The organism is Bifidobacterium sp. LH_743, from assembly GCF_056355775.1.
Genome location: NZ_JBKESZ010000003.1, coordinates 230,687 through 288,357 on the forward strand (window position 1 = coordinate 230,687; position 57,671 = coordinate 288,357).

Annotated in this window: 41 protein-coding genes and 2 tRNA genes (1 of these 43 cut by a window edge); 35 read left to right on the forward strand and 8 right to left on the reverse strand. The window is 58.9% G+C overall.

Annotated elements, in window-relative coordinates; all coding sequences use genetic code 11:
• Positions 1–221 carry the 3' end of a 2-C-methyl-D-erythritol 2,4-cyclodiphosphate synthase gene (gene ispF / locus AC1ATL_RS05915; RefSeq protein WP_476569229.1) on the forward strand. Its footprint begins 256 nt before the window's first position, so only the last 221 of its 477 coding nucleotides appear in the window; its start codon lies beyond the left edge, outside the window; its stop codon occupies positions 219–221.
• A 15-nt stretch (positions 222–236) separates the two neighbouring features.
• On the opposite strand, the gene AC1ATL_RS05920 is transcribed toward ispF, so the two are convergent.
• The 3 genes from AC1ATL_RS05920 to AC1ATL_RS05930 all read right to left on the reverse strand — a co-directional run bounded on the left by AC1ATL_RS05920 (position 237) and on the right by AC1ATL_RS05930 (position 3,205).
• The gene (locus AC1ATL_RS05920; RefSeq protein WP_476569231.1) at positions 237–1,073 is read right to left on the reverse strand and encodes a metal ABC transporter permease; all 837 of its coding nucleotides are present in this window, start codon (positions 1,071–1,073) and stop codon (positions 237–239) included.
• Between the two features lie 2 nt (positions 1,074–1,075).
• Positions 1,076–1,939: an ABC transporter ATP-binding protein gene (locus AC1ATL_RS05925; protein ID WP_476569233.1), complete on the reverse strand. Its 864-nt coding sequence runs from the start codon at positions 1,937–1,939 to the stop codon at positions 1,076–1,078.
• Positions 1,940–2,125: 186 nt separating this feature from the next.
• Entirely contained in the window at positions 2,126–3,205 is a 1,080-nt protein-coding gene (locus tag AC1ATL_RS05930; protein WP_476569235.1) for a metal ABC transporter solute-binding protein, Zn/Mn family, read from the reverse strand.
• 141 nt (positions 3,206–3,346) lie between these two features.
• On the opposite strand from AC1ATL_RS05930, the gene AC1ATL_RS05935 reads away from it, so the two are divergent.
• The 12 genes from AC1ATL_RS05935 (at position 3,347) to glgX (ending at position 19,082) form a co-directional block, all read left to right on the forward strand.
• Entirely contained in the window at positions 3,347–4,222 is an 876-nt protein-coding gene (locus AC1ATL_RS05935) for a bifunctional methylenetetrahydrofolate dehydrogenase/methenyltetrahydrofolate cyclohydrolase (RefSeq protein WP_476569237.1), read from the forward strand.
• 155 nt (positions 4,223–4,377) lie between these two features.
• Positions 4,378–5,850 (forward strand): 30S ribosomal protein S1, encoded by a 1,473-nt coding sequence (gene rpsA / locus AC1ATL_RS05940; RefSeq protein ID WP_476569239.1) that lies wholly within the window; start codon positions 4,378–4,380, stop codon positions 5,848–5,850.
• Positions 5,851–5,972: 122 nt separating this feature from the next.
• Positions 5,973–6,596 carry a dephospho-CoA kinase gene (gene coaE / locus AC1ATL_RS05945; protein ID WP_476569241.1) on the forward strand — a complete coding sequence of 208 codons (624 nt, stop codon included), beginning with the start codon at positions 5,973–5,975 and terminating at the stop codon, positions 6,594–6,596.
• Positions 6,597–6,599: 3 nt separating this feature from the next.
• Positions 6,600–8,711, forward strand: a complete 2,112-nt coding sequence (gene uvrB / locus AC1ATL_RS05950) for an excinuclease ABC subunit UvrB (protein WP_476569243.1) — start codon at positions 6,600–6,602, stop codon at positions 8,709–8,711.
• 39 nt (positions 8,712–8,750) lie between these two features.
• Positions 8,751–9,734, forward strand: coding sequence for a TerC family protein (locus tag AC1ATL_RS05955; RefSeq protein ID WP_476569245.1), 984 nt, complete (start codon positions 8,751–8,753; stop codon positions 9,732–9,734).
• A 174-nt stretch (positions 9,735–9,908) separates the two neighbouring features.
• A complete protein-coding gene (gene pyk / locus AC1ATL_RS05960; RefSeq protein WP_476569247.1) occupies positions 9,909–11,351 on the forward strand; it encodes a pyruvate kinase in 1,443 nt (480 codons plus the stop codon).
• A 155-nt stretch (positions 11,352–11,506) separates the two neighbouring features.
• Positions 11,507–11,580, forward strand: a tRNA-Leu gene (locus AC1ATL_RS05965).
• An 80-nt stretch (positions 11,581–11,660) separates the two neighbouring features.
• Positions 11,661–12,425, forward strand: a complete 765-nt coding sequence (locus AC1ATL_RS05970; protein WP_476569249.1) for an ANTAR domain-containing response regulator — start codon at positions 11,661–11,663, stop codon at positions 12,423–12,425.
• Positions 12,415–15,258 carry a DNA polymerase I gene (polA, locus tag AC1ATL_RS05975; RefSeq protein ID WP_476569251.1) on the forward strand — a complete coding sequence of 948 codons (2,844 nt, stop codon included), beginning with the start codon at positions 12,415–12,417 and terminating at the stop codon, positions 15,256–15,258. The genes AC1ATL_RS05970 and polA overlap by 11 nt, the downstream gene beginning before the upstream one ends.
• Before the next feature lie 58 nt (positions 15,259–15,316).
• Positions 15,317–16,222 carry a Nif3-like dinuclear metal center hexameric protein gene (locus AC1ATL_RS05980; protein WP_476569253.1) on the forward strand — a complete coding sequence of 302 codons (906 nt, stop codon included), beginning with the start codon at positions 15,317–15,319 and terminating at the stop codon, positions 16,220–16,222.
• A gap of 5 nt (positions 16,223–16,227) precedes the next feature.
• The gene (locus tag AC1ATL_RS05985) at positions 16,228–16,851 is read left to right on the forward strand and encodes an NUDIX hydrolase (RefSeq protein ID WP_476569255.1); all 624 of its coding nucleotides are present in this window, start codon (positions 16,228–16,230) and stop codon (positions 16,849–16,851) included.
• A 107-nt stretch (positions 16,852–16,958) separates the two neighbouring features.
• On the forward strand, positions 16,959–19,082 hold the full coding sequence (glgX, locus tag AC1ATL_RS05990) for a glycogen debranching protein GlgX (protein WP_476569365.1): 2,124 nt from the start codon (positions 16,959–16,961) through the stop codon (positions 19,080–19,082).
• A gap of 79 nt (positions 19,083–19,161) precedes the next feature.
• On the opposite strand, the gene AC1ATL_RS05995 is transcribed toward glgX, so the two are convergent.
• Entirely contained in the window at positions 19,162–20,331 is a 1,170-nt protein-coding gene (locus tag AC1ATL_RS05995) for an ABC transporter permease (protein WP_476569257.1), read from the reverse strand.
• Positions 20,332–20,456: 125 nt separating this feature from the next.
• On the opposite strand from AC1ATL_RS05995, the gene AC1ATL_RS06000 reads away from it, so the two are divergent.
• Both AC1ATL_RS06000 and aroA read left to right on the forward strand, forming a co-directional pair.
• Positions 20,457–20,530 (forward strand) — tRNA-Pro (locus tag AC1ATL_RS06000).
• Between the two features lie 222 nt (positions 20,531–20,752).
• Positions 20,753–22,093 (forward strand): 3-phosphoshikimate 1-carboxyvinyltransferase, encoded by a 1,341-nt coding sequence (gene aroA / locus AC1ATL_RS06005; protein WP_476569259.1) that lies wholly within the window; start codon positions 20,753–20,755, stop codon positions 22,091–22,093.
• Between the two features lie 119 nt (positions 22,094–22,212).
• On the opposite strand, the gene guaA is transcribed toward aroA, so the two are convergent.
• Positions 22,213–23,775: a glutamine-hydrolyzing GMP synthase gene (gene guaA / locus AC1ATL_RS06010; RefSeq protein ID WP_476569261.1), complete on the reverse strand. Its 1,563-nt coding sequence runs from the start codon at positions 23,773–23,775 to the stop codon at positions 22,213–22,215.
• Between the two features lie 453 nt (positions 23,776–24,228).
• Between guaA and AC1ATL_RS06015 the strand changes: the two genes are divergently transcribed.
• The 4 genes from AC1ATL_RS06015 to AC1ATL_RS06030 all read left to right on the forward strand — a co-directional run bounded on the left by AC1ATL_RS06015 (position 24,229) and on the right by AC1ATL_RS06030 (position 31,938).
• Positions 24,229–26,706 (forward strand): phosphoketolase, encoded by a 2,478-nt coding sequence (locus tag AC1ATL_RS06015; RefSeq protein WP_476569263.1) that lies wholly within the window; start codon positions 24,229–24,231, stop codon positions 26,704–26,706.
• A gap of 202 nt (positions 26,707–26,908) precedes the next feature.
• A complete protein-coding gene (gene pta, locus AC1ATL_RS06020) occupies positions 26,909–28,579 on the forward strand; it encodes a phosphate acetyltransferase (protein ID WP_476569265.1) in 1,671 nt (556 codons plus the stop codon).
• Positions 28,580–28,670: 91 nt separating this feature from the next.
• The gene (locus AC1ATL_RS06025) at positions 28,671–29,900 is read left to right on the forward strand and encodes an acetate/propionate family kinase (RefSeq protein ID WP_476569267.1); all 1,230 of its coding nucleotides are present in this window, start codon (positions 28,671–28,673) and stop codon (positions 29,898–29,900) included.
• Between the two features lie 214 nt (positions 29,901–30,114).
• Positions 30,115–31,938, forward strand: coding sequence for an acyltransferase family protein (locus AC1ATL_RS06030; RefSeq protein WP_476569269.1), 1,824 nt, complete (start codon positions 30,115–30,117; stop codon positions 31,936–31,938).
• Between the two features lie 102 nt (positions 31,939–32,040).
• On the opposite strand, the gene AC1ATL_RS06035 is transcribed toward AC1ATL_RS06030, so the two are convergent.
• Both AC1ATL_RS06035 and AC1ATL_RS06040 read right to left on the reverse strand, forming a co-directional pair.
• A complete protein-coding gene (locus AC1ATL_RS06035; protein WP_476569271.1) occupies positions 32,041–33,420 on the reverse strand; it encodes a nucleobase:cation symporter-2 family protein in 1,380 nt (459 codons plus the stop codon).
• A gap of 44 nt (positions 33,421–33,464) precedes the next feature.
• Positions 33,465–34,046: a xanthine phosphoribosyltransferase gene (locus tag AC1ATL_RS06040; protein ID WP_432623482.1), complete on the reverse strand. Its 582-nt coding sequence runs from the start codon at positions 34,044–34,046 to the stop codon at positions 33,465–33,467.
• A gap of 208 nt (positions 34,047–34,254) precedes the next feature.
• Here AC1ATL_RS06040 and AC1ATL_RS06045 point away from each other — a divergent pair, with 208 nt between their 5' ends.
• From AC1ATL_RS06045 to mltG, 11 genes are all read left to right on the forward strand, one after another.
• Positions 34,255–36,921, forward strand: a complete 2,667-nt coding sequence (locus AC1ATL_RS06045) for a UvrD-helicase domain-containing protein (protein WP_476569367.1) — start codon at positions 34,255–34,257, stop codon at positions 36,919–36,921.
• A 239-nt stretch (positions 36,922–37,160) separates the two neighbouring features.
• A complete protein-coding gene (locus tag AC1ATL_RS06050; protein ID WP_476569273.1) occupies positions 37,161–37,559 on the forward strand; it encodes a DUF4418 family protein in 399 nt (132 codons plus the stop codon).
• A 1-nt stretch (position 37,560) separates the two neighbouring features.
• Positions 37,561–38,772, forward strand: coding sequence for an ABC transporter permease (locus AC1ATL_RS06055; RefSeq protein ID WP_476569275.1), 1,212 nt, complete (start codon positions 37,561–37,563; stop codon positions 38,770–38,772).
• A complete protein-coding gene (locus AC1ATL_RS06060) occupies positions 38,772–39,626 on the forward strand; it encodes an ABC transporter ATP-binding protein (protein WP_476569277.1) in 855 nt (284 codons plus the stop codon). The genes AC1ATL_RS06055 and AC1ATL_RS06060 overlap by 1 nt, the downstream gene beginning before the upstream one ends.
• A 205-nt stretch (positions 39,627–39,831) precedes the next feature.
• Complete coding sequence (rpsD, locus tag AC1ATL_RS06065) at positions 39,832–40,458, forward strand: 30S ribosomal protein S4 (RefSeq protein ID WP_003809500.1); 627 nt, start codon at positions 39,832–39,834, stop codon at positions 40,456–40,458.
• A gap of 147 nt (positions 40,459–40,605) precedes the next feature.
• Positions 40,606–41,280: a histidine phosphatase family protein gene (locus AC1ATL_RS06070; RefSeq protein ID WP_476569280.1), complete on the forward strand. Its 675-nt coding sequence runs from the start codon at positions 40,606–40,608 to the stop codon at positions 41,278–41,280.
• Between the two features lie 85 nt (positions 41,281–41,365).
• Positions 41,366–41,755: a DUF948 domain-containing protein gene (locus tag AC1ATL_RS06075; protein ID WP_432623492.1), complete on the forward strand. Its 390-nt coding sequence runs from the start codon at positions 41,366–41,368 to the stop codon at positions 41,753–41,755.
• A complete protein-coding gene (locus AC1ATL_RS06080) occupies positions 41,755–41,991 on the forward strand; it encodes a hypothetical protein (protein WP_432623494.1) in 237 nt (78 codons plus the stop codon). Before AC1ATL_RS06075 ends, AC1ATL_RS06080 begins: the two co-directional genes overlap by 1 nt.
• A gap of 89 nt (positions 41,992–42,080) precedes the next feature.
• Entirely contained in the window at positions 42,081–44,759 is a 2,679-nt protein-coding gene (gene alaS, locus AC1ATL_RS06085) for an alanine--tRNA ligase (RefSeq protein WP_476569283.1), read from the forward strand.
• Positions 44,760–44,769: 10 nt separating this feature from the next.
• Positions 44,770–45,225 (forward strand): Holliday junction resolvase RuvX, encoded by a 456-nt coding sequence (ruvX, locus tag AC1ATL_RS06090; protein WP_432623498.1) that lies wholly within the window; start codon positions 44,770–44,772, stop codon positions 45,223–45,225.
• 20 nt (positions 45,226–45,245) lie between these two features.
• Entirely contained in the window at positions 45,246–46,427 is a 1,182-nt protein-coding gene (gene mltG, locus AC1ATL_RS06095) for an endolytic transglycosylase MltG (RefSeq protein ID WP_476569286.1), read from the forward strand.
• A 26-nt stretch (positions 46,428–46,453) separates the two neighbouring features.
• On the opposite strand, the gene AC1ATL_RS06100 is transcribed toward mltG, so the two are convergent.
• A complete protein-coding gene (locus AC1ATL_RS06100; RefSeq protein WP_432623524.1) occupies positions 46,454–46,924 on the reverse strand; it encodes a peptidase A24 in 471 nt (156 codons plus the stop codon).
• Between the two features lie 48 nt (positions 46,925–46,972).
• On the opposite strand from AC1ATL_RS06100, the gene aroC reads away from it, so the two are divergent.
• From aroC to pulA, 5 genes are all read left to right on the forward strand, one after another.
• On the forward strand, positions 46,973–48,166 hold the full coding sequence (aroC, locus tag AC1ATL_RS06105; RefSeq protein ID WP_476569288.1) for a chorismate synthase: 1,194 nt from the start codon (positions 46,973–46,975) through the stop codon (positions 48,164–48,166).
• A gap of 17 nt (positions 48,167–48,183) precedes the next feature.
• Complete coding sequence (locus AC1ATL_RS06110) at positions 48,184–49,803, forward strand: bifunctional shikimate kinase/3-dehydroquinate synthase (protein ID WP_476569369.1); 1,620 nt, start codon at positions 48,184–48,186, stop codon at positions 49,801–49,803.
• Between the two features lie 35 nt (positions 49,804–49,838).
• On the forward strand, positions 49,839–50,288 hold the full coding sequence (gene aroQ, locus AC1ATL_RS06115; RefSeq protein WP_432623503.1) for a type II 3-dehydroquinate dehydratase: 450 nt from the start codon (positions 49,839–49,841) through the stop codon (positions 50,286–50,288).
• 146 nt (positions 50,289–50,434) lie between these two features.
• A complete protein-coding gene (locus AC1ATL_RS06120) occupies positions 50,435–51,931 on the forward strand; it encodes an alpha-amylase (RefSeq protein ID WP_476569290.1) in 1,497 nt (498 codons plus the stop codon).
• A gap of 322 nt (positions 51,932–52,253) precedes the next feature.
• Complete coding sequence (pulA, locus tag AC1ATL_RS06125; protein ID WP_476569292.1) at positions 52,254–57,557, forward strand: type I pullulanase; 5,304 nt, start codon at positions 52,254–52,256, stop codon at positions 57,555–57,557.
• Positions 57,558–57,671: the final 114 nt, after the last annotated feature.

Consider the following 57,671-nt stretch of genomic DNA (forward strand, 5'->3'; position numbering starts at 1 on the left):
ATCTGTATGAACATGGCATGCGGCCGGTAAGCGCCAGTGTGGTTGTCATAGCGAACCGTCCGAAAATCGGCGGGCGTCGTGAGGAGGCCCGGCAGGCGTTGAGTCAGGCGGTTGGTTGCGATGTCTCCTTGACCGCCACCACCACGGATGGCATGGGATTCACCGGCGCCGGCGAGGGGGTCGCGGCCGTCGCCAACGCTCTTGTGGAACCAATGGTCTAGCTTTTTCGCTCCGCTTTATCGGTGACGTATCGTTTCGACCACTTTGGCGATGATCCAGAAAATCGTGGAAAGCGTCACGATGATGAAGCTCGGAGGGGCGGGAAACATGGCGGAAACCACCAGTCCACCCCAGATCGAGACCAAGCAGATGACCGTGGCAACGACCATTGCGGAGAATGGCGAACGCGCGATGATATTGGCCGTCGCCGCGGGGGTGACCACCAGCGCGAAGATCAGCAACGTGCCGACGGCGGGAACGGCGATGGTGATCACGCCCGCCATAATCGCCATGAAGCATATGTTCATAAGGCCGACGGGCACGCCTTTCGCCTGCGCCACCTGCTCGTCAAGCGAGCTGAACAGCAACGGGCGATAAATGACGGCCAGTACCGCCAGCAACAGCACGTCGAACACTGCGAATCCGATGATCTGCCCATTCGTGATCGTCAGAATGGATCCGAACAGTATCGACTGCATCTGTTGGGATGCGGAGCTGGACAACCGTGCGAAGAACAGGCCCATGCCTGTGGCGAAGGCTAGAACGGTGCCTGTGGCGATTTCGCGCTGTGAGGCCTTTTTCCCCAGTGCACCGATCACCAAGGCTCCGCCGAGGGCGAACGAGCCGAGGCCGGCGCTGACCGGCAGGCCCAGCAATACCGCGCCCGTGGCGCCTGGCAGTCCGATGTGCGCCAATGCATGTGCGGCGAATGTGGAATGACGTGCGATGGTGAAGTATCCCATGATTCCGGCTGCGAGTGCGATGCATAATCCGGCGAGGAATGCGTTCGTCATGAATGGCGCGGTCAGTGTGCTTGCCCAGTCGGGGTCAAAGGAGAAAGCGGTTCCGTCCATGATCATGCCTCTTGTGTTTTGTGGTTGTGGTGATGGAATTGGGCGATTTCCTCCGGCGCATGGGCGTCGACGGTCATGTCGTCCGGCTCGTCCTCGCTTGGGGTCACGAACATGTCGCCCTGTGGAGTGGTGACCACTTGCACGGTGGTGCCGTACAGATGGGTGAGCAGTTTCGAATCCAACACTTCGTTCATACCTGCGTAGTGTGGGTGCCCGTCGAGCAGATACACGGCTCCGGTAAGGATCGGCAGCAACATGTTCAGATCATGGGCCACGACTTGAATCGTCATGCCGAGTTCATGGTTGAGCTTGGCGAGCACGTGCACGGTTGCGCGTTGGCTGGCCAGATCAAGATTGGCAAGTGGCTCGTCCAGCATAAGCAGTTGCGGGTCGGACACCAGCGCCTGCGCGATGGCGACGCGTTGTCGTAGACCTCCCGAGAGCTCGGACAGACGGTATGTTGCCTTGTCCCGCATGCCGACGAACGCCAATGCGTCGCGGACTTTGTCCTTTTGCCTGCGGGTGGTGGGGTGGATGCCGAATCTGGCTCCCGTCAATCCGAGCATCACCGACTGCTCGGCGGTGATGTTCGATTCGATGTCGGAGGCGTAGCTTTGCGGCACGTATCCGATGCGATGGTTCATGGTGCCGGCTGGCTGGCCGAGCACCGTGATGCTGCCCTGCGCGATGGGAACCAGGCCGAGTTCAGCCTTCATCATGGTGGTTTTGCCTGCTCCATTGGTGCCGACGATGGCGGTCACTGAGCCCTGTGGGATTCGGAAGGTTCCATGTTGCCAGATGGTGTTCCCGCCACGTGTCACGCCCGCGTCGTTGAATTCGATGCAGGCGGCTGCTTCGTCATGCATGGTCCGCTCCTTGGTCGTTTGCTGACGCAATTGTTCCAAATGGTGTTGACAATCATTCTCAATAAGAAGATGTTTCATGCACGGCCAGTACCTGCATGCTTGGATCACGGAGAAAAGGAAACCGCCGACGAAGTGCGTTTCGTCGGCGGTTCCGTGAAATTCTCGGTGACGGATGCTTCTATCGATTCACTTTCCCGGATTCGTCTGCCCCGTGTTGTCCGGAGTAGTTCCGTCGGTCGTGGCACCGGAGTCCGATTCCGAGACGGAACCGGACTCGGACTCTGAAGACCGCGTGTCGGAACCGGCTTCGTCGGTTGCGTCCGCGGTCCCGTTTTTATCCTTGGCCATTTCCTCGTCCAGTGCCGTGATGAGACGGGTGGTCCATTCGATTAGGTCTTTGCAGTCATCCGGCATCTGTTCCGTGATGTCGATGACCGGCAGGTCGGATTTGTGTGCGGTTCCGGTGATGATGTTCGTGGCATCGCTGGTCTCCTGTGTGTTGTTGACCAGGAAGTCGACGTCATGGCCTTCCAACAGTTTTTGGAACTCCTGCAGATTCTCCGAAGAGGGTTGTGAGCCATCCGCGGTGGACTGGGAATATCCTGCGGGCGTTTTATCGGTGAGGCCGATGTCGCTGAAAAGATAGTATGCGACCGGCTCCGTGGAGGCGTAGGAGATGTCCTTGAACGATTCGGAGGATTTCTCCATATCCTTTTCGAGCTTCGATTCCCGTTTGCTCCATGCCTTGAGACGGGCCGCAAAGTATTTCCGCTGTTTCGGCATGATGCGGCTATAGGTGTCGGCCAGTTCCTTCGCCATGGCGTTGCGCGCGTCGCTGGAGAACCATAGATGGGGATTATCGCCCTCGACCGCGCCGACCATCTGCGCCGCGGATACCGAAACGATGTTCTTTCGCGGGCTCTTCGTGGCCCATGAATCGTATTCGGCCCCGTTGGATACGATGACCTGGGCCTTGTCCAAGGCGTCCACGTCCTTGGTCTTGGGTTCAAAGCCGTGGGCGTCTTCGGCGGTGGAGGAAAGGATGGATGTTACTTTGACGTGCGATCCTCCGATCTGTTCCGCCACGGAACCCCACTGATTGATCGAGGACACCACTTTAATCGGGGCGGTTTGCTCAGCCGTTGTTTCGGCTGACGGCTGGTTCGGCTCCGTCTCGCCCTTGGAGCATGATGCGGTGCCGAGTACCATGCATAGGGCTATTCCCGCGGCAAAGGTGCGAAGGGGCGGACGCTGGTGCGAATGCATGTCGGTTGTGCCTTCTTCCTATGACGTCTCGGTTGTGTCCATCTCATAAGCGCGTGTGCGACTTACGCTTGAAACCAAGATAGTCTACGATACTTGCAAATGCCAATACGACGAGCACGGGAACGAGAGGTGTGACCCATCATGGCAGTGAGAATCGATGGCAAGGCAGTGTCCGCGAGTATCAAGAAGGATCTCGCCGCGAGGGTCGAGGCATTGAAGGCTCGGGGAATTGAACCAGGTTTGGGCACCATTCTGGTCGGCTCTGATCCGGGGTCGGTGAAGTATGTTGCCGGCAAACACGCTGATTGCGCCGAGATTGGCGTGAATTCAATTAAACGCGAGTTGCCCGGAGACGCGACGTTCGAACAGATCGCCGAAGCCGTACGCGAGCTCAACGCGGATCCTGCCTGTACCGGTTATATCGTGCAGCTCCCGCTTCCGAAAGGTGTCGACGAGAACGCTATTATCGATTTGATTGATCCGAGGAAGGATGCGGATGGTATGCATCCATACAATCTCGGAGAGCTGGTTCTGCATGCGAAAGGGGATATAACCACACCTTTGCCGTGCACGCCCCGCGGTGTGATCGAGCTGCTCAGTTCCTACGACATCGATCTGGACGGCAAGGAAGTGTGTGTGCTGGGGCGTGGCATCACCATCGGGCGCACCATCGGATTGCTGCTCACGCGCAAATCCGTCAACGCCACCGTCACGCTGTGCCATACGGGGACGAAGGACGTGCGCGATCATATGCGACGTGCCGACGTGATCGTTGCGGCCATGGGGTCCGCTGGTTTTGTCAAGCCGGACGACATCAAGGAGGGCGCGGTCCTCGTCGATGTCGGAGTGTCCCGCGTATTCGACGAGGAGGCCGGACGATATCGGGTCAAAGGAGATGTCGACAAAGCCTGTTACGAGAAGGCTTCGGCATACACGCCAAATCCTGGAGGAGTGGGCCCGATGACCCGTGCGATGCTGCTGCAGAACGTCGTGGAGATGGCCGAGCGCCGGGCCTGATTCTCCGTGACCTGGTTTTCGGGCGTGTCGTCCTATCGGCGCGCCCGATTTTTGTGCATGGTCTGCGGTATGCTTGCGCAATGTGCGCATATCTGCGCGCAGGTATAACTGAAGAACGATTTTATCCACCAACTATTTTGTAAGAAACCACATTAATGGCAGAGAACAATAACGAAGTCGCCAAGGTCGCCATCAACGACATCGGCACCGAAGAGGACTTCATCAAGGCAGTCGATTCCACCATCAAGAACTTCGATGATGGTGATCTGGTCGAAGGTACCGTCGTCAAGGTCGATCACGACGAGGTTCTGCTCGACATCGGCTACAAGACCGAGGGCGTTATCCCCTCTCGCGAGCTTTCCATCAAGAAGGACGTCGATCCTGACGAAGTCGTCGAGGTCGGCGACACCATCGAGGCCCTTGTCGTCACCAAGGAAGACAAGGAAGGCCGTCTGATTCTGTCCAAGAAGCGTGCCCAGTATGAGCGCGCCTGGGGCGACATCGAGAAGATCAAGGAAGCCGACGGCGTCGTCGAAGGCACCGTCATCGAAGCCGTCAAGGGTGGCCTCATCGTCGACATCGGTCTGCGTGGCTTCCTGCCGGCATCCTTGGTCGAGATGCGCCGCGTCCGCGACCTGTCTCCGTACATTGGCCAGAAGATCAAGGCCAAGATCCTCGAGCTCGACAAGAACCGCAACAATGTGGTTCTCTCCCGTCGCCAGTACCTCGAGGAGACCCAGTCCGAAGTGCGCGAGACCTTCCTGTCCCAGCTCAAGAAGGGCCAGATTCGCGAAGGTGTCGTGTCCTCCATCGTCAACTTCGGCGCATTCGTCGATCTCGGTGGTGTTGATGGCCTGATTCACGTTTCCGAGCTGTCTTGGAAGCACATCGACCACCCGTCCGAGGTCGTCAAGGTCGGCGACAAGGTCACCGTCGAGGTGCTCGACGTGGATCTCGACCGTGAGCGCATTTCCCTGTCCCTCAAGGCCACCCAGGAAGATCCGTGGCAGCGCTTCGCACGTACCCACGTTCCTGGTCAGATCGTCAAGGGCAAGGTCACCAAGATCGTGCAGTTTGGTGTCTTCATCTCCGTCGAGGACGGCATCGAGGGCCTCGTGCACATCTCCGAGCTGGCCAACCGTCACGTGGAGAACCCGGAGACCGTTGTCAAGCCGGGCGAGGAAGTGTTCGTCAAGGTGATCGACGTCGATCTCGATCGTCGCCGCATCTCCCTGTCCCTCAAGCAGGCCAACGACTCCGTCGATCCGGCTTCCGAGGACTTCGATCCGGCTCTGTACGGCATGCCGGCAGAGTACGACGAGCAGGGCAACTACAAGTATCCGGAAGGCTTCGACCCGGCAACCAACGAGTGGATCGCTGGTTACGAGAAGCAGCGTGAGGAGTGGGAAGCCCAGTACGCCGCAGCCCATGATCTGTGGGAGCAGCACAAGGAGTTCGTCGCCAAGGAACTGGAGAACGCCGAGGCTTCCGCAGCTGAGGACGGCCAGGCTCCGAAGGAAGAGAAGGTCGAAGAGGTGTCCAACTACTCCTCCGAGAGCACTTCCAACGGTACCCTCGCCGATTCCGACCAGCTCGCCGCTCTGCGCGACCAGCTGCTCGGCAAGTGAGTCCCGTCGAATCGGTTATAAGCCGTTTCGCGTGAATTCCTGATTGAAAGCCCCATGCCATTAGGCATGGGGCTTTTGCGTATGCCGTCTGCATTGAACATATCGGACATACAATGACGATTATGATGATTCGAATTGGCCTGACCGGAGGCATCGCCGCCGGCAAAAGCACTGTCGCCGCTCATTTGCGTGAACAGGGCGCCGTGCTCATCGATTACGATGCGTTGGCACGCAAGGCTGTGGAACCCGGAAGCATCGGACTGCGGCAAATCGTAGACCGTTTCGGACCTGGCGCATTGGATAAGCAGGGTGGGCTCAATCGTCGGTGGGTCGCCCAGCACGTGTTTTCCGGCCCGAATGCCGAATCCGAGAGACGAGCTCTTGACGAAATCGAACATCCTTTGATCTACGAACTTGCTGCCAAGGCCGAGCTACGTGCCCTTGCGGTCGACCCCGACGCAATCGTGGTACACGATATCCCCTTGCTAGCGGAAGTGGTGGATGATCTGCCTTTCCGCTTCGATCACATAATCACCGTCGAGGCTCCCGAAGACGTGCGGGTACAACGCATGACACGCACCCGGGGCATGAGTGAGCGTCAGGCATTGGACCGGATTGCCCACCAGCCGTCCCGTGAAAGACGTGAGAAAATCGCGGATGCGGTGGTCGATTCATCACAATCCATGGAACGTATGTTCGAGTATGTTGATACGCTGATGCGGCAATGGCGTTTGAGGACGAGGTAGATTATGGGATTCAACATTGAGCGTGTGAACAAGCCGTTTGTGGTCAAATCGCCATACAAACCATCCGGAGACCAGCCCAAGGCGATTGAAGAGCTGGCCACTCGCATCGAGAACGGCGAGAAAGACGTGGTGCTCATGGGCGCCACGGGCACCGGCAAAACGGCCACCACCGCATGGCTGATCGAGCGTCTGCAACGTCCGACGCTCATCATCGAGCCAAACAAGACGCTCGCCGCCCAGCTATGCGCCGAATTCCGCGAGCTTATGCCCGACAACGCGGTGAGCTACTTCGTCTCCTACTACGACTACTACCAGCCGGAAGCCTACATACCGCAAACCGACACCTACATAGAGAAGGACTCCAACATCAATGACGATGTGGAGCGTTTGCGCCATGCGGCCACGGCGAACCTTCTGACCCGACGCGATTGCGTGGTGGTGGCGACGGTCTCCTGCATCTACGGTTTGGGCACGCCGGAGGAGTATGCCGGCCGTATGCTGCTGCTCAAGGAAGGCCAGCAGATCGACCGCGACGACTTGCTGCGCAAGTTCGTGGCCATGCAATACAAACGCAACGACATTGCCTTCACGCGAGGCACGTTCCGGGTTCGGGGAGATACGGTCGAAATCATTCCCGTTTACGAGGAGCTGGCGATTCGCATTGAATTCTTCGGTGATGAGATCGATCGTATCTCCACGTTGCATCCGTTGACCGGCGATGTTATCGGTCATGAGGAACAGGTGCACATCTTCCCGGCGTCGCATTATGTGGCTGGACCGGAACGTATGGAGCATGCCTTGAAGACCATTCAGCGGGAATTGGATGAGCGCACCGCCGAATTGCGCAAACAGGGCAAGGAGCTTGAGGCGCAACGTCTCACCATGCGCACTACGTATGACTTGGAAATGCTCTCCCAGGTCGGTGTGTGTTCCGGCGTGGAAAACTATTCGAGGCATTTCGATGGTCGTGCCCCGGGCACTCCTCCGCATACGCTGCTCGATTTCTTTCCCGACGATTTCCTGCTTGTCATCGATGAATCGCATGTCACCGTTCCGCAGATCGGAGCAATGTACGAAGGTGACGCGAGCCGCAAACGCACATTGGTCGAACATGGATTCCGTCTGCCGTCGGCTATGGACAACCGTCCGCTCAAATGGCCGGAGTTCCAGGAACGTGTCGGCCAGACGGTCTATTTGTCGGCGACGCCGGGGGATTACGAACTCGGTCTGAGCAACGGCGTGGTCGAACAGATCATTCGTCCGACGGGCCTTGTCGATCCGCAGATCGATGTGCGTCCCGTGGAAGGGCAGGTCGATGATCTGCTTGCCGAAATCAAGGACCGGGTGGCAAGGAACGAACGTGCGCTGGTCACCACGCTTACCAAGAAGATGGCGGAGGACCTGACCGATTATCTGCTGGAACGGGGCATCAAGGTCGAGTATCTGCATTCCGACGTGGACACGTTGCGCCGCGTCGAACTGCTGCGCGAGCTCCGCGAAGGCAAGATCGACGTCATCGTCGGCATCAATCTGCTGCGCGAGGGGCTTGATTTGCCGGAAGTGTCGTTGGTGGCGATTCTCGACGCGGACAAGGAGGGTTTCCTGCGTTCGTATCGTTCTCTCATCCAGACCATCGGCCGTGCCGCGCGAAACGTATCCGGAACCGTCATCATGTATGCGGACGACATCACCGACGCCATGCATAAAGCCATCGATGAGACCAATCGACGTCGTGATATCCAGATTGCCTACAACAAGAAACACGGCATCGATCCGAAACCTCTTGTCAAAAAAATCTCCGACGTCAACGACATGCTCGCCAAGGAGGATGTCGACACCCAGACGCTGCTTGGCACTGGATACCGCAATGCGGATAAGGCCGGCAACTCACATCTTGGCGTTCCAGTCACCAGCAAGGAGGAAGCGGACAAGCGGCACGAGGAGATCCTCAAGGCCGGTCTTCCGGCGCAGGATTTGGCTGATTTGATTAGGCAGCTGTCCGAGCAGATGCACACGGCCGCCGAACAACTGCAGTTCGAGCTTGCCGCGCGTCTGCGCGATGAGATCCGCGATCTGAAGAAGGAACTCCGTCAGATGACCGAGGCGAGCAAATGACCGTCGTCCGGTCATACGGCATTCGTACCATGGTGAATCATGGCTGAAACACCACTTGCTTTTGAAATCGCCACGTTCGCGGTGCTTGCCGTCTTCTTCGTGGTCGACTTGTTCGTAATCGGTCGTAAACCCCATGTGCCATCCACCGGGGAGTGCGTGCGGCATATCGCGTTCTTCGTGATCATGGCGCTGATTTTCGGTGGTCTCATGTGGTTCTTCGCCGGATCGAAGCCGGCCATCGAGTTCTACTCGGGTTGGTTGACCGAATACTCGTTGAGCATCGACAATCTGTTCGTGTTCGTGATCATCATGTCGAATTTCGCCGTTCCCAAGGAACTGCAGAAGTTCGTGCTCTCGGTCGGCATCACCGTCGCGTTGGTGCTTCGTGGACTCTTCATTCTGGTGGGCGCGGCCATCATCTCGCGTTTCACATGGGTGTTCTTCCTGTTTGGTGCGTTCCTCATCGTCACGGCCGTCAAGCTCGTCACCGGAGGGGACGAGGATGAGGAATACCATGAGAATGCGCTGATTCATGCGTTGCGCAAGGTCATCAAGATCACGGATGAATACGATGGAGAGAAGCTGCGCACCGTGAAGGACGGCGTCAAGCACTGGACGCCTATGCTCATCGTCTTCCTGACCATCGGAACGACTGACGTGATGTTCGCATTCGATTCGATTCCCGCGATTTTCGGACTCACCAAAGATCCTTTCATCGTATTCACCTCCAATGTGTTCGCGCTGCTCGGCCTGCAGCAGCTGTACTTCCTGTTGGGTGAACTGCTTGACAAACTCGTTTATCTGCCGTTGGGTCTGTCCGTGGTGTTGGGCTTCATCGGCATCAAGCTCATCATGGAGGCCCTGCATGGCAACTCGTTGCCGTTCCTCAACGGCGGACAGCCAATCTCTTGGGTGCCGGAAGTGCCCACGTGGTTGTCTCTCATCGTGATCGTCCTTGCGATCGGAGGTGCGGCTCTGGCCAGCGTCCTCAAGATGCGTGCCGTGGAGAAGAGCGGAAAATGATGATTCGCCAAACGTTTGGAAAATAGCGGTTCATGCTTTCCCCGAAAATAATGTGAGCGCTCACAACACACCTCGCCTCGAGGTGGAAGTGGGCGCTTTTTGCTAGTAAACTATGCGATTGGAAACAGGGTCGTCAGATCCGAAATCAATATCAACAAGAATAGGCAGGCATTCATGCGTAAAGCCAAGATCGTAGATACCATCGGTCCAGCCACCGAGTCCCTGGAAGGCATCACCAGCCTTGTCGAGGCAGGTATGGACGTCGCTCGTCTGAACCGCTCCCACGGCACCCCGGAAGACCATCTCAAGGTCTATAACAATCTTCGCGCCGCCGCCAAGGCCACCGGTCGCAACGTTGCCGCCTTGGTCGACCTGCAGGGTCCGAAGATTCGTTGCGGTTGGTTCAAGAAGAACGCCGACGGCGAGGACAAGGTCCAGCTGACCGAAGGCCAGGAATTCGTCATCACTACTGATGACATCGAAGGCGACGAGCATATTACCTCCACCACCTTCAAGGGACTGCCGGGCGACTGCCATGTTGGCGACCCGATCCTCATCGACGATGGCAAGGTCCGTCTGGAAGTCACCAAGGTCGAGGGCAACAACGTGCATACTAAGGTCGTTGTGGCCGGCCCTGTGTCCAGCCACAAGGGCATCAACCTTCCGGGCGTTGCCGTGTCCCTGCCGGCACTGACCGAGAAGGATGAGGCGGATCTGCGTTGGGCCATCCGCACCGGCGCTGACATCATCGCCATGTCCTTCGTGCGTTTTGCCACCGACATCGACCGCGCCCACGAGATCATGGACGAGGAGGGCCGTCGCATCCCGGTCGTTGCCAAGATCGAGAAGCCGCAGGCCCTCGAGAACCTCGAGGAGATCGTCAAGGCATTCGATGGCATCATGGTCGCCCGTGGCGATATGGCCGTGGAATGCCCGCTGGAAGAGGTGCCGCTGGCCACCAAGCGCTGCATCGAGCTGGCCCGCCAGTACGCCAAGCCGGTCATCGTGGCTACCGAGGTTCTGGGCTCCATGGTGAACTCTCCGGTCCCGACCCGTGCAGAGGCTTCCGACTGCGCCAATGCCGTTCTGGACGGCGCTGACGCCACCATGACATCCAACGAGACCGCTGTCGGCAAGTACCCGGCAGTCACCGTGAACACTATGAGCCGCATCTCCACGTTCGCCACCGAGCATGGTTTCGACCGTATCCCGGAGCTGAAGAATCTGGATATGTCCTCCACCGGCGCCGTTTCCTCCGCCGCCGTCGATCTGGCTGAGAAGCTCAACGCCAAGGCCATCGTCGCCTACACCCAGACCGGTTCCACCGTGCATCGCGTGTCCCGCGAACGTCCGGCCACCCCGATCTACGGCATCACCAACAACGAGCACACCTATCATTGGCTGGCTCTGTCCTGGGGCACCGAATCCTTCCTGGTCGACGAGGATTACCATGACAAGTCCCGCAAGGATCTCATGGTCTTCACCGACAAGGTTCTGAAGGACGCCGGCAAGGTCGTCGACGGCGATAAGATCGTCGTGCTGAGCTCCGCCCAGGGAGAGCATCAGCCGGGTCGCACCGACTCCATCTACGTCCACACCGTTGGTGCCTGCGACTGAGATTGAGATGCCGCCGTGTTAGACGGCTCTATACAATGGGTCTTCCGCCGAATTTCCGACGGGAGACCCGTTTTGCTTTCGCGACATGCCGATGACAACGCCGTGGATTTGCCATAAACCATGTTGCTATGCTATCCTTCCATAGTTGCGTGCAAGCCCTCGTATCCCAATTGGTAGAGGAAGCAGCCTCAAAATCTGCGCAGTGTGGGTTCGAGTCCCACCGAGGGCACGTAAGAAATCAATATCAATCCAGGCCCAGGTTGGGACACGTTAGGCCGGCTTTGGGCGTGACAGTGGAAAGAGACCGACATGGCTGCAGAGAAGACCACGGAACCGGATGAAGTGCTCACCGATGAGGAGCTCCAGGCTGCCGCGGAACCCGGACAGGAATCCACTGAAGGTAAGACGTCCGGCAAGCGCACCGTCGTCGTCGCCGAAGATGAATCCGTGAACCGCATGGATTTGGTGGCCATGTTGGAAGATAATGGCTATGAGGTTGTAGGCGAGGCCGCCAATGGCGAGGAAGCCGTCGAGCTGACCCGCAAGTTCCGTCCGAGCGTGGTGTGCATGGATGTCAAGATGCCTCGTATGGATGGCATCGAGGCCGCGGGCATCATCTGCGACGAGAATATCGCTCCTGTCGTCATGCTGACCGCGTTCTCCCAGTCTGATCTGGTCAAGAAGGCCACCGGTGCCGGTGCCATGGCCTATGTCACCAAGCCTTATGAGGAATCCAAGCTGTTGCCGGCTCTGGAAGTGGCCATGGGGCGATTCGCTGAGATCAACGACCTGTTGGACAATGTCGAACGCAGCGAATCCAAGTTGCAGGAGACCGAGGAACAGCTCAAGAAGGCGGAGGAACAGCTCAAGAAGGCCGAGGAGACGCTCGAGGAGCGCAAGCTCGTCGACCGAGCCAAGGGCCTGTTGATGGATAAGGCGGATTTTTCCGAGCAAGGAGCCTTCCGTTGGATTCAGAAGACCTCCATGGACCAGCGCATCCCGAAGAAGCGTTTGGCCATGGCCATCATCGCCAAGTACGGCGAACAGAAGTCGGAAGCAGAGGATGAGCGCTAACACACCAACTGTGGAAGGCACTTCACGCGGAACGCTATTGGTCGTCGACGGCCATTCTTTGGCGTTCCGCGCTTTTTTTGCCTTGCCTGTAGAGAATTTCAGCACGTCGGAGGGCCAGGCCACCAATGCGGTCTGGGGATTCGCGACCATGCTTTCGCAGGTGATCGATGCCGAGCATCCCGACCATCTTGCGGTTGCCTTTGATGTGAAAGGCGGCACGTTCCGTAACCAGATGCTGCCGCAATACAAGGGGACGCGCGATGCGGCCCCTGAGGAGTTGCTCTCCCAACTTCCATTGATTCAGCGGATGTTGAGGGCTCTCGGAGTCACATTCATCGAAAAGCCTGGATTCGAGGGCGATGATGTGATCGGCACACTCGCCAGCATGGGCGATCGGGCCGGCTATCGGACATTGGTCCTTTCGGGCGATCGTGATGCGTTCCAACTCATCAATGACAACATCACCGTGCTGTATCCGGGACACCACTTCAAGAATCTGAAGCATATGACCCCCGAAGCAGTGGAGGAGAAGTATCATGTCACGCCGGCTCAATATCCGGATTTGGCTGCGTTGCGGGGCGAGACGGCCGACAACATCCCTGGCGTGCCGGGAGTGGGGGACGGGTTCGCCGCTAAATGGATCAACCAATACGGCGGTCTTGAGCAGATCATCGAGCATGCCGACGAAATCGGCGGGAAAAAGGGCGAAGCCCTGAGGAAAAACATCGAACAGGTCAAGCTGAACCGTTCCGTGAACGCGCTGGTCCGTGACCTCGATCTTGGTGTGACAGTGTCGGACCTGACTTTCGGGCAGGTTGATGCCAATCAGCTTGACGCTTTGTTCACCGAACTTGAATTCGGTATCAGAACCAAGAATCGTGTGATGAGGACGTTCAATGCCGGCAAGGCATCCGAGGTTGTGAGGGAGACCAGCAAACTCGAGCTGCCACATGTCGGAATAATCGGTAATTCGGACGAACTCGAGTCTTGGATTCAGACGCATCTTCCCGAACCGCAGGAACACGCGCATGACCGGTATGAACGGATTGGCTTGACGTCGTCGCTCGGTTTCGAGATCGATGCGGAAGACCGTTGCTCGGATATGATGACGCGGTCGTGGATTCTTCATGCGGAAGGAGTGTCAAAACCCGGGAACGCGTCGCTTTCGACGGTGATGATCGCCTCGCATGGCGAGGCCGTCCAGATCAATGTATTCGACGAGGACATGCTGCGGTGCCTGCAACGAATTCTTGACCGCTACCACCAGTCCATGGTGACGCACGGCTATAAAGAGCAGTCTCACCTGCTTGGCAGCGTCGGCGTGGAACTTCCCGAACCATTGTTCGACACCAAACTTGCAGGCTATCTTGTCCATCCTGATTTTCATGCCGATACTTTGGAACAGGCGGCCGCGCATTTCCTGGATCTGCATGTTGAGGCGCAAGATGAAGGCGCGACGCAGGGAACATTGGATTTTGACGAGCCGGAAGGCTCTGATTCCAAGGACGATGAGAAATTGTCGACCCACGTCGCAATCGTGGGACTTCTGGCTGATTATCTCTCCGGAGTTCTGGATGAGCGGAAGCAGTTCGGTCTGCTGGAATCCATAGAGATTCCGGTTTCACACGTCCTGCATGGTATGGAGCAAGTGGGCGCGCAGGTGGACATGGCACGTCTGGAGCAGATGCGCGAACAGCTTGCCGCGGATGCCAATCAGGCACAGGAAACCGCTTGGCGGTTCGCAGGCGAGCGTGTGAACTTGCAGAGCCCCAAGCAGCTTCGGAAGATTCTGTTCGAGGACATGGGGCTGAAACCGACGAAGAAGACCAAGTCCGGCTCATACACCACTAATGCCGCGGCGTTGCAGACGCTGCGGGACCGGTCGTATGACAACGATTGCGCATGCCAGTTCCTCGACGCATTGCTCATGCACCGGGAAAAGAACAAACTCAAGCAGATCGTGCAGACGCTGATAGACGCCACGAACAAGCATGATGGACGTATCCACACCACATTCGAGCAGACCGTGGCCGCCACTGGGCGGTTGAGCTCCGTCGATCCGAATCTGCAGAACATTCCGAACAGGGACCCCGCAGGACGTGAGATTCGTTCCGCGTTCGTGCCGGGAGAGGGCTTCGAATCACTGCTCAGCTCCGATTATTCACAGGTCGAGCTGCGCATCATGGCGGACCTTTCCGGAGACGAGGCTTTGATAGAGGCTTTCCGCTCCGGCAAGGATTTCCACAAATACGTGGCAAGCCTGGTCTACGGCATTCCCGTCGAGGACATCACCTCAGACCAGCGAAGCCACGTCAAGGCGATGAGCTACGGACTCGCCTATGGCTTGAGTACATATGGGCTCGCGCAGCAGCTCAAAATCAAGCCCAAGGAAGCCGAATCGTTGAAGAACCAATATTTCGCGACCTTCGGCAAAGTTCATGAATATCTTGAATCGCTGGTCTCGTCCGCGCGTGAGAACGGATATACCGAAACCATCTTCGGCAGACGCAGGTATTTCCCAGGTCTTAAATCGCCGAACCGCGCCGTACGCGACGCGGCCGAACGTGCCGCGTTGAACGCTCCGATCCAAGGATCGGCGGCCGACATCATGAAAATCGCCATGATTCGCGCGTACGGCTCGTTGCAGGAGGAAAAACTCAATAGCCGCATCATTCTGCAGATCCATGACGAACTTGTGGTAGAAGTCGCTCCGGGCGAGGCTGAGAAGGTCACCGCTTTGGTGAAGGACGCCATGGAACATGCCGTCACCATGGCGGTTCCGTTGGACGTGTCCACGGGTATCGGATCCGATTGGCAACTGGCCGCCCACTGACCCGTCCGCATACGATGAGTGCGGGGATTGGTATGTGAATTAGAAGGAAAGGCAGACAATGGCAACGTTGAAGCAGGTGGTGGATGTACTGGAGAAGCTGTATCCGCTGAAATATGTGGAACAGTGGGACGAGCCGGGGCTTATCGTGGGTGATCTCCGCCATGATGTGCGCAACATCGCTTTTGCTGCGGACCCATCCATGGCGGTGGTCGATCAGGCGATCGCGGATGGTGTCGATCTGCTGATTTGCCATCATCCGTTGTTCTTCCGTTCCGTGCATGAGGTGTCCGGACTGGGATTCCGAGGCGAGATCGTACGCAAGCTCAATCTCGCAGGTTGCGCGTTATGGGTCGGGCACACCAATGCGGATGCCGCCTATCGAGGGGTTGGCATGGCCGCTGCCGACGCGTTCGGGTTGGCCGACCAGCATCCATTGGTGCCCATCGATGATCCGAAGGCCGAGCATCCGGTCGGACTGGGACGCGTCGGACGGTTGCCGAAGCCGATGACGTTGCGTGATTTCGCGCAGCATGTGGCCGATGTTTTGCCATATACCGAACTGGGCGTGCAGGTGTGTGGCGATCTGGACGCGTCGATCAGCACGGTAGCGGTTCTGCCGGGTTCCGGAGACTCCCTGTTCGACGAGGTTCGCGCGTCGGGCGTTGACGTGTATGTGACCAGCGATCTTCGTCACCATCCGGTAACCGACGCCATCGAACAGGCGCGCTATGAGGCGTCCATGCGTGCCGAAGGAGTCGAGCTCGGACAGGGAGACACACAGGTTCGTCCGATGTTCGTCAATACGCCCCATAGCGCCATCGAATCCATATGGTTCCAATACGCCATGGGTGACGTGCCCCGGGCGGTGTCCGAGGCGACCGGGGACATTCCGACCGTTCGCTGGATTTCTATGAACACCGATCCGTGGAACCTGGTGTTGCCGTCCTGCGGACAGGAGCGTTGAGGACGATGTCCGATATGACCGGCGTGGATATGTCATTGGATGAATCCGGTGATGGCGTGGACATGACCAGACCCGCTACGGTCCTCAGCAGCGAGCATGTGTATCAAGGCGCGATCTTCGGTGTCGAGGACATGAAAATCGCGTTGCCCATGCGCGGTGGTGGACGGACCGTGATTCGTCGACAGGTGATGCGCCATGCGCCATGCGTGGTCATGCTGGTGCATGATTGCTCCAAGGACCGGTATCTGCTCGAACGGGAGTATCGCGTCGGTTGCGATGCTTTCGCCTACGGCTTGCCGGCAGGACTCATCGATGATGGCGAGGACGTCGATGCCGCGGCCCTCAGGGAGCTTCGGGAGGAGACCGGAGTGGTGCCGGATGAAGAAAACGGTTGCGTCATAGATCATGTGGGGAGTTTCTACTCATCCGAAGGCATGACCGACGAATTGGCGAACATCATGGTGATGCATTTGCATCGGTGGAACAAAGGGGAAAGGCATTTCGATAGTGATGAGCATGTCGAATCGGCTTGGGTTTCGTGGGAACAGCTGAAAAGCACGCGTATCACGGCATCCAATTCGATGATCGCCATCCTGCATGAGGAAATCCGCAGAATGCAGCGCCGATAGCGTCGGGCGGGTTCCGAATTGTAAAAACAATCGCCGGAATGATGGAAATAACGGATTCGACCGGCAAAACGTGCGATACTTGAATCATGCAAATCAGACCTGGATCGATGTATCCACTCGGCGCAAGCTATGACGGCGCCGGCGTGAATTTCGCTCTTTTCTCCCAAGTGGCGCAGAAGGTCGAGCTCTGTCTTTTCGATGAGGAAGACCATGAGACCCGAGTGGAAATGACGGAGCAGAACTCCTATGTATGGCACAACTATCTGCCTGGTATACAACCCGGTCAACGGTATGGATATCGCGTATACGGTCCGTATGATCCGATGAAGGGCCTACGGTGCAATCCGAACAAACTGCTGCTCGATCCGTACGCCAAGGCCATCGAAGGCAACATCGACGGCGATGAGAGCCTGTACTCGTATTGGTTCAAAAGCCCCGATGACGTGAACAGCATGAACACGTTGGATTCCGCGGCCCATACCATGAAATCCGCCGTGATCAATCCGTATTTCGATTGGGGCAACGACCAGCATCCTAATATCTCATATCACGATTCGGTGATTTACGAGGCGCATGTGCGAGGCATGACAAACCTCAACTTGGACGTACCTCCGGATATCCGCGGAACCTATGCGGGTCTCGCGTATCCTTCGGTCATCGAGTATCTGAAGAAACTTGGCGTCACCGCCATAGAACTTATGCCGATACACCAGTTCGTGAACGACAGCTTCTTGCAGGAAAAGGGGCTGAGCAATTACTGGGGGTACAACACCATCGGCTTTTTCGCGCCGCACAACGCGTACTCCAGCTCCGGAGAGCGCGGTGAACAGGTCAACGAATTCAAATCAATGGTGAAGGCCTATCATCGGGCCGGCATGGAAGTCATTCTCGACGTGGTGTACAACCACACCGCCGAAGGCAACAACCTGGGTCCGACGCTGAGCTTCAAAGGCATCGACAATGGCGCTTACTATCGTCTGGTCGACAATGACCGTCGCCATTACTTCGACACGACCGGTACCGGCAACTCCCTGCTGATGCGCTCGCCGCATGCGTTGCAGCTCATCACCGATAGCCTGCGCTACTGGGTCACCGAAATGCACGTCGATGGCTTCCGATTCGATTTGGCTGCCACATTGGCCCGACAGTTCCAAGAGGTCGACAAGCTGTCGGCATTCTTCGACATCGTCGAACAGGACCCGGTCATCTCCCGTGTCAAGCTTATCGCCGAACCGTGGGATCTGGGCTCCGGAGGCTATCAGGTGGGTGGTTTCCCGTCCAGCTGGTCCGAATGGAACGGCCGGTATCGTGATTGCGTGCGTGATTTCTGGCGTTCGCAGCCGTCCACGTTGCCGGAATTCGCCAGCCGTCTCATGGGCAGCTCCGACCTGTACCAGATGAACGGCCGCCGCCCCGTGGCTTCCGTGAACTTTATCACCGCGCATGATGGTTTCACCATGAACGACCTGGTGAGCTATAACGAGAAGCACAACGACGCCAATGGCGAGGGCAACAGGGACGGCGAAAGCAACAACCGCTCCTGGAACTGCGGAGTGGAAGGCCCGACGACCATCAAGGACGTCAACGACCTGCGCCAGCAGCAGATGCGCAACATGTTCGCCACACTGCTGTGCAGCCAAGGCATTCCGATGATCTGCGGCGGCGACGAGGTGGGACGTACCCAGCAGGGCAACAATAACGCCTACTGCCAGGACAACGCCATTTCGTGGACGAATTGGGATCTTGATGACGATCAGAAGGATCTTCTCGCATTCGTTTCGAAGATGATCCACCTGCGTCTCGAACATCCCGTGCTGCATCGCCGTCGTTTCTTCACTGGACGCGAGCCCGGCGACCCTGCCGACAAGATTCCTCAGGTCGAATGGATGGACCACAATGGTTCCATCATGGACATGGAGGATTGGTCCAACACCCATGCCTTCTCGGTGATGATCTATCTGAACGGTTCCGACATTCCGGAAGCTGACTGGTATGGCAATCAGATGGTGGACAACGATTTCATCCTGATCTTCAACGCGCATTATGAGCCGATCATGTTCACTCTGCCGGACGAGCGGTACGGCAAGAAGTGGAGGCTCGTGGTCGACACCCATAATCCGAAGGGGCCGGAACTCAATTACGAGGCCGGTTTCGCGATTACCGCGCAGTCGAGAAGCTTCCTGTTGCTGATGAGCGACAAGAAACCGAATGCCAAGAACTACGATTTCTGACGATCGCACGTGCGATTCGATGGGGAAGGGCCATCCGTTCGGATGGCCCTTCCTTTTTGTCTTCGCGTTTTGCGGCAGGTCAGACTTCCGAGGCGAGTCGCGAGGAGGTTTCAGGAACGGTTTCGCTGACTTCGGCGAGATCCTCGACGGAGTGTGGATGCCTGGTTTGTGTCAGAATAAGCTGCGTCTGCACGCGGTCGGCCTCGATTGCCGCGATCTGCCGTGAGAAGATGATGAACCAGCCTAGGAACATCATGCCGGCGAGCGCTTCGACGTTCGTCAGGGTGTTGCGCCCGGACAGCCATTGGAAGCCCGCGAATGCACCGATCGCAATGGCGAGATCGGAAATCACGTACACGACTTTAGAAAGTTGCGGCGCAAGCCAAGGCAGTGCGATCATCAGCACGCTCATCAGACAGGGCAGTCCTCGGGCGAACACGTTGTGCAGAATCGGATGTGGGGTGTATCGGAACGCGCCGATGCCGACGAAGGCGATTCCCGCGAGCGTCAGCATGATCGACAGCAGGAGGATTCTGATTCTGAAATGCTTTGGCGTGTTTTCCCTGTCGTCCGGTGAGAGGTACTGCATTTGCAGCCGATGCGTGGTGATGAGTTCTGAGATCGCGAAGTAGCTGATGATGACGATGCAGACGCCGGCCAACATCAATGTCGAGTTGAACATGCGTGCCGCGAATGTGGTGCGGTCGCCCAGTTGGGAGAAGTTGTTGTTGTACCAGTAGGGGTCATCGGACGTCAGTCCTGCGATGCTGACGCCGGAAACCACGAAGAACGGCAGCAGGGATGCGATGGTTTTGGCGTTCATCAACTCAGCTTGGACGAATGTGAGATATCCGACGACTCCTGAGATCGCTGAGCAGAGTACGGGCAGATATCCTTTCAATGTACGAAGTCCCATCATGTCGCTGGCGATGGAGAACATCATGAACGCCGTGACGAAGATGGTCGACGCATAGACCACTGATAGGGCGAGTATTTCGAAGATTCGACGGATTGGAATGGTCCAGCCGTGTTTCAACGTCATCGAACGCGAATTGCGGATGTATCCCAAGCAGAATGAGATGACTCCGCACCCCGCGGTGATTCCCGCGCATACAGTGAACAGGCGTTGGGTGACACGCCAGATGGCGGGGGCGAACTGCAGATACAGATCCATGGCGATCCATGCGAGCGCGGCGCACGCCATGAAGGAGATGATGCCCGATGCTTCGGCCTGCTGATGACGTCCCATGAGCGCTCCTTCCGATAACCGACATTCTAGTCTGACGTTGTCCCACCATACGCTACAATAGAAACTCGTGTTCATCCTTCGCATACGGATGGGAATCATATTGATGCGTGGGAAGAATGCGTTAACGGGCTGTAGCGCAGTTTGGTAGCGCGTCTGCTTTGGGAGCAGAATGTCGCAGGTTCAAATCCTGTCAGCCCGACAAAAAAGCCCGGAATTCCGATCAATTAGCGATTGAAATTCCGGGCTTCGGCATTTTCGCGTATTTGATGAGAGGAATAGACGCCTTTGGAGGAAAGCCCGTTTATCATGATGGGCTGACGGACCGGCAACGAATGTTCTTGCTTTCGCTGTGGGGCCATCATATGTTTTGCTGACGAGATGGCGAGGATGTTTTCCGCTGGTTTTGGCTACCATGGTGGCCATGGAAGAACCTCAAAAGAACTTGTGGCCGGCACCGTATGCCGACAGGCCGCTGGATGCCACTGTGGTGGTGCCCGGCAGCAAATCGTTGTCGAATCGTTATCTCATCCTCGCGGCCCTTGGCTCGAAGCCTGTGCGATTGGTGGGCCTATTGCGTTCGCGTGACACCGAACTGATGATGGATGCGTTGCGCGAGCTCGGCGTACGCTGCGATGTCGACGAACAGGTGAGCACTACGGTGACGGTGACACCTCCTGCCGAAGGCCGTTTCCATGGCAACGTGAAGGTGTTCTGCGGACTCGCCGGTACGGTGATGCGCTTCGTGCCGGGACTCGCGATGCTCGCGGACGGCCCCGTCGACTTCGACGGTGACGAACAGGCGTACGCCCGTCCGATGAAACCGGTATTGGATGGACTCGAGCAGCTCGGCGCCACCATCGAATACCACGGTGAGGAAGGCCGTCTGCCTTTCACCATCACCCCTCCGGCGCTGGCAGGGGAGCATGCCTTGCCGAGCGTGGTGAGCATCGATTCCTCTGGCTCCTCGCAATTCATCTCTGGCCTGCTGCTCGTCGGATCGCGCGTACCGGGCGGTCTTGAACTGCACCATGTGGGGGAGAAGACCCCGAGCCTGCCGCATATCCGCATGACCGTGGCCGATCTGCGAGCCGCCGGCGTGGATGCCGCAGCCGACGAACAGTCGCATGTGTGGCGCGTAAAGCCGGGAACAGTGCAGCTGCCTGGTTCCGTGACCGTCGAACCTGATCTGTCGAACGCCGCGCCGTTCCTGGGGGCGGCGTTGATCGCAGGCGGTACCGTGCGCGTGCCGAACTGGCCCGAGACCACCACGCAGCCGGGCGGTCTGCTGCCTGGGTACTTGGAGCGGATGGGCGCCAAGGTCTCCTTCCCTGTGGAGAACGGCACTCGCTACTGCGAGGTCAGCGGTGACGGCCACATCAACGGACTGGACAACTTTGACCTGACCGCTGCCGGCGAGATCGCGCCGTCGCTTGCGGCGATTCTGGTTTTCGCCGACGCACCAACCAACATGATTGGCATCGGTCATCTGCGCGGGCATGAGACGAACCGCTTGGAGGCATTGGTCAACGAGATTACGCGCGTCGGCGGCAAGGCGCACGAGCTGATGGACGGCATCGCCATCGAACCGGTGCCTGCCGGTGAATTGCACGGTGCCGAAATGGAGACGTACGCCGATCACCGCATGGCCACGTTCGCGGCGATGCTTGGCCTGCGCGTCGCAGGCGTGACCGTGCGCAACGTGGAGACCACGCGCAAGACGCTGCCCGATTTCGTGGGCATGTGGAATGGCATGCTCGGCTGAGTGTGAGCTGAATGCCGGGTCTGATGGCGGTTTTATTTTATATGGGAATGGCCTCTGGATGATTCATCCAGAGGCCATTCCATTTCCATAACGTGATTACCGCAATGCTGCGGGAACCGTCACTCCCATTCGATGGTTGCCGGCGGCTTGGAGGTGCAGTCAAGCACCACGCGGTTAATCTGACGGCATTCGTTGGTGATGCGCGTCGAGATGGTAGCCAGCACATCGTACGGGATGCGGGACCAATCGGCGGTCATGGCGTCTTCGGAAGACACTGGGCGCAGTACGATCGGGGAGCCGTAGGTACGTTCGTCGCCCTGCACACCCACGGAGTGCACGTCGGCCAGCAGCACGACCGGGCACTGCCAGATGTCGCGGTCAAGGCCGGCCTTGGACAGTTCCTCGCGGGCGATGGCGTCGGCCTCGCGCAGCACGTCCAGACGTTCCTTGGTGATCTCGCCGATGATGCGGATGCCTAGACCCGGCCCCGGGAACGGCTGACGCCACACAATCTCGTCCGGCAGGCCGAGCTCGGTGCCGATGGCTCGGACCTCGTCCTTGAACAGCGTGCGCAGCGGTTCGATGAGCTGGAACTTGATGTCCTTCGGCAGGCCGCCCACATTGTGGTGGGACTTGATGTTGGCCGCGCCGTCACCGCCACCGGATTCCACCACGTCCGGGTACAGGGTGCCCTGCACGAGGAACTTGACTTCCTTGCCGGAGGCGCCGGCCTCTTCGATGACCTGGCGCTGCGCCTTCTCGAAGGTGCGGATGAACTTCTCGCCGATGATCTTGCGTTTCTTCTCCGGCTCGCTCACGCCCTTCAGCGCGGTGAGGAAGTCTTCGGAGGCGTCCACGGCGATGAGCTTGATGCCGGTGGCCTTGACGAAATCGTGCTTGACCTGTTCGGCCTCGCCCTTGCGCAGCAGGCCGTGGTCCACGAACACGCAGGTCAGCTGTTCGCCGATGGCCTTGTGAACCAGCGCGGCGGCGACGGCGGAATCAACACCGCCGGACAGACCGCAGATCACCTGTGCGTCGCCGACTTTCTCGCGAATCTTCGCCACCTGGTCCTCGATGATGTTGGAGGCGTTCCAGTTGTCGCCGAGTCCGGCACACTTGTGCAGGAAGTTCTCGATAAGTTTCTGTCCCATCGGAGTGTGCTTGACTTCCGGGTGCCACTGCACGCCATACAATTTGCGGGATTCGTCCTGCATGGCCGCGACGGGAGCACCTTCGGTGTGGGCTAGGACCTCGAAACCCTCCGGAGCGGTTTTGACCGCGACCCCGTGGCTCATCCAAGTGCTCTGCTCTGCCGGGGAGCCGTCAAGCAGACCCTCGGCTTTGTCGATGGTGGTCTCCGTCTTGCCGTATTCGCCAAGGGCAGCCTTGTCGACATCTGCGCCCAATGCGTACGCCATGGCCTGGAAGCCATAGCAGATGCCGAGCACCGGGACGCCGGCCTCGAACAGTTTTCTGTCGACGCGCGGAGCGCCGGGCTCGAACACGGAAGCCGGACCGCCGGACAGGATGATGGCCTGCGGATCCTTGGCCAGCATCTCGTCGACCGGCATGGAATGCGGCACAAGCTCGGAATAAACATTGGCCTCACGCACGCGACGTGCGATCAGCTGGGCGTACTGGGCTCCGAAATCGACAACGAGCACAGGACCTGCAGCCATAACACTCTCCCTAGATATGAGGATCAAAAGCGAACAACGTTAACTGCTCTATTGTGGCGTTGCAAGAAGACATTGGAGACACGTGAGCATCGCATGGACGAATCTCACAATTGCTTACGTTCGTTTGCTCAACACGCCGCGCGTGTATCTTGTGAAACGAACGTGGGAAAAATGTATTAACCGACTAAAAGCGTTGATATTGAGCCGTTTATCAATCTTTTTGATATCCTGTGAAGTGCGCACAAAAAGCCCGATGAAAACTCACAATTATCAACAAAAAAGCAACATTTACACACACAGTCGCAAAAAAAGAGAAAAAAGTCGCACCTCGCTCGTAATATGCTCAAGTGACTGGAAATGAGTCATAGCGCGGAACCGCAAGGTTTTTGATATGACGCATGACCTAAGGAAATAAACAATCGCACATCACAGTGCAGGAGTACAGGAGTACACATGACGAGTCCTGTTATTGGCACCCCTTGGAAGAAGCTGAACGCTCCGGTTTCCGAGGAAGCTATCGAAGGCGTGGATAAGTACTGGCGTGCAGCCAACTACCTCTCCATCGGCCAGATTTATCTGCGTAGCAACCCGCTGATGAAGGAGCCTTTCACCCGCGAAGACGTCAAGCATCGTCTGGTCGGTCACTGGGGCACCACCCCGGGCCTGAACTTCCTCATCGGCCACATCAACCGTCTCATCGCTGATCACCAGCAGAACACTGTGATCATCATGGGCCCGGGCCACGGCGGCCCGGCCGGTACCGCCCAGTCCTACCTCGACGGCACCTACACCGAGACCTTCCCGAAGATCACCAAGGATGAGGCTGGTCTGCAGAAGTTCTTCCGCCAGTTCTCCTACCCGGGCGGTATTCCGTCCCACTACGCTCCGGAGACCCCGGGCTCCATCCACGAGGGAGGCGAGCTGGGTTACGCTCTGTCTCACGCTTACGGCGCAGTGATGAACAACCCGAGCCTGTTCGTTCCGGCCATCGTCGGCGACGGCGAAGCCGAGACCGGCCCGCTGGCCACCGGCTGGCAGTCCAACAAGCTCATCAACCCGCGTACCGACGGCATCGTGCTGCCGATTCTGCACCTCAACGGCTACAAGATCGCCAACCCGACCATCCTGTCCCGCATCTCCGACGAAGAGCTTCATGAGTTCTTCCACGGCATGGGCTATGAGCCGTACGAGTTCGTCGCCGGCTTCGACAATGAGGATCACCTGTCGATCCACCGTCGCTTCGCCGAGCTGTTCGAGACCGTCTTCGACGAGATCTGCGACATCAAGGCCGCCGCTCAGACCGACGACATGACTCGTCCGTTCTACCCGATGATCATCTTCCGCACCCCGAAGGGCTGGACCTGCCCGAAGTTCATCGATGGCAAGAAGACCGAGGGTTCCTGGCGCTCCCATCAGGTGCCGCTGGCTTCCGCCCGCGATACTGAGGCTCACTTCGAGGTCCTCAAGAACTGGCTCGAGTCCTACAAGCCGGAAGAGCTGTTCGACGAGAACGGCGCTGTGAAGCCGGAAGTCACCGCCTTCATGCCGAAGGGTGAGCTGCGCATCGGTGCTAACCCGAACGCCAATGGTGGTCTGATCCGCCAGGAGCTCAAGCTCCCGAAGCTGGAAGACTACGAGGTCAAGGAAGTCAAGGAGTACGGCCACGGCTGGGGCCAGCTCGAGGCCACCCGTCGTCTGGGCGTCTACACCCGCGACATCATCAAGAACAACCCGGACAACTTCCGCATCTTCGGACCGGATGAGACCGCTTCCAACCGTCTGCAGGCCGCTTACGATGTGACCAACAAGCAGTGGGACGCTGGCTACCTGTCCTCCCAGGTCGATGAGCACATGGCTGTCACCGGCCAGGTCACCGAGCAGCTGTCCGAGCACCAGATGGAAGGCTTCCTCGAGGGCTACCTGCTGACCGGCCGTCACGGCATCTGGAGCTCCTATGAGTCCTTCGTGCACGTGATCGACTCCATGCTGAACCAGCACGCCAAGTGGCTGGAAGCCACCGTCCGCGAGATCCCGTGGCGCAAGCCGATCTCCTCCATGAACCTGCTTGTGTCCTCCCACGTGTGGCGTCAGGATCACAACGGCTTCTCCCACCAGGATCCGGGTGTCACCTCCGTCCTGCTGAACAAGTGCTTCAACAACGACCACGTGATCGGCATCTACTTCCCGGTGGATTCCAACATGCTGCTGGCCGTCGCCGAGAAGTGCTACAAGTCCACCAACAAGATCAACGCCATCATCGCTGGCAAGCAGCCGGCCGCCACCTGGCTGACCCTGGACGAGGCTCGCGCAGAGCTCGAGAAGGGTGCCGCCGAGTGGAAGTGGGCTTCCAACGCGAAGTCCAACGATGAGGTCCAGATCGTGCTTGCCTCCGTTGGCGATGTTCCGACCCAGGAGATCATGGCCGCCGCCGACAAGCTGGACGCCATGGGCATCAAGTTCAAGGTCGTCAACGTTGTGGATCTGGTCAAGCTGCAGTCCGCCAAGGAGAACAACGAGGCCCTGTCCGACGAAGAGTTCGCTGAGCTCTTCACCGAGGACAAGCCGGTTCTGTTCGCTTACCACTCCTACGCCCGCGACGTGCGTGGTCTGATCTACGATCGCCCGAACCACGACAACTTCAACGTCCACGGCTACGAGGAGCAGGGCTCCACCACCACTCCGTACGACATGGTGCGCGTCAACAACATCGATCGCTACGAGCTCCAGGCTGAAGCTCTGCGCATGATCGACGCCGACAAGTACGCCGACAAGATCAACGAGCTCGAGGCCTTCCGTCAGGAAGCCTTCCAGTTCGCCGTCGACAACGGCTACGATCACCCGGATTACACCGACTGGGTCTACTCCGGCGTGAACACCAACAAGCAGGGTGCTGTCTCCGCTACCGCCGCAACCGCTGGCGATAACGAGTGAGCCTAGGTCTTTTGACCTGATTGCTTGAAATGTCCCAAGGAAGCATGTCTTCCTTGGGACATTGTTTTATTCGCGTAAGATGTTTTCTGAAAGCCCCCGAATCACGAGAGCGGTCTGACGGTTGTTTCGCATTACAATTGCTTATGGTGCGAACAACGCAGTATCGCATCCGTACATACGTACATACTGAACAGGAGACACCGTGAGTCTTACCAGCATCACCATCATCAGTCCGGAAGCGGCGAATGGCCGTAATGTCGTGGCTCTTGGAGTCATCAAAACACTTGCCTCGATTGGCAGGACCGGAGTGTTCCGTCCGTCGGTCTGCGGAAAGGACACCTTTACGGATGTGTTGATCGGAGCGTCCAATGCCGGTCTGACACGTGAGCAATGCGTCGGTGTGTGTCCTAAACGCGCTCGTGAGGATAAGAAGGGGGCCAGGGCCGACATCGTCGCCGCCTATACGCATGCAGTCGAAGCCGCGAATCCGGAGGCCATGGTGATTGTCGGCACTGACAGATCTTCCGTGAATGATCCGTCGATGTTCGCTTTCAACGCCGATGTGGCCGCTGATTTGCAATCGCCGGTACTGCTGGCCGTATGTACCATCAACCGCACGCCGGAGCAGGTCAGAGACACGGTCGAAGCGTCTGCCAGGGTCATCGAGGAAGCCGGCAGCAAAGTCGTCGGAGTGTTCATCACCGGTTGCGATGACACGCAGCCGCAGCCGCTCCGGGACTGCTTTGCGGATTATCCCGTTCCTGTTTGGACATTGCCTGCCGTCGATTTCGACGATGATGACGCGACCGCCAAAGCCGACACGGCCTTCGCTGCGAATGTGGACGCCGATGATTTGATCAAGGCCATCAAAACGCCGTTCGACGCACCGACAACACCGTACGCGTTCCAATATGGTCTGCTTGGCAAGGCAAAATCGAACAAGAAGACCATCGTTCTGCCAGAAGGCACTGAAGACCGTATCATTCGGGCGGCCGACTACCTGCTGGAACGCGACATCGTCGATTTGGTCATCGTCGGAGACAAGCAGTCCATTCTTGCCCGTGGTGAAGAACTTGGCCTGAAGTCGTTGCACAAGGCCCAATTCCAGGCCAAGGATGATGAGACTGTGCTGGCACCCATGGTGGCCAAGCTGTGCGAGCTACGGGCCAAGAAGGGTATGACCGAGGAACAGGCGCGCAAACAACTGGCCGATGAAAGCTATTTCGGTACGATGCTGGTGGTGATGGGCAAGGCGGATGGTCTTGTGTCCGGTTCCATCAATTCGACGGCCAACACGGTGCGTCCCGCGTTGCAAGTCATCAAGACCAAGCCGGGAACGTCGCTGGTCTCCGGCGCGTTCCTGATGTGCTTCAAGGACCATGTCGCCGTGTTCGCCGATTGTGCCATCAACCTCAATCCCAATGCCGAACAGCTTGCCGAGATCGCCATCCAGTCAGCCGAAACCGCCAAGGCGTTCGGCATCGAGCCCAAAGTCGGCATGCTGTCCTATTCCACGCTGGGTTCCGGTAAAGGTCCCGATGTGGAACTTGTGGAGAAGGCCACCTCCATTGTCAGGGAGAAGGCGCCGAATCTTGCGGTGGTCGGCTCCATCCAGTTCGACGCGGCGTGGTCTCCGACCGTCGCGGCCACCAAGGCCAAGGACGATCCGGTCGCAGGACATGTCAATGTGTTCGTGTTCCCGGATCTGTGCGCGGGTAACATCGCGTACAAGGCTGTCCAACGTTCTTCGGGAGCGGTGGCCGTCGGTCCGGTGCTGCAGGGGCTTAATCGTCCGGTGAACGACTTGAGCCGTGGCGCCACCGTTCCGGACATCATCAACACCGTCGCGCTGACCGCCATCGAAGCCCAGTGATACGGGTGTTTTTGTAGCAAGCAACGAGTATTCTAAAGATTTGGAAAGCCGCCTAGGCGGCACATCGATTAACACATGGAGGATGCCCACAATGGCGAAAACCGTCCTTGTCATCAATTCCGGTTCCAGCTCTATCAAGTATCAGCTGGTTGATCTTGAGACCGGCGAAGGTATCGCTTCCGGTCTGGTCGAAAAAATCGGCGAACCGGTTGACGGCCACTACAAGCACGAGTACAACGGCGAAAAGCATGAGCTTGAGGAGCCGATTCATGACCATGAGCAGGGTCTGAAGCGCGTGCTCGGCTTCTTCGATGAGTTCGGTCCGAAGCTCGCCGATGCGGGCATTGTGGCCGTCGGTCATCGCGTGGTGCAGGGCGGTTCGATCTTCCCGAAGCCGGCTTTGGTCAACGACAAGACCATCGGCCAGGTCAAGGACCTCGCCGTGCTCGCCCCGTTGCACAACGGCCCGGAGGCCAAGGGCGCTGAGGTCATGCGTGCCCTGCTGCCGGACGTCCCGCAGGTCTTCGTGTTCGATTCCTCCTTCTTCTTCCAGCTGCCGAAGGCTTCCAGCACCTACGCGCTGAACAAGGAAGTCGCCCAGCAGTATCATATCCGTCGTTACGGCGCTCATGGCACCTCCCACGAGTTCATCTCCTCCGTAGTGCCGTCCGTCATCGGCAAGCCGGCTGAGGGACTTAAGCAGATCGTGCTGCACATCGGCAACGGCGCCTCCGCCTCCGCCGAGATCTCCGGCAAGCCGGTCGAGACCTCCATGGGCCTGACCCCGCTCGAAGGCCTCGTGATGGGCGGCCGTACCGGTGACATCGATCCGGCTGTCGTCTTCCACCTGATTCGCAACGCCCACATGAGCGTCGACGAACTGGACACCTTGTTCAACAAGCGTTCCGGCATGATGGGCCTGACCGGCTACGGCGACCTGCGTGAAGTGCACCGTCTGGTCGAGGAAGACAATGAGGACGCCAAGCTGGCTCTGGACATCTACGTGCACCGCATCGTCGGCTACATCGGCAACTACACCGCCCAGATGGGTGGCGTCGATGTGATCACCTTCACCGCAGGTGTTGGCGAGAACGATGACGTCGTCCGCAAGATGGTTTGCGACAAGCTCGCTCCGTTCGGCGTCAAGCTGGACGAGGAGAAGAATGCAACCCGCTCCAAGGAGCCGCGCATCATCTCCGCTCCGGATTCCGCAGTCACCATCTGCGTTATTCCGACTAACGAGGAGCTGGCTATCGCCCGCAAGTCCGCTGCCATCGCAGAAGAAGGCAAGGACACCTACGGCAACGTCTTCTCCAAGTAAGTGGAGACGGCGTTCCGCCACTCGCGGAACGTAGTGAGACCGTATGGCGAATCGCGTCGCCGCGACTGATGATCGACACTATCGATCGTGCAGTCACGACGGCGCGATTTTTCTTTTAAAGGAAAGCGTCTTCTACCCACTTCCAAAGGGGTTGCTTGGTGATACGATACGACAGGTTGGTCGTAGCGTGCGCGACAAAAAGAGAGAACGGTTGGTGATTGTGACTACCAGACGGCATTTTGTCGGTTTAGATGGACTCAAGGGTATCGCCCTGATTGCGATAGTGCTGTACCATTGCGACGAAGGCGCGCTCCATGGAGGGTTTTTCGGGGTTGATGTTTTTTTCACCATCTCCGGCTTCCTGATCTTCTCGTCGCTGCTTAACCATATCGATTCGGGCAGGGGAATCGGACTGGGAGAGTATTATCTCAAGCGTTTCCGTCGAATCTATCCCGCGTTCTTCATGCTGATTCCCGTGACGACGACCTTGGCTTGGTTCGTGAACAAGGACATGCTCGTCGGCGTCCGCGATCAAATCATAACCGCGTTGCTGGGATGCTACAACTGGTACGCCATCAGTAGCGGAGCCAGCTATTTCTCCCAGATGAATCCGGATATGTTCCGGCATCTGTGGTTCATGTCATTGCTGATGCAGTTCTATCTCATTGCCCCTTTCGTGGTCTTGCTGTTGCGTAGAATCATCAACAGATGGGTGCCCGTGGGCATTCTGGCGGCTTTGTCCGTGGGAAGCGCATTGTCCATGGGATTGCAATACCAGCCTGGCGATGATCCCACACGGGTCTACTTCGGTACCGACACCCATGCCATGGGATTGTGGTTGGGAGCCATGCTGGCCTGGATCCTGCCGGTCATGCGCCGTGAGCGCGGAAGGAACAGCGGATCGTGGACGGAGCTGTTCCACACGGTATGGAACAGGATAGGACCTGTGGCCGCGTTCATTGCACTGCTGGCCTTGCTATGGATGATGAGGCATGTCTCCCAAGGGCCGGAGGCTTTTCGAGGTGGTATCTTCGTGGCTTCCCTGCTTGCCTTGGTGCTGATTGCGGGATCCATACCATTCGGATCCTGGATGCAGGATCTGCTGGTCTTCAAACCGTTCGCGTTCATCGGACATCATTCATATGGCATCTATCTTTGGCATTGGCCGTTGTGGCTGTTGGTCAAAGCCATGTTCCCTCAATGGGGGATGCGGATGGGCCGCATGTTGCTGATCACCGTGGCGCTGACGGCCTTGTTCGCCATGCTTTCCTGGAAGCTGCTCGAGCATCCGGTGGCCCGAGATGGCTTCGGGGCACTGATCGATGTGTCCGGCAAAGACGGAGCTCATGCGCTTGTCAGGAACTTCATAACGATTGCGGTACTGGTCGCGCTATGTGGGACGGGCGGTTATGCCGTCGTCCATGCGCCGATGCGTACCAGCGTGGAACAGACATTGGCCTCCAACGCCAAGATGCTGAGCGAGCAGGGTCGACATGCCGATTGGAACCGGTCCAGGCCACCGGCTCCAAGGAAGCCGATGCACAAGATGCCGGACGGCTCGCAGATGACCGCCATCGGCGATTCGGTGATGCTGGCTTCCAGCAAAGGCCTGCAGGACATGTTCCCCAATATCATTGTGGATGCCGAGGTCTCGCGTGCGATGACGACGGCGCGAGGGCTCATCGACCAGCAAAAATCGCAAGGGAATCTGCGTCCGTGGGTACTGGTGGGTCTTGCCACCAATTCCGTGGTGACGGAAGATCAGCTTGACGCGCTGCACAACGATATCGGTCCGGATCGGGTTCTGGTACTCATCAACGCTCATGCCCCTGTGTCTTGGGTTCCCGGCACGAATGACGTATTGAGAAACTACGCGAAGGCTCATTCCAACAACGTCGTATTGGTTGATTGGGACAAGGCCATTTCGGCGCATGCCGACGAGCTCGCCGGCGACGGCATCCATCCAGGGATGGCGAATACGATTTACGCGCAGGCGGTCAAGGATTCGATTTCCGACTGGATCAAGCAGGGGCACTGAGAGGTTCTCCGTAGGAATCAGGATATATGAAAAATCCCCATCCCGATTGCATGGGATGGGGATTCTCCGTATGCCTTCCCTGAAATAGGGAAGGCAACGTGATTAGTCCTCCTGGTGCTGCGGAGCGGACAGGAAGTGCTCCTCGCTAGGCAGCACGGCGTTGAGGATCACCGCTACCACGAACGACACCGCGATGCAGTTGGACGCGAAGATCGACTGGAACAGCGCGGGGAAATTGGCGAAGATGTCGCCGACCTGGGTGAAGCCGATGCCGATGGTCAGGCTCAACGCGGCGATGGTGATGTTGCGTTGCGTGTATCCGGCCTCGGAAATCATTTGGAAGCCGGACAGGATGATGTTGCCGAACATCATGATGGTGCAGCCGCCCAACACAGCCTGCGGCAGGGAGTTGAAGACCTCCGCGACGGTGGGGACGAAGCTGGCGATCACCAGAATCAGGCCACCGGAGAGAATCACCTTGCGGTTGACGACCTTGGTCATGGCGACCAGGCCGATGTTCTGGGCGAACGAGGTGAGCGGAAGGCATCCGAACAGTCCGGACACGGAGGAGATCAGACCATCGCCGGCAATCGCTCCAGCGGTTTCCTTGTCCGTGGGCTGGCGGTCAAGACCGACCTTGGTGAGGGCCGCGGTGTCGCCAAGCACCTCGACGGAGGAAACCACGTACAGCAGTGCGAAGGAGATGATCGCTCCCGGATCGAACTCAAGCTTGAACGGCATGAAATGCGGCACGGACACGACCTGCAGATTGGTGAAGCCGGAGAAATCGACCTTGCCCATGGCAATGGCGACCACATAGCCGACGACAAGGCCGAACAGCACGGAAAGCTGCTTGGCGGTGCCCTTCATCAGCAATTGGAACGCCAGACACGCCACAAGTGAGATCAGACCGAGCGTCAGATTCTGCCAGCTGCCGAAGTCCTTGGCGCCGGAGCCACCGCCGAAGCTGGTGGCGCCGACCGACAGCAGCGAAAAACCGATCGAGGTGACGACGATCGCCGAAACGATCGGCGGAACGAACCGACGCCAATACTTTGCCGTCAGGCCAAGCACTACCTCCAACAGGCCGCCGAGCACCACGGCACCGGCGACTGCGCCATAACCCTGATGCTGTGCGATCGACATGGCGGCGGCGACATACGTGAAGGAAATGCCCGTGACCATGGGCAGACGAGAACCAATCAGCCATACGCCATACAGCTGCAGGCAGGTGCCCAGACCCGCGACCAGCAGACCCGCCTGGATGATGGCGGCGGATTGCGCGGCATCCATCTTGGCGGCCGAAGCCACCAGGAAGATCGGCGCGAGATTCGCCACGAACATGGCCATGACATGCTGCAGACCGAACGGAATGCCCTTCCAGAACGAGACCGGCGCGTCAAGGCTGCTGAGCGCCTCAAACGACACGCCCTTTCCCGTCTTCTTGTCCTCGTCCTTTGTTGTGTTCTTCTCTTCGCTCAATTGGTTACATCCTCTCTTATGGTCGTTTGAGCGTCCGATGAAGGTCAGGAACGGAATACGATGGAGCCGTTCTCCGGATCCATCGATTCCACGATCGCCAAGGAATCGACGTCATATCCCGCCTCGCGCAGATGGTCGCCGCCTCCCTGGAAGCCTTTCTCCACCGCGATGCCGATACCCTCCACCGTGGCTCCGGCCTTATGGCACAGTTCGATCAGACCCTGCAGCGCCTTGCCATTGGCGAGGAAGTCATCGATCAGCAGCACATGGTCGCCTTCGTTGAGATAACGCTTGGACACGATAACGGGGAATTCCTTCTGCTTGGTGAAGGAATAGACGGTGGTCGTGTACTGGTCGCCATCAAGGTTGATCGACTGCGCCTTCTTGGCGAACACCACCGGGACATTCCCGAAATGACGGGCCGCGACGCAGGCGATGCCGATGCCGGAAGCTTCGATGGTCAGGATTTTGTCGATGTTCTTTCCTTTGAAATGCTCGGCCCAGGCGGCTCCCATATGGTCGAACAGCTCGACATCGCACTGATGGTTGAGGAACGCGTCCACTTTCAGCACATTGCCGGGCTTGACGGTACCTTGTTGCGCGATGCGCTCTTCAAGTTCCTTCATGAAACCCCTTAGTAATAGTGGTAGTGCCCGCCGCAAGAAAACGGCGTGGAATGGCATACGGAGAACCGTATATAGGAGTTCAGCATACGCGCCTCAATTGACCGTGCGAGTCGTGTCCTCTGACCTGCTCATATGATAGATATGAGTCCTACGAACAAATGTTTGAACGCGAGCGCGTGGAAGAAAAGAGGAATCAGTGGAACAGAGCATGGGCCCCGCGATATGCGATCCGCAAAGCCTCCTTGAGGGTCTCAACCCCCAGCAGGAGAAAGCGGTGAGATGCTACAAGCAGGCATTGCTCATCGGCGCGGGCGCGGGATCGGGCAAGACACGTGTGCTGACACGCCGCATCGCATGGATGCTGGCGCATGGCATCTGGGCCAGCAACATCCTCGCCATCACCTTCACCAACAAGGCGGCGGCCGAAATGCGCGAACGCCTCGTGTCTTTGGTGGGGCCGGAGGCCGAGCGTATGTGGATATCCACCTTCCATTCCGCCTGCGTGCGCATCCTTCGGCGCGACGGCAAGGAGATCGGCCTCAAATCGGGTTTCTCGATCTACGACACCGCGGACAGCGAACGTCTGATCAAACTGATCGCGGCCGACCTGAACTTCGACACGAAGCGATACACGCCACGCATGCTGCTGGGCAAGATCTCCGATTGCAAGAACTCGCTGATTTCCTGGAAGGATCAGTTGAAGGCGGCGAACTGCGATTACACGCCGGGACAGCGTGGATACCAAGTGGGTTCGGACGACCTCGATGAGCTGACGGCCGTTGTCTATGCCGAATACCAGCATCGTCTGGCGCTCGCGAACGCGGTCGATTTCGACGATCTGATCATGCGCACCGTGGAATTGCTGCAGACATGCCCAATGGTAAGCGAATACTATCGTCACAAATTCCGCTACATTTTCGTGGACGAATACCAAGACACCAACCATGCCCAATATGTGCTCGTGCGTGAGCTGTCCGGCGTCGATTCGGGGGAGCTGCCCGACCCCCGGCAAAAGGGAGCCGGGCGCGTCGGACCGAGTTGGATCACCGTGGTGGGCGATTCCGACCAGTCCATCTACGCGTTCCGTGGCGCGGACATTCGCAACATCCAGGATTTCGAACAGGATTTCCCGAACGCGCAGACCATCATGCTCGAACAGAACTACCGTTCGACGCAGACCATCCTCGACGCGGCGAACGCGGTGATCTCAAGAAACGAGAACCGCAAGCCGAAGAAACTGTGGAGCGACCTCGGCGAGGGGGACAAGATCATCGGCTATGCGGCGGATGACGAGCGGCAGGAGGCCGGATGGATCGCGAATGAGATCGCGCGGATCCACACCGAGGAGAACGTCGCCTACCGGGATGTCGCCATCATGTACCGCGCCAACGCGCAATCGCGTGCCTTGGAAGAGGCGATGATCAACGCCAATCTGCCGTATCAGCTCATCGGCGGCACCAAATTCTACGAACGCAGGGAGGTCAAGGACGCCATCGCCTATCTGCAGGCCATCGTGAACCCCGCCGACAACGTGAACATGCGGCGCATCTTCAATGTCCCGAAGCGTGGACTTGGCGCGCGTGCGGAAGGCCTCGTGGCCGGATACGCGGATACTCATGGCATCACGTTCTTCGAAGCGGTCGAGCGCATGGAACAGATCGGCGGCATGACCGGACGCATCGCCAAGCCGTTGGGGGCATTCCGCGATTTGATGCACGGGCTCGCGGATTTCGCCAAGGAGCATGATTCGAAACCATCCGAGGTGGTGGCCGAGGTGTTGTCCCAAAGCGGCCTGTTGGAAGGGCTGCAACGCTCCGAGGATCCGCAGGATGCCTCGCGCGTCGACAACCTTTCACAGCTGCAGTCCGTGGCCGCCGAATTCGAACAGAACACGCCGGACGCCACGCTGGCAGGTTTTCTGGAGACCACGGCGTTGGTCGCCGATTCCGACCAGCTGCCGGGGGAGGACGAGGACTCCGGCAAGGTCACGATGATGACCCTGCATACGGCAAAGGGATTGGAATATCCGTATGTGTTCCTCACCGGCATGGAGCAGGGCACCTTTCCGCACCAGCGTGCCGTTGAGGACACCGGAGAGCTGGCCGAGGAGCGTCGTCTGGCATATGTGGGCATCACCCGAGCGAAGCGCCGCCTCTATGTGACCCGCGCCGCCACGCGAAGCCAATGGGGGCAGTCCGATGCAATGCTTCCCAGCCAATTCTTGGACGAGATTCCGGATGACCTGATTGATTGGAAACGACGTGAGGCCAATATCGAGCGGATGCGCGCCGGCTGGCAGAACGATGACGACGATGACGAGTACGGAGACTGGGGCGACGATGATTTCGGACCCACCACGTTCGGAGGAGCGGCATACGGCTCGTCGTCACATGGTTCCGGATCACATGGGTCGCGTTCCTCATACGGCTCGTCATACGGTGGTTCGTCTTATGGCGGTTCATCGTATGGAACGGCATATGGCTCCAGCCGTTCCACATATGGTTCCGGCCACGCATCGGGGAACCGTCGTTCCTCATACGGTTCCCGTTCGGGGTCATCGACGTACGGATCATATGGCTCCTCCCGGTCGTCGTACGGTTCCGGCAAACCGTCGGGAAAATCCGGCAGGGTCGCCACTCGCCGAGTGAAACCGAAGGATCTGACGAAACCGGCTTCCGCCGGTTCGGGTGCCAGTGGCAATGGTCTGAGCATCGGGGATTTCCAGATCGGCGACAGAATCACCCACGACCGCTACGGCATGGGGAAAATCGTCGAGACGAAGGATGCGGGGGCGAATTCCGTGATCACCGTGGATTTCGGTTCGGACGGCGTGCGGCGATTGCTGATCCGCGAGGCGCCTATCGAAAAGCTCTAGAGGCTTTTCGATAGGCTCCCTTCGCGGCATAGCCGCTCACTTCGCTAAGGACAGTCCACTGGACTGTCCTTGTCGGCTCAGCCGTCGAAAAGCTCTAGTGGTCTTGCCGGAGGTTTTTCGCGGCGCAGCCGCATGGATGTTGTGGGCCGTATATCACGGATCGCGTCGAAAAACAAGTCTTTTCTTTCTGATTGTCCGCTGCGATAATCGGCGATGTTCGCTTATCGAGAGGGAGGACCATGTTCAGGAAACCATTCGCCGTCGTATCCCAGTCCGCTTTGGGAGCGTTGATCGCCATCGCTCCACGGACCTTCGCCCATGTGTGCGCGGTCAAAAACATGCCCATGGCATGCCATTACACCGCGCAGGTCGCTTTGGGGATCGGAATCGTGACTGTGCTGCTGGCGGTGATCGGATTCTTCGTCACCGATGCCGCCAGAGCCGGATTGGATATCGCCAATGCCGTGCTGGGCGTGTTCGTGGTATTGACACCGACCGTGCTGATCGGCGTGTGCAAGGGAGCCATGATGCATTGCCACATGGTGACGATGCCCACGCTCATCGTGCTGGGCGTGCTGTTGGCCGTGGTCTCGTCCGTCGCCGCATATCTTGACTTCCGTCCGTCGAAGCGTGCCTGACGTGCCGCATATCACGTTATCGAAACTGCCGCTGGCCAATCTGCGACGCAAACCCTTCCGCACGGCGGCGCTTGTCATCGTCGTCGGCATGCTGGCCTTCGCATTCCATGGGGGAGCGTTGCTCTCCATGAACCTCAGCAACGGATTGGAAAGCATGCAGGAACGTATGGGCGCCGACCTGATGGTCACGCCGCAGAACACCGAGACCAAGGCGGAGGCCCTGCTTACGGGGAACGCTTCGAGCACGTTCTATTTCACCAACGACATCGGCGCCGAAGTCGCCAAGGCGGATGGCGTCTCCAAGAGCACGGTGCAGACGTACATCTCCTCGCTGGCGGCCTCCTGCTGCGACGAGAAGGTGCAGATCATCGGCTTCAACCCCGACACCGATTTCGTCATCACTCCCTGGATGGCTTCGCAGATCGACGGCACGCTCCGCCGAGGTCAGGTCGTCGCAGGAGCCGGCATCAACGTGTCGGCCGAAGGCACCGTCAAACTGTACGGGCATGAGTTTCCCGTGGCCGCGCAACTGGCCGACACCGGGACGTCGTTGGACAACTCCGTGTTCGTGAGTATGGACACGGTGCCGGACGTCATCTCCTACTCCGCTCGGACCGGGCATGCGGCGATTCCCGAGAAATACGCGGACAAGGCCGTATCCGCCGTGCTCGTCAAGGTCGAGGATGGATATTCCGCCCGACAGGTGGCCTCCAACATCGCCAAGGCCACGGGAATCACGAGCTTGGGCTACGTGTATCCGGGAGGTATCACCGCGGCCACCAAAGCGAATCTCAAGGCGATCATCCGCTACGCCGCCGTATTCGTGGCGGTGTTCTGGGCCATGGGTCTGATTGTCATGCTGGCCGTGTTCTCGTCATCCATGAACGAGCGCAAGCGCGAATTCGCCGCGTACCGCATCCTTGGAGCGACCCGCGCGACATTGGTGGGCATCATTGTCAAGGAATCGGCGATCATCGGCGCCATTGGAGGTTTGGTAGGCATATCCTGCGCGTCACTGGCGGTGCTCCCATTCAACGGCCTGATCGCCAAAGAACTGCAATTGCCCTATCTGCAGATAGGAGTCGGCAAGGTGCTGGCGCTGACGGCCGTCAGTCTGCTGTTCGCCGTGGCCACCGGTCTGATCGCAGTCATCGCCACTGCGGTGCGCCTATCCGCTTCACAAACCTATCTGACGTTGAGGGAGGGGGAATGATGGCGGAAGAGAGCATTTTGGAGATTCGTGGACTTACCCGCGAATTCGTGCGTCGAGGCGTGTCCTTTCCTGCGGTGGACGATGTGAACCTCGCACTCGGCCCAGGCGAATTCTCGGCGATCGTCGGCAGATCGGGCAATGGCAAAAGCACGCTGCTCAACCTCATCACCGGATTGCTGAAGCCTTCGGCCGGCTCGATCATGCTGGACGGCAATGACGTGGCCGCCTTGGACGACAGGCGGATGTCGGATTTGCGCAATCGCACCATCGGATTCGTCACGCAGATCCAGACGTTGCTGCCGAATCTCACCGCTATCGACAATGTGATCCTTCCCGCGGTACTACGCGGCGGTCCACGTCGGGGAAACGCCATCGTGGATGAGGAGCGGACGTCGGATCCTGTCGCGGACAACGGCCTTCCCGATGTCATCTATCCGGCTTCTGCACGGACGTCGCTCGTACCGCAGTCCGATCATATGATGCGCCGCGCGCAGATGCTATTGGATCAGGTGCTGGTGGGCGATCTCGCCTTTTGCTACCCAAAGGAGCTTTCCGGCGGCGAGATGCGGAGGGTCTCCATCGCCCGGGCTCTGATGAACGAGCCGAAACTACTGATTGCAGATGAGCCCACGGGAGATTTGGACGCGGAAAGCACGGCGGTGGTCATGCGATTGCTGCGTCAGGTGGCGGATGACGGAACCGCGGTGCTGATGGTCACCCACGATCCGGATGCACTTGAATACGCGGACCGCATGTACCGCATGGACAGAGGACGGCTGACGCTGATTGATGGTCGTGACATGCCGATGCGGGCGGATCGAAGCGTCTCGTCCGTCCCTCATGTGTATGATTAGCGACTGGTGTGCGCCTGAAAGGGATGCGCACCGTCTGGAGTCTTAGCCCGTCAGTGGGTCGGCGGCCAATCATGATGCCCGGCATCATGGGTCAAGCCGTTCGTGCATGTCACGAAGAAGCACTGGAGAGGCTGGCTCAGCGTATGCCGGACAACCGGCATGCGTTCCGTTCAGACAACGACAGAACAAACAAAGGATTAAACCAATGACGAACGTTCAGCGTTCTCGCCGTCAGGTGCGCCTTTCCCGCGCCCTCGGCATCGCTCTGACCCCCAAGGCTCAGCGCATTTTTGAAAAGCGTCCGTATGCTCCTGGCGAGCACGGCCGCACCCGCCGTCGCACCGAATCCGATTACGCGGTGCGTCTGCGCGAGAAGCAGCGTCTTCGCGCCCAGTACGGCATCTCCGAGAAGCAGCTTCGCGCAGCTTACGAGAAGGGCACCCATACCGCCGGCCAGACCGGTAACGCCATGCTGACCGATCTCGAGACCCGTCTCGATGCTCTGGTTCTGCGCGCAGGCTTTGCCCGCACCACCGCCCAGGCCCGTCAGTTCGTGGTGCATCGCCACATCCTCGTCGATGGCAACATCGTCGATCGTCCGTCCTACCGCGTCAAGCCGGGCCAGACCATCCAGGTCAAGGCCAAGAGCCAGACCATGGTTCCGTTCCAGGCCGCTGCCGAAGGCGTGCACCGTGACGTGCTGCCGGCGGTTCCGGGCTATCTGGACGTCAACCTGCCTTCCCTGAAGGCCACTCTGACCCGCAAGCCCGAGGCCGAAGAGATCCCGGTGCAGGTCAACATCCAGTACGTGGTCGAATTCTACGCCCGCTGATCTGGAACAACATACTGTAAGAACATACAGTTTAAGGACATACAGCGTGAGCCTCGCAGCCGTCATGGCTGCGGGGCTTCTCGCTTTCTATGGGCCCTTTTCCGGGCGGCATGTCGTTTGGCCGATTGCATAGGTACCATGGAAGACATGTTGCTTCATCTTCATCTGGTCCGCCATGGACAGACGTTCTTCAACCGCTACAACAGGCTTCAGGGATGGTCGAACTCCCCGCTGACCGATGCGGGTCTTGCCGATGCGGACAAGGCCGCCGACAAGCTCAAGGGTATCGATTTCGCAGCGGCCTATTGCTCCGACACCACTCGCGCCCAAGTGACGGCGCAGCGAATCCTCGATGTGAACGAGTCCGCGGGGCATGTCCGTCCGCGGCTGATCAGCGACATGCATTTCCGCGAACAGTTCTATGGCTATTTCGAAGGTCAGGACATGGGCGTGGCTTGGACCGCGGCCGGTGGCCCCCATGGCGCGAAGGACTATAACGACATCGTCACCCGATATGGACTCGCGGCCACCCGCGATTTTCTCAAGGAGGCGGATCCGTTCCACGATGCCGAATCGGATGCCGAATACTGGCGACGGGTTGAGGGTGGCTTCGCGTTGATCGCGGGAAATCCGCGACTCAAAGATGGCGACCATGTGCTGCAGATTTCCCATGGCAATACGCTGCTGAGCCTCATGCACCGATTCGCGCCTGAGGGATATGACCTGAGCGAGCGTCCCGCCAATGGATCGGTGACGTGTCTTGATTTCGATACGGACGAACCCATCAATCGCGCGGTGACGGTGGTTTCATACAATCAGTGAGACATTTGCCGCAGTCGGGACTTTTTACTAGTCTTATGCGGGTATTGCGTTCACGGACAACCGTGGAACTGAAAAGAGGTGCAGGATGGGTGTTGGAGAGATTGCTGGTCTGATCGCGGCGATTGCGTTCGCGGTCCTTGCCGGCTTCATGATTTACCCGTTGATTCGTCTCGGCAAGCTGTTCGATCAGATCGCCGAAACCGTCAAGGACACCGGAGACCATGCGATTCCGGCGCTTGACGAGAGCGTGACCACGGTGCAGCAGGTCAACAAATCACTGGAGGATGTCAACAAGATCTCCGCCGCCGCTTCGACCACGGCCAACAACGTCGGCGCCCTGACCGACCTGTACGGATCGTTCCTGGGCAAGCCCGTCATCAAAGTGGCATCCACCATGTACGCATTGAAATCCACCGCGCAGTCGTTCCTGAACAAACGGAACATCAACCGCGCGGCAGATAATAAGGGGGAGTGATGTTCAAGCGTCTCTTCTGGGTCTCCATCGGCGTGTGTGTCGGTGTCGTCGCCGTCACCAAGGCACAGGCCTATGTCAAGGCCAATACGCCTGATATGGCCCGTCAGCTGTTGCTTGGGCCTGATCAGGACCATGTGACCATGCGCACGCTTGAGGGTCTAGTCAACGAGTTCAACGCTGCGCGTCGAGCCCGTGAGGCCGAGCTCAACGCAAAATACTCGGACGGAACGAACTGATCGCAGTTCCGCCCCACGGCATGTCCAAGCAATCGATCATACGTTTGGAAGACACTGGGTCTTCCGACAATAAAGGAGTTCAAATCCACATGCGCACTTCTGAAATCGCGAAGCGCTATCTCGACTATTTCGAACAGCATGATCATCTTGTCGTTCCCTCGGCATCGTTGATTTCCCCGAATCCGACCACCTTGTTCACCATCGCGGGCATGGTTCCCTTCATCCCGTACCTCATGGGCGAACAGACCCCGCCGAGGCATCGCATGGCCTCCAACCAGAAGTGCGTGCGTACCCTGGACATCGATGAGGTCGGCAAGACCACGCGTCACGGCACCTTCTTCCAGATGCTCGGCAACTTCTCCTTCGGCGACTACTTCAAGGAGGAGGCCATCCATTACGCATACGAGCTGCTGACCACCCCTCAGGACAAGGGTGGCTACGGCTTCGACCCGGAGAAGCTGTGGATGACCACCTTCACCGATGATGAGGAAGCCCGGTCCATGTGGAAGAACGAGGGCGTCGACCCCGAGCATATCCAGATCATGGGCATGGAAGACAACTTCTGGACCACCGGCGGCCCCGGCCCCGGCGGCCCGTGCTCCGAGATTTACGTCGATCGCGGACCTGCGTACGGCGTGGAAGGCGGCCCGATCGCCGATGAGAACCGTTACATCGAGATCTGGGACCTCGTGTTCGAGAACTACGAGGTTGACAACGTCAAGTCCAAGACAGACCTGCATATCGTCGGCGAGCTTGAGAACAAGAACATCGATACCGGCGCCGGCCTGGAGCGTCTCGCATACCTGATGCAGGGCAAGCAGAACATCTACGAGACTGACGAGGTTTTTCCGGTCATCGAGGCTGCCCAGAAGCTCTCCGGCCGTACTTACGGCGATGACGAGGCCATGGACGTTCGCTTCCGTATCGTCGCCGATCATGTGCGCTCCGCGCTGATGATCATGTCTGATGGCGTTCGCCCGTCCAACAACGGCCGCGGCTATGTGCTTCGCCGTCTGCTCCGCCGCACCGTCAAGGCCATGCGTGAGCTTGGCGTGACCGATCCGGTCATGCCGACCTTGCTGCCGACCTCCAAGGCGGCGATGGAACCGAGCTATCCGGAACTCAACGACACCTTCCACGATGTGTCCGAAGCCGCCTATGGCGAAGAGGATGCCTTCCGCCGCACGCTCGAATCCGGCACGGAGATCTTCGACATGGCCGTGTCCAAGGCCAAGCAGGCGGGATCCGACCTTGTGTCCGGCGAGGACGCCTTCAAGCTGCATGACACCTACGGCTTCCCGATCGAGATGACGCTCGAGATGGCCGTCGACCAGGGTGTGAAGGTCGACGAGGCGAAGTTCCGCGAACTGATGGCCGAGCAGAAGAGCCGCGCCCGTGCCGACGCGCTGAAGAAGCGCCACAACGTGGATCTGTCCGTCTATGACGATTTCAAGAAGACGCTGGCCAAGCCGATCGACTTCCTTGGATACACCGACATGTCTGCACGCGCCAAGGTTCTGGGCATCATGCAGGAAGGGAAGGGATCCGTTCCCGCGGTCACCGGTCCGGCCAACATCGAGGTCATCCTCGATCGCACGCCGTTCTATGCGCAGGCCGGCGGCCAGCTCGCCGATCAGGGCGAGATTCTGTCCGATGACGGAGCGGTGCTCGAAGTCGATGACGTGCAGAAGCCGATCAAGGATCTCATCGTGCATCAGTGCCGTCTGACCGAAGGCACGCTGGTGGTCGGCGCCGAGGTCAACGCCAACATCGATCTCGACCGTCGTGGCGCCATCGCACGCGCCCACACAGCTACCCACATGGTGCACAAGGCGCTGCGTGAGGAACTCGGTCCGCAGGCAACCCAGCGTGGTTCCGAGGATGCTCCGAACCGACTCCGTTTCGATTTCCAGTGGTCCAGCGCGCCGAGCAAGAACGCGATGAATGCCGTCGAGGCCCGTGTCAACGAGAAGCTCCGCGAGAACCTTGCGGTCACCACCCAGGAGATGAAGTTCGACGACGCCATTGCGCTCGGCGCCATGCACCTGTTCGGTGAGAAGTACGGCGATATCGTGCGCGTGGTCTCCATCGGCGAGGACGGTTGGAGCCGTGAGCTCTGCGGTGGTACTCATATCGACCACGTCGGAAAGATCGGTGCCATCAACATCATGTCCGAAGCCTCGATCGGTTCCGGCGTCCGTCGTGTGGATGCCGTCGTCGGTCAGGGCGCATACGAGTTCAACGCGCGTGAGCACGCGTTGGTCTCCCAGCTTTCCGATATGGTCAACGCCCGTCCGGACGAGCTCGCCGATCGCGTGAACACGCTGCTTGCCAAGCTCAAGGAATCCGATCGTCGCCTCGCGGCCATGTACGAGTCCCAGCTTGCGGCCTCCGTGCCGACCTTGGTGGCTGACGCGAAGGCATCCCAGGCTCCGGTCAAGGTCGCCAAGAAGAACGTCGGTCATTTCGGCTCCTTCGACGCATTGCGCAAGACCGTGCTCGATGTGCGCGGACAGCTCGGCGATGACACGCCGGTCGTGGTGGCTCTTGCCGGTGTGAACGAGGACGGCAAGCCCATGGTCGCCGTGGCAACCAACGAGGCGGCCCGCAAGCAGGGCATCAAGGCCGGAGATTTGGTCCGTGGCGCCTCCAAGGTTCTTGGCGGTGGCGGCGGCGGCAAGCCGGACTTCGCACAGGGTGGCGGCGCTGACGCCACCAGGATCGACGAGGCTCTTGAGTCGCTGGCGAACCAGGCCATGAAGGGGTGATCTTCCAAGCATGGTTTGGCTTGGAATCGATTTGGGTGACGCCCGGGTCGGACTTGCACTGTCCGACCCCGAGCTCACCCTCGCACATCCCATAGGCAACATCCAGGTCTATGGGGATTACTTCCACGCGTTGGATGAGGTCATCGACGTCATTGGGGACGAGTCGGTGGATCATGTGGTGATCGGTCTGCCGTTGCTGTTGAACGGCGAAGAGGGGAAAAGCGCCAAAAAGGCAAGGCGCTGGGCCGTCAATCTCGAAAAGCGGTTGCACGCCGCCGTGGAGGACGAAGCGTATCCGATAACGGATGTTCCTTCCATCGATCTGGTGGACGAACGTCTGACCACAGTTACCGCGCATCAGCAGCTGTTCGATGCGCATGTCGGCGGTCGTAGGCATCGGCCGATGGTCGACCAGCAGTCTGCGGTGGTGATTTTGCAGACGGCGCTTGATCGAAACCGCAAATGAGGACGAGAGACTAGAAACTAATGACCGAAGATTTGGATGAATACTTTTCCGACAACGCGGAATGGGTCGAGACATCGGGAGGCGCATCCGCCGATCCCGAACCGTCTCAATCTCCGAAATCCCGACGTGACATACGTAAACAACGTGCGCTACGTCGACGTCGCCGCACGGTGATGGTTGTCGCAGTCGTTGCAGTCGTCGCTTTAGTGATCGGCATTGGTTTTTTAGGTGCAGGCGCGATTAGGCATCTCAAGGCGGTCACGGCCTCTGATTCCTCGCTTCAGATTGCGGATTATAAGGGTCCGGGAGACAAGGCGGTGACCTTCACCGTCAAAACCGGGCAGGCCACCGATCAGATCGCACGGAATCTGGTCAAGAAGAGCATCGTCAAATCCGAATCCGCTTTCACTTCCGCGATTGCCGCGGCCAACGCGACGCTGTATCCGGGCGTGTACGCGTTGAAAACTCATATGAGAGCGGCCGATGTAGTCAAGATCCTCTCCGATCAAAGCAAGGCGGGCGGTTTCGCCGAGGTGAAGGCCGGCGAGAGAGTGTCCGACGTCATCGCCAACGCTGCGCAGGCATCCGGCAAGGATGTCTCTGAATTCAAGACGATCATCGATGGCGGCGGCAAAGGTATCCTTCCCGATGAGGCGAACGGAAAATTCGAAGGATGGCTTGAACCGGGCACATACGAGGTACAGGGCAAGTCGGCGGAGACGATCATCAAGGATATGGTGGATGCGCGTATCGCCAAGCTTGACGCCCTGAAGGTTCCTACCGGAAGCGAGAGGGAGCGTATCCTGATCATCGCGTCCATCGCGGAATCCGAAGCCAACAACCCGGACGATTGCGGCAAAGTCGCGCGTGTCATCCTCAACCGTATCGACCAGAACATGCCATTGGGCATGGACAGCACCGTCGCCTATGGCTTCGGCATCAACGGCAGCCAGCTGACGGACGAGCAGCTTCAGGATGGCAGCAACCCCTACAACACCCGCGTCAACAAGGGATTGACTCCGACGCCGATCAGCAATCCCGGCGATTCCGCGATTCAGGCCGCCATGAATCCCCCGGAAGGCAAATGGCTATACTTCGTCACCACCAATCTCAAGACGGGTGAGACCAAATTCGTGGAAACCGAGGACGAATTCTGGAAAATCCGCGACGAATACAAGAACAACAACGAAAACGCCAACTGACGTTTCACATATCTCTCAGATATTTCTCAGCGGAACGCGCTGATTATGACACCGATCGCCCCGGCTACGACAATGACTGGGACGAACGGTGTTTTGCCGGCGAACCGAGTACGCTTCTGCGGATCAAACCGCGTCCAAAAAGCCAGCCAGAGCATGCCGATCACAGCAATCGCAAGCCACCAATACACCATGGCGAACAATCCGAACATGCCTACGGAAAGCCCGACCATCAATGTCGAAGTGACATCGCCGAACCCCAAAGTCCCCGGTTTGACGAGTGCGAGCGAACCTTGCAACGTCGCGGACAGTACTGCGAACAGCAGCGCCTGCAGCACCAGAAACAACGAATTGGAAGCAATCGCGTACGCAGTATCTGCAATGATCTGCGCCAGGCAGCCCAAAGCGATCCATGCGCGCGGGACACGGCGTGATCGGACGTCCTCGATGCTGACGGCCGTTCCACAGAGCAGACTCGGCAGGCAAATCATGTACCACATACCGTTAAGATAGTCCACGAATTGTATTTGGCAGAAAAAGGAGTTGGCATGTTGCGCTGGCAGACAGCAGGTGAATCGCACGGCGAAGCGCTTGTCGCCATGATCGAGGGACTGCCTGCGGGCATCCACGTCACCACTGAGAACATCGTCGGCGCATTGGCGCGTCGTCGTCTTGGATATGGTCGTGGCGCACGTATGAAATTCGAGCAGGACAAAGTCCGTATGCTCACTGGTGTGCGGTTCGGCCAGACCATTGGCTCGCCAGTCGCCATTGAAATCGCCAATACCGAATGGCCGAAGTGGACCGAGGTGATGAGCGCCGATCCGCTCGACCATGATATACCGCGTGAGGGGCGCAACGCCCCATTGTCCCGTCCTCGGCCGGGACATGCCGACCTGACCGGCATGCGCAAGTATGGCTTCGACGATGCACGTCCGGTGCTGGAACGTTCCAGCGCACGTGAGACCGCGTCGCGTGTGGCGTTGGGAGAGGTCGCCAAGCAGTTCCTCGAACAGTCGCTCGGTATCCGTACCGTTTCCCATGTGCTGTCTATTGGCGGCGCGGGCATCACCGATCCGCAGAACGCTGTGCTGCCGAAGCCGGAGGATCTTGACGCCTTGGACGCGTCTCCGGTGCGCACCCTGGACAAGATCGCCGAACAGCAGATGATCGCCCGCATCGATGAGGCCAAGGAGAATGCCGACACGCTGGGTGGCGTAATTGAGGTCGTGGTATATGGCGTTCCAGCCGGAATCGGCACGTATGTCGAATCGGACCGCCGCCTGGATGCCGCTTTGGCCAGCGCCGTCATGGGCGTCCAAGCCATCAAGGGAGTGGAGATCGGCGATGGTTTCCTGGAAGCGATGCGTCCCGGATCGCAGGCACATGACGAAATGGTCGTAGGCGAGGATGGACGCATCGTGCGTCTCAGCAATCGTGCGGGAGGCATCGAAGGCGGCATGTCCAATGGACAGCCGATCGTGGTGCGCGCCGCGATGAAGCCGATTCCATCCATTCCGAAGGCTTTGCGAACCGTTGACATCACCACCGGCGAGGCCGCGCAAGCCATCAACCAGCGTTCCGACAGCACTGCCGTTCCTGCGGCCGCCGTCGTGGCCGAAGCCATGGTGCGTCTCACCATCGCGCAATACGTATTGGAGAAGTTCGGTGGAGACAACATCGCCGAAACCAGACGCAACGCCGAATCCTATGTGGCGTCCTGGCCGGAGCATATGAGGTGACCGCCCCGATGTCCGGAATGCGCAGACCCGTCGCCGTCATCATCGGCATGATGGGTGCGGGCAAGACCCGTGTTGGCAAGGAAGTGGCGCAGATGATGCATCTGCCTTTCGCCGACGCCGACAATGAGATCGAACGGGACGCGGGGATGAAGATCCCCGAATACTTCGCGAAATACGGCGAACCGGAGTTTCGTAAGCTGGAAAGCGATGTCGTGCTTGACATGCTGGAGGACTTCGATGGCATCTTCTCCTTGGGAGGAGGGGCGCCGATGACACCGTCCATCCGGCAGGGACTCGCCGAATACATCGCGGACGGAGGCAAGGTCGTGTATCTGATGGCTGACCCGAGGGAGGCCATGGAACGTGCCAACCGTGGAGGCGGACGTCCGATGCTCGACGGAGATGCCAACGAACGATGGAAGAAACTGTACAAGGAACGCGACCCGGTGTTCAGGCAGGTGGCCAACGTGCATGTGCGCACCCATGGCCAGACCCCGCAAGTGGCCGCGAGAAAGCTGATGGAAATGATTGACCAGCGCATAGTCCATATCACGGGAGCCACCATCGAACCATACGATGTGCGCATCGGAGAAGGGGTGATGAGCCAGCTCGCACAGGTGTTGGGGGATAAGCCCTCCAAAGTGGCGTTGATCCACACGCAGCCTGTGCAGCGGCATTCCGACCGCGCGCGCACGCTGCTTCGGCAGGCAGGCTACGACGTGCATGACATCGTCATCCCCGACGCGGAAGCCGGCAAGACGGTCGAAGTGGCCAATGGCATATGGCAGCGATTGGGGGAGGAAGGCTTCACCCGATCCGATGCGATCGTCGGGCTTGGCGGGGGAGCGGCCACGGATCTGGCTGGTTTCGTGGCCGCGACATGGATGAGGGGCATCCGCTACGTCAACTGCCCGACTTCATTGCTGTCCATGGTCGACGCCTCCACCGGTGGTAAAACCGGTGTCAACACGCCGCAGGGCAAGAACCTCGTCGGTTCGTTCTATACGCCCGCGGGAGTGCTCGCCGACATGGGTACGCTCGCCTCGCTGCCGAACGACATCTTCATCGAAGGCTTGGGCGAGGTCGTCAAATCCGGATTCATCATGGATCCGGAGATCCTACACATCCTCGAGACCCATGCCAACGAATTGCGTTCCTTCGACGGCGCATCGTTCCTCGACTCCGGACTCAAGGACGTGGTGGCCGAACTCATCGAACACACCGTGGGAGTGAAGGCCTACCACGTCTCCGCCGACCTCAAGGAGGCCGGGCTGCGTGAGTTCCTCAACTACGGTCACACGCTCGGCCATGCCATCGAGAAGCTGGAGCATTTCCGCTGGAGGCACGGCAACGCCGTTGCTGTCGGCTGCGTGTATGCGGCCGAACTGTCGCACCTGCTCGGCTACATCGACCAGGATCTGGTCGACTACCATCGTTCGCTGCTCGGCTCGCTCGGCCTGCCGACATCGTGGAGCAACGGCAGCTGGGACGATGTGCTGGCGCTCATGCACCGCGACAAGAAGGCGCGCGGCAACAAACTGCGCTTCGTCATCCTCGAATCGTTGGGCCATCCCATCCATCTTGAGGATCCGCCGGCGGACGCCGTCGAAGAGGCGTTCCGGCGCATCCAGCGGTAGAACGCAAGCATGCAAACGAACATAAAGGAAGTGAAATGACCAAAGTAGTGGTTGTCAACGGGCCGAATCTCGGCCGTCTGGGCGTGCGCCAACCCGACGTGTACGGCAAGCAGGATCTTGAGACCCTGCGCAGGATGTGCACCGAATGGGGCAAGGAACTTGGACTCGACGTGGAGGTACGCCAAAGCGACGACGAGGCCGAGATGATCCATTGGATGCATCAGGCCGCGGACGAGAAGACGCCGATCGTGATGAATCCGGCGGCCTTCACGCATTACTCCTATGGCTTGGCGGACGCCGCGCACATGGTGATCGACGAGGGGCTGCCGCTCATGGAGGTACATATCTCCAATCCTTCCGCCCGCGACGAATTCCGCAAGCGTTCCGTGATCTCGCCGGTCGCCACCGGCACCATCACCGGCATGGGCTTTTTCGGGTACAAGTTGGCTCTGGAGGCAGTCGCCCATCTGCTGCAGGAAAGCTGAAGTCGTTTGCCTCTATGACGTGAAGCCGGATGCCGCATATCAGCATCCGGCTTTTTCGTATGACGATTGTCCCCTGATGGGATACAGTGGTAATGCAAACGTATGCAGATCGCGAAAGCGGTGCACGACGAAGAGGTCAGAGGAATATGGGCACAGTCGCAAAGAAGATCACACGTGCCGTAGCGGCGGTGGCATGTATCGCGGTATCGGTCGGAGTTTCCGCCGCCACACTGCACGTGCCGACACGTGAGGACGACGGAGGCCGTTTCGATCCCGCACGGTATCGCAGCGACGTGATCGTCACCATGTTCCAAGCCAATTGGCGATCCGTAGCCCGCGAATGCGGCGAGGTGCTCGGCCCCGAAGGCGTGGGATACGTGCAGGTATCCCCTCCACAGGAATCCATCCAAGGTTCGCAGTGGTGGACCAGCTACCAGCCGGTGAGCTACAAGCTCGATTCGAAGGAAGGCACTGAAACCGAATTCAGGAACATGGTCAGCCAGTGCAAGGCCGCGGGCGTCGGCGTGATCGCGGACGCGGTCATCAACCACACCACCGGCGTCGATAAGATGGAGGGCACGGGCATCGCCGGAAGCGCCTACGACAACAACGGCGATTTCCCCGAAGCCGGATATGCTCCGTCCGACTTCCATACGCCCTGCTCCATATGGACGTATCGTGACGCCGACAGCGTGTGGAACTGCCAGGTGTCAGGTCTGCAGGACCTTGACACATCAAACGGACATGTACGCGATGTGCTGTCGGACTATTTCGTGAAGCTTCTCGATTATGGCGTTGCTGGATTCCGTGTGGATGCCGTCAAGCACATACCGCCGAAGGATGTGTTGGCCATCAAGCGACTCGTGGCTAAGAAATCCGGACGTTCCATGGATGACATCTGGTGGATGCAGGAGGTGATCGGAGACAATTCCGAAGCCGCCGAAATCCAACCGAAGAATTATCTCAAAACCGGACAAGTGAACGAATTCCAATATGCCTATCGCTTGAAATCCATGTTTTCCAATTCGTTGGCCGGTGGAAGCCTGTCGATCAAGGACATTCCGCAGAACATCACCACCAGCGGCAAAGCCAGCGTGTTCGTGACGAACTGGGATACCGAACGCAATGGCATGACGCTCACCTACAAGGACGGCGATGCCTACCATCTGGCGAACGCGTTCATGCTGGCCTACCCATATGGCACTCCCAACATTTTTTCCGGCTACGAATTCCATGACTCCGACTCCGGCGCGTCGGGCGCCACGAAGACCAGCGTGCCGGACACCGACTGCTCGGAAGACTCCGGTTGGAGCTGCACCGACCGCTGGACGGACGTTCGCGGCATGATCGGCTGGCATAATGTCGCGAACGACGCGCCCCTTACCGATTGGCAGGATGACGGCGGCAATATGATCGCCTTCGGACGTGGCTCCCGCGCGTTCATCGCCATCAACAATGACGTGCACGCCCATACGATCACCTACCGCACATCGATGCCGGCAGGGGAGTATTGCGATGTCTATGGTTCCGCCGATTGCACCGGCACCGTGCGCGTGCGTTGGAATGGTGACGTCACGTTGACGGTGTCCGCCGGCGGTGCGGTGGCCTTCCATGTCGCCGCCACACCCCGTACCGTGCGATGACGAGTGCAATCGTTTGCTATTTTTGATGGCGTTTTGCAAGTGTTTTCTGCCTGAATCGCAAATCACGGGTGACGTTTGCAGAAACGGTTTGCAATATGAAAGACGAAAGAGCGACTTGTTTCAATGGGTCACGCTGTTTCATTGCCATGCGCAGGAATCGTCATACAGTATATGCTGATTTGGAGTGTAAACGTATGCATATTCATCGTCGAGTATATTCTGAATTATCCGCGTGGATGCGGAGGACCATGGCGCATACGTTGCCGGTCGCGGCACCTGCCATGGGCGCTTGAACCGGTCTCATAGATGAGAACGGAGAACGATGGTCGTTCAGACAAACCATCCATTAGGCCGTGTGGTGGCAATGGGCATCACCGCGGCCATGGCGTGTGCTTCACTGGTCGCGGCGCCGATTGTGGCTCAGGCGCAATCCGAAACGCAGGCCAATCAACAGAAAGACGTCCAGGTGATTGCGTTCCAGCAGACGTGGAACACTATCGCCAAGGAATGCACCAACACCTATGGTCCGGAAGGTGTGGCCTATGTGGAGGTCTCGCCTCCGCAGGAATCCATCCAGGGCACGCAGTGGTGGACCAGCTACCAGCCTGTGAGCTATAAGCTCGACTCCAAGCTGGGCACGGAAGCCGAATTCAAGAACATGGTCCAGCAGTGTTCCGCGGCAGGTGTGGGCATCATCGCCGACGTGGTGCTCAACCAGACCACCGGCGCTGACGTGGCCGCCGGGGACCAAAAGGGCGTGGCCGGCAGCGACTACAACGGCTCCACCGGCAGCTACCCGGGCTTCGCCACCAAGCAGTACCCGGACGGCATCACCGCCGCCGACTTCCACAGCTGTAAGAAGAACATCTCCGACTACACCAACCAGCAGGAAGTGCAGGAATGCCGCCTGAGCTCCATGTGGGACTTCGACTCCGAAAGCGAGAAGGTCCAGGACATCCAGTCCGACTATCTCGCCAAGCTGTGGAATCTAGGCGTGCGTGGCTTCCGTATGGATGCCGTCAAGCACATCCACACCGACAGCATGAAGGCCATCAAGGAGAAGTTCGCCAAGAAGGTCGGCCAGAACGCCAACGACATCTACTGGATCCAGGAGGTCATCGGAAACTCCTCCGAAGCCGCCGGCATCCAGCCGAGCAACTACGTGCAGAACGGCACCGTGACCGAATTCGGCTTCAAATCCGAGATGAACCAGACCTTCAAGGACAAGATCGCCAACCTCAAGGGGCTGGGCGAGCGTCTGGGCAAGGACCTGTCCTCCGAGGACGCCAACGTGTTCGTCACCAACTGGGACACCGCCCGCAACGAGGGTGCTCTGACCTATAAGGACGCCAAGTACCAGCTGGCCAACGCCTTCATGCTGGCCTACGACTATGGCACCCCGCGCCTGCTCTCCGACTACAAGTGGGATGTCGACGACAACGGTGCCCCCGGCGCGACCGCGACCTCCGTGCCCGACGTGGACATGGACCAGGCCTGCTCCACCAACAAGTCCGATTGGAACTGCGAGCAGCGTTGGACCTCCACCCGCGGCATGATCGCCTTCCGCAACTACGTCAACGGCACCAAGGTCGCCGATTGGCAGGACGACGGCGGCGACAACATCGCCTTCTCCCGTGGAGACAAGGGCTTCATCGCCATCAACAACGGCAAGAAGGACAAGGATGTCTCCTACACGACCTCCCTCGCCGACGGCGAGTACTGCAACGTGTACGCCACCATGGACTGCTCCAAGACCGTGACCGTCAAGGGCGGCAAGGTAGAGGTCGACGTCCCGGCGCATTCCGCCATCGCCCTGTACGCCGGCGCGACCAAGGCCTCCCACCCGGCGGCCTCCGCGGCCACCGACCCGTCCGATCCCGACGTGAGCCAGGAGGAGGACGACGCCCTGCCCGACGACAGGAGCGTCACCATCTACTACAAGCCTTCGAATTCCGAGTGGAAGACTCCGAAGGTCCACTACGGGCTCGGCGACGACTGGGATCAGCCGGAAGCCGACATGACGCTCGACGCGCAGGGCTACTACACCGCCACCATCAACACCAAGGGCAAGAAGATCGACTTCGTGTTCCATGACAAGGACACCGACCAATGGGAGAACCCGAAGGGCGGCGGCAACTACCACGCCAACGCCGGCATCACCCATGTGGGCGTGGCCGACCAGACCGCCACCGTGGGCAACCCCGAATCCATCGGGGGCAAGACCCGCCTCGTCGTGCACTACAAGCCCTCTTCCGCCTCGGACAACCGTGGTGTGTACGTGTGGGGCGCCGATGTGAACGGCACGTCCATGGACGACAAGCACCACGCCTTCACCGGCACCGACTGCTGGGGCAAGGTCGCCGTGCTCGACTTCGACGGCAAGTACGACAAGTTCGGCTTCATCATCACCACCGGCGATTGGGACAAGTACGGCGCCGACCGTAGCGCCACGGTGAATGCCGACGGCACCGCCGAGGTGTGGATCGATGGCACCAAGTATCCGGACCAGGGCGAGTCGACCACCGTCGAAACCCTCGATTCTGCCCCGTCCGATTACGAGTGCAAGGCCAACACCGTCAAGGTGAAGGTCCACTACAACCGCGACGACGGCCTGTACTACAACGCCGAGGACACCAGCACCACCGTCCCGCAGTGGGACATCTGGACCTGGGCCTCCAACTGGAACGGCGGCGCCGCCACCTTCACCACCCATGACGACTGGGGCGAGGTCGCTGAGTACTCCTTCACCAACTACACCTACTACAACAACGGCGGTTCCTCCGACATCGGCATGCTGCGCCGCTACGGCAAGGACGCCTGGAAGGCCAAGGACCCGGACGACGCCAACCACATGATCCCGTCCGACGCGCTCGTGTTCGATGCCGACGGCAACGCCTCCGCCGAGGTGTGGCTGATTGGCGGCGACGCCACGGTGTACTCCGCCCGTCCGTCCCTCGGCGCCTCCATGAAGTCCGCCGAGATCTCCGGAACCGATCAGCTGTCCGCCAAGCTCTCCAAAAAGGTCTCCGCGGACGATCTGAAGGGCAAGGTCACCGTCACGGACGCCGATGGCAAGAAGGTCGACATCAAGGCCATCAAGACCGACAGCGCCAAGGTGATCATCACCACCGACAAGGATCTCGATGTGCGCGGCAAGTACACCGTCGAGGTCAAGGGCTTCGGCTCCCAGGACGCCATCGCCGGTGCGGTGGTCCGCACTGACGCCTTCGACAAGAAGTACGCCTACAGCGGCGAGGATCTGGGCGCCACCTTCACGAAGAAGCAGACCGGCTTCAAGGTGTGGGCGCCGACCGCCACCAAGGTCGAACTCGTCACCTACAAGTCCGACGACCCGGACGCCGACGTCGACCGGACCATCGCCATGACCAGCGAGGACAGGGGCGTGTGGAGCGCCACAGTGAAGAAGCTCGCCTCCGGCACTGCGTACTCCTACAGGCTCACCTTCGCCGACGGCACGGTGAACACCTCCGCCGACCCGTACGCCACCGCGGCGGTCGCCAACGGCGAACGCTCCGTGGTGCTCTCCAAGAAGGCCATGGGCAAGGCGGGCAAGCGCATGCCGGCCTTCGGCAAGACCACCGACGCCTCCATCGCCGAGATGAACATCCGCGACTTCTCCATCGACCCGTCCTCCGGCATCTCCGCCGACAAGCAGGGCAAGTACCTGGGCGTGGTCGAATCCGGAACGAAGACCGCCAAGGGCGCGACCTCCGGCCTCGACTACCTGAAGAAGCTGGGCGTCACCCACGTGCAGATCATGCCGATGTACGACTACGGTTCCGTCAATGAGACCGGCGACCTAAGCTACAAGGCAGATGGCGCGCAGAACTGGGGCTACGACCCGGAGAACTACAATGTGCCGGAAGGCTCGTACTCCTCCGATCCATCCAACCCGAGCTCCCGCGTCACCGAGATGAAGCAGATGGTCAAGGGCCTGCATGAGAACAACATCCGCGTCATCATGGATGTGGTGTACAACCACGTCTACAATGCCGCGAACCACTCGTTCAACAAGACGGTCCCTGGCTATTACTTCCGCTATGACGACAATGGATCGCTGGTCAACAACTCCGGTTGCGGCAACGACACCGCCTCCGAGCGCGCGATGATGCGCAAGTACATCGTGGACTCGGTGACCTACTGGGCGAAGAACTACAACATCGACGGCTTCCGATTCGACCTTATGGGTCTGATCGACACCGAGACGATGAAGGAGGTCCGCGCGGCCCTCGACAAGATCGACCCGTCCATCATCGTGCTCGGCGAAGGCTGGGATATGAGCTCCACGATGGACAAGAGCGAGATGACCATCCAGCCGAACGCCTACCAGGTCGCTTCGGATGGCACGGACAACGGCATCGCGTTCTTCAACGACTCGATCCGCGACGGGCTCAAGGGTTCCGTGTTCTCCGACACCGACACCGGCTTCGTATCCGGCAAGGCCGATCAGGAGAACCTCATCGCCCACAACGTGCTCGGCTGCCAGTACGACGCCGACGCGAAGACGACCTGCTGGAACGGCAACGCGCAGGACCACTATGCGGATGCCGGCCAGGTGGTGAACTACGCCGAAATCCATGACAACATGACCCTGTACGACAAGCTCAGGAAGTCCGTGCCCACGGATGACGAGGCCACCACCGAGGCGCGTGCCAAGCTCGCCGATTCCGTGGTCTACCTGTCCGAAGGCATCCCGGCCATCCAACTGGGTCAGGAGTTCCTGCGCACCAAGGGCGGCAACGGCAACAGCTACAACGCCGGTGACGAAGTGAACGCCATCGACTGGGATCGCACCACGCAGTACTCCGGCTCCGTCGACTACGTCAGGGGTCTGATCAAACTGCGCAACAGGATCGCGGCCCTCCGCCAGACCGACTACAACGACATCAACGCCAGCGTGACCATGCTGCAGTCCGCCAACGGTGTCGTGGCCTACCAAGCGAAGGACTCCAGCGGCACTTACGTGGTGATCTTCAACGCCAACGGCGAAGCGGCCCCCATCGATGGCATCGAAGCCGGCAAGTACGAGGTGCTTGCCGCCGACGGCACCGTCTACGGCGATGACGACGTCAAGAGCGTCACCGTCCGCAAGGGCTCCGCATACACCGCAGGCGCTCTGTCCGCCACCGTGCTCAAGGTTGCCTCCGCCGATGACATCGTCCCCGTAATCAGCGGTGTGAACGAATCGACGACCATCACCGTCGGATCCAAGTTCGACCCGCTGACTGGCGTCTCCGCCACCGACGATATCGACGGCGACCTGACCGACAAGATCAAGGTCGAAGGCACCGTGGACGCCACCAAGGTCGGCGACTACAAACTGGTCTATTCCGTGACCAACTCCCGCGGCAAGACCACGACCTTCACCCGCACGGTGTACGTCCAGAAGCAGACCGTCACCCCGGCCGCCGATAAGGACAACGGCAATGCCAATGGCAAAACCAACGGTAAGGCCGGCAACACAAAGGAAGATGCGGAGAAAGGCTCGGTGCGGAGTCCGGCAACAGGCTCCAATGTCGCAGGACTCGCTTTGGCCGTCATGGCGCTCGCCGTTACCGCGGGCGTGTTGATCGTTCTCCGCAGGAAGGAGGCCGGCGACCGATAAAATCACAATCGTCTGACTGTATCTCCTGAATTCCTGAAAGACGGGGCCGTATGACAATGCGGCCCTGTCTTTTTCGTATCACAACGGAACACGCCGCGTCTTGCGCCGCTGATA

Coding starts and splice junctions, on each gene's coding strand:
- AC1ATL_RS05985 (WP_476569255.1), top strand. CDS start 16,228: ATGTCCGATATGACCGGCGTGGATATGTCATTGGATGAATCCGGTGAT.
- guaA (WP_476569261.1), bottom strand. CDS start 23,775: ATGGCTGCAGGTCCTGTGCTCGTTGTCGATTTCGGAGCCCAGTACGCC.
- pyk (WP_476569247.1), top strand. CDS start 9,909: ATGCGTAAAGCCAAGATCGTAGATACCATCGGTCCAGCCACCGAGTCC.
- aroA (WP_476569259.1), top strand. CDS start 20,753: ATGGAAGAACCTCAAAAGAACTTGTGGCCGGCACCGTATGCCGACAGG.
- ruvX (WP_432623498.1), top strand. CDS start 44,770: ATGGTTTGGCTTGGAATCGATTTGGGTGACGCCCGGGTCGGACTTGCA.
- AC1ATL_RS05925 (WP_476569233.1), bottom strand. CDS start 1,939: ATGCATGACGAAGCAGCCGCCTGCATCGAATTCAACGACGCGGGCGTG.
- AC1ATL_RS05970 (WP_476569249.1), top strand. CDS start 11,661: ATGGCTGCAGAGAAGACCACGGAACCGGATGAAGTGCTCACCGATGAG.
- alaS (WP_476569283.1), top strand. CDS start 42,081: ATGCGCACTTCTGAAATCGCGAAGCGCTATCTCGACTATTTCGAACAG.
- AC1ATL_RS05920 (WP_476569231.1), bottom strand. CDS start 1,073: ATGGACGGAACCGCTTTCTCCTTTGACCCCGACTGGGCAAGCACACTG.
- coaE (WP_476569241.1), top strand. CDS start 5,973: ATGATGATTCGAATTGGCCTGACCGGAGGCATCGCCGCCGGCAAAAGC.
- AC1ATL_RS06025 (WP_476569267.1), top strand. CDS start 28,671: ATGGCGAAAACCGTCCTTGTCATCAATTCCGGTTCCAGCTCTATCAAG.
- AC1ATL_RS06050 (WP_476569273.1), top strand. CDS start 37,161: ATGTTCAGGAAACCATTCGCCGTCGTATCCCAGTCCGCTTTGGGAGCG.
- AC1ATL_RS06075 (WP_432623492.1), top strand. CDS start 41,366: ATGGGTGTTGGAGAGATTGCTGGTCTGATCGCGGCGATTGCGTTCGCG.
- AC1ATL_RS05955 (WP_476569245.1), top strand. CDS start 8,751: ATGGCTGAAACACCACTTGCTTTTGAAATCGCCACGTTCGCGGTGCTT.
- AC1ATL_RS06110 (WP_476569369.1), top strand. CDS start 48,184: ATGCGCAGACCCGTCGCCGTCATCATCGGCATGATGGGTGCGGGCAAG.
- polA (WP_476569251.1), top strand. CDS start 12,415: ATGAGCGCTAACACACCAACTGTGGAAGGCACTTCACGCGGAACGCTA.
- rpsA (WP_476569239.1), top strand. CDS start 4,378: ATGGCAGAGAACAATAACGAAGTCGCCAAGGTCGCCATCAACGACATC.
- pulA (WP_476569292.1), top strand. CDS start 52,254: ATGGTCGTTCAGACAAACCATCCATTAGGCCGTGTGGTGGCAATGGGC.
- AC1ATL_RS06015 (WP_476569263.1), top strand. CDS start 24,229: ATGACGAGTCCTGTTATTGGCACCCCTTGGAAGAAGCTGAACGCTCCG.
- uvrB (WP_476569243.1), top strand. CDS start 6,600: ATGGGATTCAACATTGAGCGTGTGAACAAGCCGTTTGTGGTCAAATCG.
- AC1ATL_RS06060 (WP_476569277.1), top strand. CDS start 38,772: ATGGCGGAAGAGAGCATTTTGGAGATTCGTGGACTTACCCGCGAATTC.
- glgX (WP_476569365.1), top strand. CDS start 16,959: ATGTATCCACTCGGCGCAAGCTATGACGGCGCCGGCGTGAATTTCGCT.
- AC1ATL_RS06080 (WP_432623494.1), top strand. CDS start 41,755: ATGTTCAAGCGTCTCTTCTGGGTCTCCATCGGCGTGTGTGTCGGTGTC.
- aroQ (WP_432623503.1), top strand. CDS start 49,839: ATGACCAAAGTAGTGGTTGTCAACGGGCCGAATCTCGGCCGTCTGGGC.
- AC1ATL_RS06040 (WP_432623482.1), bottom strand. CDS start 34,046: ATGAAGGAACTTGAAGAGCGCATCGCGCAACAAGGTACCGTCAAGCCC.
- AC1ATL_RS05935 (WP_476569237.1), top strand. CDS start 3,347: ATGGCAGTGAGAATCGATGGCAAGGCAGTGTCCGCGAGTATCAAGAAG.
- AC1ATL_RS05930 (WP_476569235.1), bottom strand. CDS start 3,205: ATGCATTCGCACCAGCGTCCGCCCCTTCGCACCTTTGCCGCGGGAATA.
- AC1ATL_RS06100 (WP_432623524.1), bottom strand. CDS start 46,924: ATGTGGTACATGATTTGCCTGCCGAGTCTGCTCTGTGGAACGGCCGTC.
- rpsD (WP_003809500.1), top strand. CDS start 39,832: ATGACGAACGTTCAGCGTTCTCGCCGTCAGGTGCGCCTTTCCCGCGCC.
- AC1ATL_RS05980 (WP_476569253.1), top strand. CDS start 15,317: ATGGCAACGTTGAAGCAGGTGGTGGATGTACTGGAGAAGCTGTATCCG.
- AC1ATL_RS06045 (WP_476569367.1), top strand. CDS start 34,255: ATGGGCCCCGCGATATGCGATCCGCAAAGCCTCCTTGAGGGTCTCAAC.
- AC1ATL_RS06120 (WP_476569290.1), top strand. CDS start 50,435: ATGGGCACAGTCGCAAAGAAGATCACACGTGCCGTAGCGGCGGTGGCA.
- mltG (WP_476569286.1), top strand. CDS start 45,246: ATGACCGAAGATTTGGATGAATACTTTTCCGACAACGCGGAATGGGTC.
- aroC (WP_476569288.1), top strand. CDS start 46,973: ATGTTGCGCTGGCAGACAGCAGGTGAATCGCACGGCGAAGCGCTTGTC.
- AC1ATL_RS06070 (WP_476569280.1), top strand. CDS start 40,606: ATGTTGCTTCATCTTCATCTGGTCCGCCATGGACAGACGTTCTTCAAC.
- AC1ATL_RS05995 (WP_476569257.1), bottom strand. CDS start 20,331: ATGGGACGTCATCAGCAGGCCGAAGCATCGGGCATCATCTCCTTCATG.